This is a genomic window from Aquamicrobium sp. LC103 (assembly GCF_001014615.2).
In the GTDB taxonomy this organism is placed as follows: Bacteria; Pseudomonadota; Alphaproteobacteria; order Rhizobiales; family Rhizobiaceae; genus LBCQ02.
In genome coordinates this window covers 57672-114341 of record NZ_LBCQ02000018.1, presented here as the reverse complement: position 1 = coordinate 114341, position 56670 = coordinate 57672, and the positions used below count along the sequence as shown (strand labels likewise).

The 56670-nt window shown below is 64.5% G+C and carries 55 protein-coding genes (2 of these 55 running past the window's edge); 17 read left to right on the top strand and 38 right to left on the bottom strand.

Annotated features, from left to right (window positions below; genetic code table 11):
- The 7 genes from rpe to XW59_RS27970 all read right to left on the bottom strand — a co-directional run.
- On the bottom strand, window positions 1-167 hold the start of the coding sequence (gene rpe, locus XW59_RS28000) for a ribulose-phosphate 3-epimerase (protein WP_047148829.1). Its footprint begins 520 nt before the window's first position; only the first 167 of its 687 coding nucleotides appear in the window; it begins with the start codon at window positions 165-167; its stop codon lies off the left edge, out of view.
- Entirely contained in the window at window positions 164-1093 is a 930-nt protein-coding gene (gene cbbX / locus XW59_RS27995; RefSeq protein WP_047148830.1) for a CbbX protein, read from the bottom strand. Before cbbX ends, rpe begins: the two co-directional genes overlap by 4 nt.
- A 133-nt stretch (window positions 1094-1226) precedes the next feature.
- Window positions 1227-1646 (bottom strand): ribulose bisphosphate carboxylase small subunit, encoded by a 420-nt coding sequence (locus XW59_RS27990; RefSeq protein ID WP_047148831.1) that lies wholly within the window; start codon window positions 1644-1646, stop codon window positions 1227-1229.
- 38 nt (window positions 1647-1684) lie between these two features.
- Complete coding sequence (locus XW59_RS27985) at window positions 1685-3145, bottom strand: form I ribulose bisphosphate carboxylase large subunit (protein ID WP_047148832.1); 1461 nt, start codon at window positions 3143-3145, stop codon at window positions 1685-1687.
- 81 nt (window positions 3146-3226) lie between these two features.
- On the bottom strand, window positions 3227-5251 hold the full coding sequence (gene tkt / locus XW59_RS27980; RefSeq protein WP_047148833.1) for a transketolase: 2025 nt from the start codon (window positions 5249-5251) through the stop codon (window positions 3227-3229).
- 253 nt (window positions 5252-5504) lie between these two features.
- Window positions 5505-6377: a phosphoribulokinase gene (locus tag XW59_RS27975; protein WP_047148834.1), complete on the bottom strand. Its 873-nt coding sequence runs from the start codon at window positions 6375-6377 to the stop codon at window positions 5505-5507.
- A 10-nt stretch (window positions 6378-6387) separates the two neighbouring features.
- Entirely contained in the window at window positions 6388-7434 is a 1047-nt protein-coding gene (locus XW59_RS27970; protein WP_047148835.1) for a class 1 fructose-bisphosphatase, read from the bottom strand.
- Window positions 7435-7540: 106 nt separating this feature from the next.
- Here XW59_RS27970 and XW59_RS27965 point away from each other — a divergent pair, with 106 nt between their 5' ends.
- On the top strand, window positions 7541-8476 hold the full coding sequence (locus XW59_RS27965) for a LysR family transcriptional regulator (RefSeq protein WP_047148836.1): 936 nt from the start codon (window positions 7541-7543) through the stop codon (window positions 8474-8476).
- Window position 8477: 1 nt separating this feature from the next.
- Here the strand turns inward: XW59_RS27965 and XW59_RS27960 are convergent, their stop codons facing one another.
- Genes XW59_RS27960 through XW59_RS27935 form a run of 6 tightly spaced genes read right to left on the bottom strand, consistent with a single transcriptional unit; the run spans window position 8478 to window position 13560 of the window.
- Window positions 8478-9116 carry a hypothetical protein gene (locus XW59_RS27960; protein ID WP_047148837.1) on the bottom strand — a complete coding sequence of 213 codons (639 nt, stop codon included), beginning with the start codon at window positions 9114-9116 and terminating at the stop codon, window positions 8478-8480.
- Entirely contained in the window at window positions 9116-9976 is an 861-nt protein-coding gene (locus XW59_RS27955; RefSeq protein WP_136068529.1) for an ABC transporter permease, read from the bottom strand. Before XW59_RS27955 ends, XW59_RS27960 begins: the two co-directional genes overlap by 1 nt.
- Window positions 9973-10749: an ATP-binding cassette domain-containing protein gene (locus XW59_RS27950; protein WP_047148913.1), complete on the bottom strand. Its 777-nt coding sequence runs from the start codon at window positions 10747-10749 to the stop codon at window positions 9973-9975. Before XW59_RS27950 ends, XW59_RS27955 begins: the two co-directional genes overlap by 4 nt.
- A gap of 60 nt (window positions 10750-10809) precedes the next feature.
- Complete coding sequence (locus XW59_RS27945; protein WP_246666254.1) at window positions 10810-11271, bottom strand: hypothetical protein; 462 nt, start codon at window positions 11269-11271, stop codon at window positions 10810-10812.
- Window positions 11272-11311: 40 nt separating this feature from the next.
- The gene (locus XW59_RS27940) at window positions 11312-12286 is read right to left on the bottom strand and encodes a YVTN family beta-propeller repeat protein (RefSeq protein ID WP_047148838.1); all 975 of its coding nucleotides are present in this window, start codon (window positions 12284-12286) and stop codon (window positions 11312-11314) included.
- Between the two features lie 23 nt (window positions 12287-12309).
- Entirely contained in the window at window positions 12310-13560 is a 1251-nt protein-coding gene (locus tag XW59_RS27935; protein ID WP_082137857.1) for an ABC transporter substrate-binding protein, read from the bottom strand.
- Between the two features lie 257 nt (window positions 13561-13817).
- Here XW59_RS27935 and XW59_RS27930 point away from each other — a divergent pair, with 257 nt between their 5' ends.
- From XW59_RS27930 to XW59_RS27910, 5 genes are read left to right on the top strand one after another with little or no spacing between them, the layout of a single operon-like run.
- Window positions 13818-15005 (top strand): (5-formylfuran-3-yl)methyl phosphate synthase, encoded by a 1188-nt coding sequence (locus XW59_RS27930; RefSeq protein WP_047148839.1) that lies wholly within the window; start codon window positions 13818-13820, stop codon window positions 15003-15005.
- Window positions 15002-15637, top strand: a complete 636-nt coding sequence (locus XW59_RS27925; protein WP_047148840.1) for a dihydroneopterin aldolase — start codon at window positions 15002-15004, stop codon at window positions 15635-15637. Before XW59_RS27930 ends, XW59_RS27925 begins: the two co-directional genes overlap by 4 nt.
- Window positions 15638-16189: a flavoprotein gene (locus tag XW59_RS27920; RefSeq protein WP_047148841.1), complete on the top strand. Its 552-nt coding sequence runs from the start codon at window positions 15638-15640 to the stop codon at window positions 16187-16189.
- Window positions 16182-17576 carry a DUF6513 domain-containing protein gene (locus tag XW59_RS27915; protein WP_047148916.1) on the top strand — a complete coding sequence of 465 codons (1395 nt, stop codon included), beginning with the start codon at window positions 16182-16184 and terminating at the stop codon, window positions 17574-17576. Before XW59_RS27920 ends, XW59_RS27915 begins: the two co-directional genes overlap by 8 nt.
- 3 nt (window positions 17577-17579) lie before the next feature.
- Complete coding sequence (locus XW59_RS27910) at window positions 17580-18143, top strand: DUF447 domain-containing protein (RefSeq protein WP_047148842.1); 564 nt, start codon at window positions 17580-17582, stop codon at window positions 18141-18143.
- Here XW59_RS27910 and XW59_RS27905 read toward each other — a convergent pair.
- Window positions 18137-19180 carry a hydantoinase/oxoprolinase family protein gene (locus XW59_RS27905; RefSeq protein WP_047148843.1) on the bottom strand — a complete coding sequence of 348 codons (1044 nt, stop codon included), beginning with the start codon at window positions 19178-19180 and terminating at the stop codon, window positions 18137-18139. The two genes, XW59_RS27910 and XW59_RS27905, sit on opposite strands and share 7 nt — an antisense overlap.
- 39 nt (window positions 19181-19219) lie before the next feature.
- Between XW59_RS27905 and XW59_RS27900 the strand changes: the two genes are divergently transcribed.
- Window positions 19220-19915: a HisA/HisF-related TIM barrel protein gene (locus XW59_RS27900; protein ID WP_047148844.1), complete on the top strand. Its 696-nt coding sequence runs from the start codon at window positions 19220-19222 to the stop codon at window positions 19913-19915.
- 130 nt (window positions 19916-20045) lie between these two features.
- Here the strand turns inward: XW59_RS27900 and fae are convergent, their stop codons facing one another.
- From fae to XW59_RS27865, 7 genes are all read right to left on the bottom strand, one after another.
- Window positions 20046-20555: a formaldehyde-activating enzyme gene (gene fae, locus XW59_RS27895; protein ID WP_047148845.1), complete on the bottom strand. Its 510-nt coding sequence runs from the start codon at window positions 20553-20555 to the stop codon at window positions 20046-20048.
- 182 nt (window positions 20556-20737) lie between these two features.
- A complete protein-coding gene (locus XW59_RS27890; RefSeq protein ID WP_047148846.1) occupies window positions 20738-21583 on the bottom strand; it encodes a triphosphoribosyl-dephospho-CoA synthase in 846 nt (281 codons plus the stop codon).
- Complete coding sequence (locus XW59_RS27885) at window positions 21580-22506, bottom strand: RimK family alpha-L-glutamate ligase (RefSeq protein ID WP_082137859.1); 927 nt, start codon at window positions 22504-22506, stop codon at window positions 21580-21582. Before XW59_RS27885 ends, XW59_RS27890 begins: the two co-directional genes overlap by 4 nt.
- A 16-nt stretch (window positions 22507-22522) precedes the next feature.
- Window positions 22523-23479 carry a methenyltetrahydromethanopterin cyclohydrolase gene (mch, locus tag XW59_RS27880; RefSeq protein WP_052958553.1) on the bottom strand — a complete coding sequence of 319 codons (957 nt, stop codon included), beginning with the start codon at window positions 23477-23479 and terminating at the stop codon, window positions 22523-22525.
- Window positions 23476-24606 (bottom strand): ATP-grasp domain-containing protein, encoded by a 1131-nt coding sequence (locus tag XW59_RS27875; RefSeq protein WP_246666253.1) that lies wholly within the window; start codon window positions 24604-24606, stop codon window positions 23476-23478. Before XW59_RS27875 ends, mch begins: the two co-directional genes overlap by 4 nt.
- Window positions 24584-25480, bottom strand: coding sequence for an NAD(P)-dependent methylenetetrahydromethanopterin dehydrogenase (locus XW59_RS27870; protein WP_047148848.1), 897 nt, complete (start codon window positions 25478-25480; stop codon window positions 24584-24586). The genes XW59_RS27875 and XW59_RS27870 overlap by 23 nt, the downstream gene beginning before the upstream one ends.
- Window positions 25481-25504: 24 nt before the next feature.
- Complete coding sequence (locus XW59_RS27865) at window positions 25505-26473, bottom strand: beta-ribofuranosylaminobenzene 5'-phosphate synthase family protein (protein WP_047148849.1); 969 nt, start codon at window positions 26471-26473, stop codon at window positions 25505-25507.
- A 141-nt stretch (window positions 26474-26614) separates the two neighbouring features.
- Between XW59_RS27865 and XW59_RS27860 the strand changes: the two genes are divergently transcribed.
- The 5 genes from XW59_RS27860 to XW59_RS27840 all read left to right on the top strand — a co-directional run bounded on the left by XW59_RS27860 (window position 26615) and on the right by XW59_RS27840 (window position 31559).
- Window positions 26615-27007: a 4a-hydroxytetrahydrobiopterin dehydratase gene (locus XW59_RS27860; RefSeq protein ID WP_047148850.1), complete on the top strand. Its 393-nt coding sequence runs from the start codon at window positions 26615-26617 to the stop codon at window positions 27005-27007.
- Between the two features lie 235 nt (window positions 27008-27242).
- Complete coding sequence (locus XW59_RS27855; protein ID WP_246666252.1) at window positions 27243-28217, top strand: tungsten formylmethanofuran dehydrogenase; 975 nt, start codon at window positions 27243-27245, stop codon at window positions 28215-28217.
- Window positions 28211-29842: a formylmethanofuran dehydrogenase subunit A gene (locus XW59_RS27850; protein ID WP_047148852.1), complete on the top strand. Its 1632-nt coding sequence runs from the start codon at window positions 28211-28213 to the stop codon at window positions 29840-29842. The genes XW59_RS27855 and XW59_RS27850 overlap by 7 nt, the downstream gene beginning before the upstream one ends.
- The gene (gene fhcD / locus XW59_RS27845; protein ID WP_047148853.1) at window positions 29830-30738 is read left to right on the top strand and encodes a formylmethanofuran--tetrahydromethanopterin N-formyltransferase; all 909 of its coding nucleotides are present in this window, start codon (window positions 29830-29832) and stop codon (window positions 30736-30738) included. The genes XW59_RS27850 and fhcD overlap by 13 nt, the downstream gene beginning before the upstream one ends.
- A complete protein-coding gene (locus tag XW59_RS27840) occupies window positions 30735-31559 on the top strand; it encodes a formylmethanofuran dehydrogenase subunit C (RefSeq protein WP_047148854.1) in 825 nt (274 codons plus the stop codon). The genes fhcD and XW59_RS27840 overlap by 4 nt, the downstream gene beginning before the upstream one ends.
- A 93-nt stretch (window positions 31560-31652) precedes the next feature.
- On the opposite strand, the gene XW59_RS27835 is transcribed toward XW59_RS27840, so the two are convergent.
- The 6 genes from XW59_RS27835 to XW59_RS27810 all read right to left on the bottom strand — a co-directional run bounded on the left by XW59_RS27835 (window position 31653) and on the right by XW59_RS27810 (window position 40016).
- Window positions 31653-32753: a DUF1513 domain-containing protein gene (locus XW59_RS27835; protein ID WP_047148855.1), complete on the bottom strand. Its 1101-nt coding sequence runs from the start codon at window positions 32751-32753 to the stop codon at window positions 31653-31655.
- Entirely contained in the window at window positions 32734-33816 is a 1083-nt protein-coding gene (locus tag XW59_RS27830) for an imelysin family protein (RefSeq protein WP_052958554.1), read from the bottom strand. The genes XW59_RS27835 and XW59_RS27830 overlap by 20 nt, the downstream gene beginning before the upstream one ends.
- Window positions 33816-35330 carry a di-heme oxidoredictase family protein gene (locus XW59_RS27825; RefSeq protein ID WP_047148856.1) on the bottom strand — a complete coding sequence of 505 codons (1515 nt, stop codon included), beginning with the start codon at window positions 35328-35330 and terminating at the stop codon, window positions 33816-33818. Before XW59_RS27825 ends, XW59_RS27830 begins: the two co-directional genes overlap by 1 nt.
- Window positions 35331-35370: 40 nt before the next feature.
- A complete protein-coding gene (locus tag XW59_RS27820) occupies window positions 35371-36633 on the bottom strand; it encodes an imelysin family protein (protein WP_047148857.1) in 1263 nt (420 codons plus the stop codon).
- A 106-nt stretch (window positions 36634-36739) separates the two neighbouring features.
- On the bottom strand, window positions 36740-37573 hold the full coding sequence (locus XW59_RS27815) for a sulfite exporter TauE/SafE family protein (RefSeq protein ID WP_348639340.1): 834 nt from the start codon (window positions 37571-37573) through the stop codon (window positions 36740-36742).
- Window positions 37574-37733: 160 nt separating this feature from the next.
- The gene (locus XW59_RS27810) at window positions 37734-40016 is read right to left on the bottom strand and encodes an acyl-CoA dehydrogenase (protein WP_047148858.1); all 2283 of its coding nucleotides are present in this window, start codon (window positions 40014-40016) and stop codon (window positions 37734-37736) included.
- Window positions 40017-40249: 233 nt separating this feature from the next.
- Between XW59_RS27810 and XW59_RS27805 the strand changes: the two genes are divergently transcribed.
- Window positions 40250-41155, top strand: a complete 906-nt coding sequence (locus XW59_RS27805) for a DUF1403 family protein (RefSeq protein WP_170990242.1) — start codon at window positions 40250-40252, stop codon at window positions 41153-41155.
- Between the two features lie 2 nt (window positions 41156-41157).
- Window positions 41158-41856 carry an SMC-Scp complex subunit ScpB gene (locus XW59_RS27800; protein WP_047148859.1) on the top strand — a complete coding sequence of 233 codons (699 nt, stop codon included), beginning with the start codon at window positions 41158-41160 and terminating at the stop codon, window positions 41854-41856.
- On the opposite strand, the gene XW59_RS27795 is transcribed toward XW59_RS27800, so the two are convergent.
- The 3 genes from XW59_RS27795 to XW59_RS27785 are packed head-to-tail and all read right to left on the bottom strand — an operon-like array spanning window position 41844 to window position 45539.
- On the bottom strand, window positions 41844-42854 hold the full coding sequence (locus XW59_RS27795) for a glycosyltransferase (protein WP_047148922.1): 1011 nt from the start codon (window positions 42852-42854) through the stop codon (window positions 41844-41846). The two genes, XW59_RS27800 and XW59_RS27795, sit on opposite strands and share 13 nt — an antisense overlap.
- Before the next feature lie 28 nt (window positions 42855-42882).
- Entirely contained in the window at window positions 42883-44181 is a 1299-nt protein-coding gene (locus XW59_RS27790) for an O-antigen ligase family protein (RefSeq protein WP_052958556.1), read from the bottom strand.
- Window positions 44178-45539 (bottom strand): glycosyltransferase family 2 protein, encoded by a 1362-nt coding sequence (locus XW59_RS27785; protein ID WP_052958557.1) that lies wholly within the window; start codon window positions 45537-45539, stop codon window positions 44178-44180. The genes XW59_RS27790 and XW59_RS27785 overlap by 4 nt, the downstream gene beginning before the upstream one ends.
- A gap of 160 nt (window positions 45540-45699) precedes the next feature.
- Between XW59_RS27785 and XW59_RS27780 the strand changes: the two genes are divergently transcribed.
- Window positions 45700-46461, top strand: a complete 762-nt coding sequence (locus XW59_RS27780; RefSeq protein WP_047148860.1) for a metallophosphoesterase family protein — start codon at window positions 45700-45702, stop codon at window positions 46459-46461.
- A 25-nt stretch (window positions 46462-46486) separates the two neighbouring features.
- Here XW59_RS27780 and XW59_RS27775 read toward each other — a convergent pair whose 3' ends face one another.
- The 8 genes from XW59_RS27775 to XW59_RS27740 all read right to left on the bottom strand — a co-directional run bounded on the left by XW59_RS27775 (window position 46487) and on the right by XW59_RS27740 (window position 55043).
- Window positions 46487-48865, bottom strand: coding sequence for a polysaccharide biosynthesis tyrosine autokinase (locus XW59_RS27775; protein ID WP_047148861.1), 2379 nt, complete (start codon window positions 48863-48865; stop codon window positions 46487-46489).
- An 80-nt stretch (window positions 48866-48945) separates the two neighbouring features.
- Complete coding sequence (gene galU, locus XW59_RS27770; RefSeq protein ID WP_047148862.1) at window positions 48946-49839, bottom strand: UTP--glucose-1-phosphate uridylyltransferase GalU; 894 nt, start codon at window positions 49837-49839, stop codon at window positions 48946-48948.
- Between the two features lie 54 nt (window positions 49840-49893).
- A complete protein-coding gene (locus XW59_RS27765) occupies window positions 49894-50832 on the bottom strand; it encodes a glycosyltransferase family 2 protein (protein ID WP_047148863.1) in 939 nt (312 codons plus the stop codon).
- Window positions 50832-51827, bottom strand: coding sequence for a glycosyltransferase family 2 protein (locus tag XW59_RS27760; protein WP_136068531.1), 996 nt, complete (start codon window positions 51825-51827; stop codon window positions 50832-50834). The genes XW59_RS27765 and XW59_RS27760 overlap by 1 nt, the downstream gene beginning before the upstream one ends.
- A 17-nt stretch (window positions 51828-51844) precedes the next feature.
- Entirely contained in the window at window positions 51845-53026 is a 1182-nt protein-coding gene (locus XW59_RS27755) for a glycosyltransferase (RefSeq protein WP_047148864.1), read from the bottom strand.
- A 242-nt stretch (window positions 53027-53268) separates the two neighbouring features.
- Window positions 53269-53607, bottom strand: coding sequence for a hypothetical protein (locus XW59_RS27750; RefSeq protein ID WP_047148865.1), 339 nt, complete (start codon window positions 53605-53607; stop codon window positions 53269-53271).
- A gap of 34 nt (window positions 53608-53641) precedes the next feature.
- The gene (gene galE / locus XW59_RS27745) at window positions 53642-54619 is read right to left on the bottom strand and encodes a UDP-glucose 4-epimerase GalE (protein ID WP_047148866.1); all 978 of its coding nucleotides are present in this window, start codon (window positions 54617-54619) and stop codon (window positions 53642-53644) included.
- Between the two features lie 184 nt (window positions 54620-54803).
- Complete coding sequence (locus tag XW59_RS27740; RefSeq protein ID WP_136068533.1) at window positions 54804-55043, bottom strand: exopolysaccharide production repressor exox; 240 nt, start codon at window positions 55041-55043, stop codon at window positions 54804-54806.
- Between the two features lie 615 nt (window positions 55044-55658).
- Between XW59_RS27740 and XW59_RS27735 the strand changes: the two genes are divergently transcribed.
- Together XW59_RS27735 and XW59_RS27730 are read left to right on the top strand one after the other, a co-directional pair.
- Window positions 55659-56336, top strand: coding sequence for a sugar transferase (locus tag XW59_RS27735; RefSeq protein ID WP_047148868.1), 678 nt, complete (start codon window positions 55659-55661; stop codon window positions 56334-56336).
- A gap of 124 nt (window positions 56337-56460) precedes the next feature.
- Window positions 56461-56670, top strand: the beginning of a protein-coding gene (locus XW59_RS27730; RefSeq protein ID WP_047148869.1) for a polysaccharide biosynthesis/export family protein. It continues 1038 nt past the right edge of the window; the window shows 210 of its 1248 coding nt (coding positions 1-210); its start codon is at window positions 56461-56463; its stop codon lies off the right edge, out of view.

Below are 56670 nucleotides of genomic sequence, written 5' to 3'. Positions count from 1 at the left end.
GCCTTGATGACGGAGGGGCCGAAGGTGATGTTGGGGACGAAATGGCCGTCCATGACGTCGAGATGGATCCAATCGGCGCCGGCGGCCGCCACCGCCTCCACCTCCTCGCCAAGCCGAGAGAAGTCCGAAGACAGAACCGAAGGCGCGATCAGGGTCTTTGCGGTCATGGGTTGGTTTCCTTTTCCTGCGACCTCATGGCGAAGACCCGGCTTGCGGTGATGTCTTCCGCACAGATAGTCGATAACGCCCCGGCGTCCAGCGGTCCTTTCGAAGTTTCGAACAGGCGGTTCGCCTGCCTGAGCCGCGCCCGGTCCAGGGCGTTGCGGATCGAGCGCGCATTGGCGAAATGCGGCTGCTCCCGCCGCCTGGCGATATAGTCGACCATTGCCGCGGCGGCCGCCTCGTCGAGACGGTAGTTCTGCTGGTCGAGCATCTTCAGCGCGATCTCGAGCAACTCGCCGTCGCTATAGTCGGGAAAATCGATGTGATGCGCTATGCGTGAGCGGAAGCCGGGATTGCTTTCGAAGAAACGGTCCATGCGGCTCGCGTAGCCGGCGAGGATGACGACCAGGTCGTCGCGCTGGTTCTCCATCACCTGGAGCAAGATTTCGATGGCCTCCTGGCCATAGTCGCGCTCGTTTTCCGGCCGGTAGAGATAGTAGGCCTCGTCGATGAACAGCACGCCGCCCATCGCCTTCTTCAGGATTTCCTTCGTCTTCGGGGCGGTATGGCCGATATACTGACCGACGAGGTCGTCGCGGGTGACCGAGACGAGGTGGCCCTTGCGGATATAACCGAGCCGATGCAGCAAGTCGGCCATCCGCAAGGCGACGGTGGTCTTGCCGGTGCCGGGATTGCCGGTGAAGCTCATATGCAGCGTCGGCGTCTCATGGGCGAGGCCCATGCTTCGCCGTGCACGCTCGACCAGCAGCAGGGCAGCCGTTTCGCGGATGCGCTTCTTGACCGGCGCCAGTCCGATCAGGTCGCGGTCGAGTTCTTCCAGCACATCCTTGACGCCCGAGCTTTCGAACTCCGAGCGGAGGTCGATCGCGGCGGGGGCCTCGGGGGCAGGGGCTTCTGCTGTCGCTGACATGGTGGATACTCGACCTGTTTTCGTTCGAATTGAACCACCCCCACTCCGACCCTTCGGGCCACCTCTCCCCCGGGAAGGAGGAGAGGTGGCGCGCGCAGCGCGACGGCGTGGAGGTGTTTATCTCGTTGCGTGTTTACCCGTATCTCGTGCCCGCCGGCCGGTCCGCGGCATAGGGCTTGGTGGTGTAGCGGATCGTGCGGCTCGCCGTCTCCTGCCGCTCCAGGCGGTAGCCGGGCTCGTCGGCAGGCCGGTTGACGATGAAGGACAGCTTCACCGATTCCCAGCCATGCGAAGCGTCGAAAGCGACGACGCGGATATAGCGGTCGCCATAGACCTTGCGGCAGTCCCTGAGTTCCATCATCAGCGCGGCGGCGTCGGGATTGTCGAACATCGGATGGCCCCACATGTCCCAATAGGTGTTGCGGGGGTGCGGATCGTCGGTGAATTCGAGGCTGACGGCCCATTCATTGTCGATCGCGTACTGGACCTGCGCGTGGATCTGCTCGTCGGTGAGATCCGGCAGGAAGGAGAAGGTTCCTTGGGTGATGCGCATGGGAAGTTACTCCTGAAGTTGTTCTATTCGGCGTACCTTTACTCCGCCGCTGTCGCGACCGGCACGAAGTCCGGCGAGTCGGTCGAGGCGTAGTTGAAGGTCACGTCCTTCCAGGTCTCCAGCGCCTGCTTCAGCGGCAGGCAGGTCCTGGCTGCGTCCTGCAGGATTTCCGGCCCTTCACGGACGATGTTGCGGCCTTCGTTTCGGGCGAGCACCATGCATTCGAGCGCGACGCGGTTGGCGGTGGCGCCCGCCGCGATGCCCATCGGATGGCCGATCGTGCCGCCGCCGAACTGCAGCACCACGTCCTCGCCGAGCAGGTCGAGAAGCTGGTGCATCTGTCCGGCATGGATGCCGCCCGATGCCACAGGCATCAGCTTGTTGAGCGAGGCCCAGTGCTGGTCGAAGAAGATGCCGTTCTCCAGCCGCATCGGATTGAAATCCTCTCGGCAGACGTCGTAATAGCCCTTGGTGGTGGCCGGATCGCCCTCGAGCTTGCCGACCACGGTTCCCGCATGGATATGGTCGACGCCGGCGAGCCGCATCCATTTGGCTATGACGCGGAACGAGACGCCGTGGCTCTTCTGGCGCGTGTAGGTCGAGTGACCGGCGCGGTGCAGGTGCAGCACCATGTCGTTGCGTCGCGCCCATTTGGCCATCGACTGGATCGCGGTATAGCCGATGACCAGATCGATCATGACGACGACGGAGCCGAGCTCCCTGGCGAATTCGGCGCGTTCGTACATGTCCTCCATGGTGGCGGCGGTGATGTTTAGGTAGGTTCCCTTTATCTCGCCGGTCTCGGCCTGCGCCTTGTTCACCGCCTCCATGCAGTAGAGGAAGCGGTCGCGCCAGTGCATGAAGGGCTGCGAGTTGATGTTCTCGTCATCCTTGGTGAAGTCCAGGCCGCCTTTCAGCGCCTCGTAGACGACGCGGCCGTAGTTGCGGCCGGACAGTCCGAGCTTCGGCTTCACCGTGGCGCCGAGCAGCGGTCGGCCGAACTTGTCGAGCCGTTCGCGCTCCACCACGATGCCGGTCGCCGGGCCCTGGAAGGTCTTCACATAGGCGACCGGCAGGCGCATGTCCTCCAGCCGCAGTGCCTTCAGAGGCTTGAAGCCGAAGACGTTGCCGATGATCGAGGCCGTCAAATTGGCGATCGAGCCGGGCTCGAACAGATCGAGATCGTAGGCGATATAGGCGAAATACTGGCCGGGCGCGTTGGGGACGGAATCGACCCTATAGGCCTTCGCGCGGTATTTCTCCTTGGCCGTCAGGCGATCGGTCCAGACCACCGTCCATGTCGCAGTCGAGCTTTCGCCCGCGACCGCAGCCGCCGCTTCGATCGGGTCGACCCCGTCCTGCGGCGTGATGCGGAAGAGCGCGATGACGTCGGTGTCCTTCGGCTCGTAATCGGGCTCCCAATAGCCCATCTTCTTGTATTCCATGACGCCGGATCTGTAGCGCGCGGCTCCGGTGACGGTTTCGGACTGATTGGCCATGGCTCTTGTCCTTTCCTGGTTGTCTTGGCCGGTCGGGCGGCCGCTTTCTCGGGCAATTCCTCAGGCTGGCGTCGATGGTGCTCAGAACCTTCCGTTCGAAGCGCGGTTGACCAGCGTCAGCGCATTGGCGGCGACGATTTCGGGCATGATCTCGAAGTGTCGGTAGAGGTCGGGGGCGGGCGCGCTGGCGCCGAAGCCGCTCATGCCGACAAAGGCGCCGTTCTCGCCGATCCAACGGTCCCAGCCGAGGCGCGCGGCGGCCTCGACGGCGACACGGGGGGCGTCGCCCAGCACCTGCCGCCGATAATCCTCGTCCTGCTCCTCGAAGAGCTCCCAGCACGGCATGGAGACCACCGCCGCCTCGATCGCGTATTGGTCGTGCAGGATGCCGGCCGCGGTTTTTGCGGTCTCCACCTCCGAGCCCGTCGCAAGCAGCGTCACCGCGCGCTGGCCCTGTGCCTCGCTCAGCACATAGGCGCCGCGTGCGGAGAGGGCTTCGGGTTCATCCGCGTCCCGCAACATCGGCAGGTTCTGGCGCGACAGCACGATGATGCTCGGCCGGCTTTCGGATTTGAGCGCCAGCTCCCAGCATTCCGCCGTCTCGATGATGTCGGCCGGGCGAAACACGTTGAGGTTCGGCGTGGCGCGCAGCATCGCGAGATGCTCGATCGGCTGATGCGTCGGACCGTCCTCGCCGAGGCCGATCGAATCATGCGTCATGACATAGACGACGCGCAGGCCCATCAGCGCCGAGAGCCGGATCGCGCCACGCGCATAGTCGGCGAAGCAGAGGAACGTGCCTCCGTAGGGCGCGAAGCCACGATGAAGCGCAATCCCGTTCATGGCAGCCGCCATGGCGTGCTCGCGGATGCCGTAATGGATATAGCGCCCGCCATATTCGCCGGGCAGGACGGGCAACATGTCCTCGGTGATCGTCAGGTTGGAGTGGGTGAGATCGGCCGATCCGCCGATCGTCAATTCCGTCGCCTTGTTGATCGCGTCGAGCGCGAGCTGCGACGCCTTGCGTGTGGCGACCTTCGTCTTCTTCTCGAAATGGTGCTTCCTGAACGCGTCCAGCGCCTGGAAGACGCCGTCCGGCAGGGCGCCCGAGACCGCGCCTTCGAAATCCTTGCGGCGCGGCGAGGCCGAAAGCCGGTCTTCCCATGCCCGTCGCGCATGCCGTCCGCGTTCCGCCACGCCGCGCCAGGCGGCGACGATCTGCGCGGGCACCTCGAATGGCGGGTGGGGCCAGCCGATATTCGCGCGCGTTGCCGCCACTTCCTCTTCGCCGAGCGGCGCGCCGTGCGCCTTTTCCGAGCCACCGAGGGTCGGTGCGCCCTTGCCGATGACGGTGCGGCAGGCGACGAGCGACGGGTTGAACGAGTGCTTCGCCAGTTCTATCGCGTCGGCGACCGCCTCGGCGTCGTGCCCGTCCACTTCCTGCACGTCCCAACCGGCGGCGCGGAAGCGCAGCGTCTGGTCCATCGAGGTGGAAAGCGAGGTGGGGCCGTCGATCGAGATGGAGTTGTCGTCCCAGAGCACGATCAGGCGATTGAGCTCGAGATGGCCGGCAAGATCGATCGCCTCATGGCTGATGCCTTCCTGCAGGCAGCCGTCGCCGGCGATCACATAGGTATGGTGGTCGACGACATCCCGGCCGAAGCGCGCGGCAAGCATGCGTTCGGCCAGAGCCATGCCGACAGCGGTCGCGATGCCTTGTCCCAGCGGCCCGGTCGTCGTCTCGATGCCGAGCGCATGTCCGTATTCCGGATGGCCGGCGGTGCGGCTGCCGAGCTGGCGGAAGCGGCGCAGCTCATCCATCGGCATGTCGGGATAGCCGATCAGATGGTGAAGCGCATATTGCAGCATCGAGCCGTGGCCGGCGGAAAGCACGAAGCGGTCGCGGTCGGGCCAGTCGGGCTTCGACGGATCGAGCTTGATGAAGCGGTTGAAAAGCACGGTCGCGACGTCGGCCATGCCCATCGGCATGCCCGGATGGCCGGACTTCGCCCTTTCCACCGCATCCATGGCTAGGGCGCGAACGGCGTTCGCCATGTCGCGTTCGAGGATCGCGGATTCGGGAGTGAGACTGACAACTTCATTCATGTGAAAGTCCTCCCGTTCCGGATATCCCCGCTGTCCGTAGTTCGAAGTCTTATTGGGACCATCCGCTCACGGGGCCCTTCGAGCCATCCTCTCCCTGGCGGTGAGACAAGGTCGGCCAGCTTCCGCACCAGCATTTTCATGGTTCGGTGAAGGCGCGAGAGTGTCGAAGGTCTCCTTTTCCCGCCGGGGAGAGGGTGGTTTGTGAGACAGGCCGGGCGAAGGGGCGTTCGGCGATAAACCATCATGTTTCTCCTCATGAGACGCGGTTCTTGCGTTCGATCAGTTGCAGGATGAGCGGCGTCAGGATGAGCTGCATGGCGAGATCGAGCTTGTTTCCGGGCACGACGATCGAGTTCGCCCGCGACATGAAGGAGTCGTGGATCATCGACAGCAGATACGGGAAATCGATGCCGCGCGGATTGGCGAAGCGGATGACGAGCATCGATTCGTCGGGCGTCGGTATCCAGCGCGCGATGAAGGGATTGGACGTGTCGACGATCGGCACGCGCTGGAAATTGATGCTCGTGCGCGAGAATTGCGGAACGATGTAGCGCACGTAATCCGGCATGCGTCGCAGGATCACGTCCATCACCGCCTCGGTGGAATAGCCGCGCGTCGCCCGGTCACGATGGATCTTCTGGATCCATTCGAGATTGATGACGGGGACCACCCCGATCTTCAGGTCGGCGTGCTGGGCGAGGTTGACCGTATCGGTGACGACGCAGCCGTGCAGGCCTTCATAGAACAGGAGGTCGCTTTCGGGAAAAGGCCGCCAGTCGGTGAAGGTGCCGGGCGGCGTTCCGTGGAGCCTGGCTTCTTCCTCGTCATGGACATAGGTGCGCGTGCGGCCCGTGCCCCGGCGGCCATATTCCTCGAAGACGGATTCCAGGATCTCCAGCTCGTTGGCGTCGGCATGGAAATGAGTGAAGTTCGGATTGCCGCGATCGGTCTCCTCCGCGACCTTTTTCTTCATCGCCTCGCGGTCGTGGCGATGGAAGGCGTCGCCCTCGATGAAGGCCGCCTCGACCTTCTCGCGACGGAATATCTGCTCGAAGATCTGCTTCACCGAAGTCGTTCCGGCCCCGGAAGAGCCCGTGATCGAGATGATCGGATGCCTGGCTGACATGGCTGGTTCCTCAGGCGCGAAAGAGGCCGCGATTGCCGAACAGCGGCGCACGCTCGCCGATGCTGCTGGGGTCGAGGTGATAGCGGGCGATGCGGGCCACCTCGCGGGCGGACCCGAACACCAGCGGTACGCGCTGGTGCAGGCTTTCCGGCTCGATATCGAGGATGCGCGAGGTAGCGTCGGTCGCCGCGCCGCCCGCCTGTTCGATCAGGAAAGCGATGGGATTGGCTTCGTAGACCAGCCGCAGGCGTCCCCGGCCGTAGTCCTTTCGCCGATCGCCGGGATAGAGGAACACGCCGCCGCGCATGAGGATCCGGTAGCTGTCGGCCGCCAGCGAGGCGATCCAGCGCATGTTGAAATCCTTGCCGCGCGGGCCTTCCTCGCCTTTGAGGCAGTCGTCGACATAGAGCCGCACCGCCTCGTCCCAATGCCGGTAATTGGCGGCGTTGATCGCGAATTCCTGCGTGCGCGGCGGGATGGCGAGGCTTTCATGCGCCTGCACGAAAGTGCCGAGCCGCTGCGACATGACGAAGACATGCGTGCCGCTGCCGACCGAGAGCACCAGGGCGAGTTGCGCGCCATAGATGAAGCAGCCGGCCGCAAGCTGGTTCGCTCCCGGTTGAAAAAAAGCGGCGGCCGGATTTTGGTCCGGGCCGCCAGTCGCCGGGAGGAAAGAGAAAATCGTGCCGATCGAAAGGTTGGTGGCGATGTTGGACGAGCCGTCCAGCGGATCGACGGCGACGGCCAGCGGCGCATCGGCGTCGAGCAGGACCGGCTGCTCCAGCTCTTCCGAGGCGTAGGCCGCGACCGGCGCGTGGCGCAGCGCTTCGAGGAGAAGATCGTCGGCGAGAATGTCCAGGCCCTGCTGAACGTCGCCGTCGGAATTGACGCCTCGCTTTTCGGCGAAGGTACTTTCCAGCGCGCCTTCGCCTATTCTTTGCCTGATCCCGATCGCGGCCTTCGCCAGTTGGCGCACCGCCGCGGCGATTGCGGCGCGGCGCTCGTCGCCGGCTCCTGCGAAGGAATTCAGAAATGCGTCGAGTGTCGCGGCTTTCATCTCCACCCTCCCGAACGGGATCGTTCACGGGGATGAGAGCAAGCGAGGCGCGATAAGTAAATTTTAATTACTTTACAGAGAGAATAAATTTCTCTTACTATACGGCATGTTCAATCTGACGCTCAGGCAATTCCGCACCGTCCGCGCGATCGCGGCCGAAGGGAAAATCGTCAGCGCTGCCAAGGCCTTGGGCTTGTCTCCTCCGGCGCTTACCATTCAGTTGCGGCAGATGGAGGAAGAGGTCGGGCTGGACCTCTTCGACCGGACGGGCGAGGGGATGCGTCCGACCGCCGCAGGTCGCGTCTTCATCGACACGGCGCAGGCGATAGACGAAAGGCTGCGGCAACTGGAGGATGAGATCGACGCCATCAAGGGCGTGCGTGCGGGCAGTCTGCGGCTCGGCGTGGTCTCCACCGCGAAATATTTCGCGCCGCAACTGATGGCGGCCTTCATGAAGGAGTATCCCGCCATCGACATGCGGCTTTCGGTCGGAAACCGCGCCGAGATCATTGCCAGCCTGAAGAACCATGAACTGGACATTGCGCTGATGGGGCGCCCGCCGAGGGACGTGCCGGTGCGCGCCTCGGCGTTCGGAGATCATCCGCTGGTCATCATCGCACCGCCCGACCATCCGCTGGCGCGCGCGCGCGACATCTCCAAGGCGCGCATCGCGCGGGAGAACTTCCTGATACGCGAGCCGGGATCGGGCACGCGCATATCGCTGGAGATATTTCTCGGCGAACTACCGGGAAGGATCGACGATCTCGGCATAGAGATGGGCTCCAACGAGACGATCAAACAGGCGGTCATCGCCGGTCTCGGCGTTGCCTTCATCTCCGCCCACACCATCTCCGCGGAAGTGGAGACGGGACGCCTCGTCGTCCTCGACGTTGCCGGCATGCCGATCCGGCGGCAATGGTTCGCCGTCACGCGATCAGACCGCGCCATGTCTCCGGCAATGGCCACGTTCCAGGATTTTCTCATGCGCAAGGGCGCGATGCATCTTCCGCATCTGAGCAGGCTCTATCCCGGCGGATCCTGAATTATTCCTTTTGCGCAAGCACTTCCGAGATGGTCTTGGTGAGCTGGTAGAGCCTTTGCTCTATCAGGGTCGGCACCTCGCAGACGAAAGTCAGCGATTGCACCCGCTCCTCGAAAATACGCGTCTGAAAGGCGAGGTGGTCGGTGATGCGGGTCAGTTGCGCCTCTTCCACGTCTCCCTTGGCATGGAGGGCATCGAGTTCCGCTGACTCCTTGCGCAGCGCCGTGGCAAGCTCCACCTGTTTGCGGGCGTAGCGGCCGATGCCCGAGATGATCTGCGAACGCTCCATGTTCATGTGATCGAACAGGCCCTGGACGAGCGTGAGCATGCGGTCGTGCAGCTGGTCGGGGGAAATGTCCGCCGCGTAGTCGCGGATTTCCCGCTGCGCATCCTCCAGTGGAAGGCGCCGGGCGGAAAGCTCGCGGACGAGGGCGGTCATGTCGCCGTCCGACGACCAGCCCCGCGCTGATTCCGGCAATTCCTCGCCCGTCCAGAACTGTCCGAGCGACAGTTCCGGCACCTTGCGCTGTATGCAAGGCCAATCGGGGTCCGTATTCGAAGCGGCCTTCGCCGGCATGGCCGCGGCAAGGCAGGCCGCGGCCGCGGCCGCGGCCAGAAGAACCGATTGCATGTATTTCATCAGCCGTTTCCTCCCGTATCCTGCTTGCGGATCATCAGTCCCCGCGCCGGATCGTAGGCGATGATCGCCCCGCCCAGGAACAGCACGGTGCAGCCCAGCACGACCGCGAGCGAAACCCAGTCGATCTGACCGTAGCAGGCGAAGCGGATCAGCTCGACGACATAGGTGAATGGATTGGCCAGGCATATCTTGTGTAGCAGCGGGCTCGATTCCTGAATCCGCCACAGCGGGTAGAGAGCCGGCGAGGCGAAATACATCGGGAAGATCACGAAATTCATGATGCCAGCGAAATTCTCCAACTGCTTGATCAGCGACGACAGGAGCATGCCGAGCGCGCACAGCATCAGGCCGGAGAGGAAGAGTGCCGGCAGCACCAGCAGATAACCGATGACCGGCGGCTTGACGCCCCAGAACCAGGCGATGCCGAGGAAGACATAGACCTGCGCGATCGAGACCGCGACGCCTGCGAGGAGCTTGGAGACCAGCAGGAACCAGCGCGGGAAGGGACTGACCAGGAGCGTGCGCATGTTGCCCATCTCGCGGTCGTAGACCATGGAGAGCGAGGACTGCATGCCGCTGAAGAGAAGGATCATGCCGCATAGGCCCGGCGTGATGTAGACCTCGTAGAGCACATAGGTCTTGTAGGGCGGAATGATCGACACACCGAGCACCTGCCGGAAGCCGGCCGCGAAGATGAAGAGCCAGAGCAGCGGTCTGACCAGCGAGGAAATGAAGCGCTCGCGCTGGTTGAGGAACCGCAGGCCCTCGCGAATGAGAATGCCCTTCAGGCAGATCGCGTAGTTGCGCAGCCGGAAAGGCGGCGCGCGCAGGGGGAGGGTCTGCGTCGCTCCGTCGCTCATGGCAGGGTTTCCGCCATCCGCTCGTTCAGCCTGGAGAACGCATCGCGGATCGTTTGCACGCGATTGGCCTTGACGACGGAGGCCACATTGCCGTCCGCCACCACCTTGCCTTGACGCAGGATGACGACGTGGTCGCTGTCCTCGATCTCGTCGATCAGGTGTGTCGCCCAGAAGACGCTTATGCCGTGGGTGCGCACGAGCGAGCGGATGGTGGCGAGAATGCCGGCACGGGACTGGATGTCGAGGCCGACGGTCGCTTCGTCCAGGAGCAGCAGTGGTGGCTGGTGCAACAGCGCGCGCGCGATCTCGATGCGCCGCATCTGACCGCCGGAAAGGCTGCGCGCCTTGTCCTTCAGGCGGTCGGCCATGTCCACCGTATCGAGAACGGCGGCTATGCGCTCGCGGGCTTCGCCCGCGCCGATGCCGTGCAGCGAAGCATGATAGGCGAGGTTCTGCTGGACGCTGAGGTCGAGATCGAGCGTGCGCGCCTGGAAGACGATGCCGAGCCTTCGCAGCGCTTCGCCGGAGCTTCGGCGTATGTCATGGCCGAAGACGCGGATCGCGCCCTTCCTGGTGTCGTAGAGATGGCTGATCAGCGAGAGAAGCGTCGTCTTGCCGGCCCCGTTCAGGCCGAGCAAGACGGTGAAGCTCGCCGGCGCGATCGAGAAGGAAACATCGTCCAGCGCCAGCTTTGAGCCATAGGAATGGCTGACGGCACTGACGTCCAGCGCCGCGATGCCGTTTCCGCCATTTCCGGTCTTCACATGCTGCATTCCCGTGATCCTTGCGGCGGCCATCCGGCATCATGGACCCGAGATGGCCGCCCAGGAAAGCTATTTGATCGTGATCGTGCCCTTCATGCCGCGCTCGGCGAGATCGGGCACGGACCAGGTGTAGATGCCGGGTCTGATCGTGGTGAACTGCACCTGCATCGTGCCTTCGGCGTCGAATTCAAGCCAGGCGGGCGCGCCGTTCATGTGGACTTCCAGATCGTTGATGACGATCTGGTTCATCCACACATTGCGGAAGAGATCGGTGTGGAACTTGTACTCGAGCCCCGCCGCGGAGGTGATCTTCCAGCGGTAGCCCTGGCCGGCCAACAGCTCGAAATCCTTCTGGTTCACCGTGAAACTGTCTTCCGCCGAGCCGAGGATCAGTTCCGGCACGTCCTGGCTGGCGCGCGTCACCTGCGGGGCGTCGTCGTCATCGTCGTCTGAACCCGCCCACGAAGGCGAGGCGACGAATGCCGCGCCGATCAGGGCGGCGAATGCCAGTCTGCGGTAATGTCTCATCATTCTTCCTCCACTTGTTGCCTCTGAAAAACACATCGAGAAATCAGTTCGGCGATACGACGACGCCCCATGGCAGCGCGCCGACCGTGACCGACTGGACCGGCTCGTCGGTCGCCACGTCGATGAAAGTGATGTCGTTCGAGATTCCGTTGGTGCTGATGATGGTCTTCTGGTCAGGCGTGAAGGCGAGCTGCCAGACACGCTGGCCGACGAGGACGTATTTCTCCACCTCGTAGGTTTCGGTGTTGACCACCGCGACGCGGTTCGCCGGGCCGAGCGCCACATAGGCCTTCTTGCCGTCGGCGGTGATGCGGACCCCGACCGGCTGGATGGATTCGGCTCGCAGGCCGGGTATCTCGAAGGTGACCTTCTTGGTGACCTCGCGGGTTTCGTTGTCGATCACCGAGACGGTCCCGCCGATCTCGGCGCTTATCCAGACCTGCTTGCCGTCGGGCGTGAATTCCGCGAAGCGGGGACGTGAATCGACCAGCACGTTGTCGGTGATCTCATTGCTCGCGGTATCGATGAAATGGGCCATGTTCGTCGTTTCCGACGTGTTGACCATCACCGAGCCGTCGGGGCTGATGCCCATGCCCTCCGGCTCGACGCCGACGGGAATTTCCGCGAGCACGCGCTTGGATTCGATCTCGATCACGGTGACGAGATTGTCGTCCTCGTTGGCGACGTAGAGCGTCTTCCCGTCGGGGGAGAGCACGAACAGTTCAGGGTCCGGTCCCGACGGCAGCGTGCCCACGATCTCCATCGTCGAAGTGTCTATGATTTCGATCGTGTCGTCGTCGCTGGCGCACAGATAGATGAACTTGCCGTCATGCGAGATGGTGATGCCGCGCGGGCGCTGCCCGACATTGAGGGTCTTGACCACCTCCATGGTCGTTGAATCGACGACCGTGACGGTGTTGTCCCGCTCGTTGGAGACGTAAACCATGTAGGCGGACGCGGGCGTGGCCATGAAGCCCGTGGCCATGGCCGCAGCCAGAAGCGAATGTATCCTTCCCATCCAATTCTCCTCCCGATGAATGTCTAGTCAAGCGTGCATGCGGTCTCCGGCTGGTCGACCCCGAGCGTGTCGAGCTCGGAGACCTGGTGCAGGAATCCTTCCTGAGGCGAGGTCGAGACGACGGAGCGCCCGTCGCCGAGGAAGATCGGCTGCCGCAGCTGCAGGTTCCATTTCCTGAAGGTCAGCTTCTGGCCCATGAAGGCGGCGATCGAGAAATCGTCGGAACGAACGAAGGCGTCGATCTTCGCAAAATCATTGCCCTGCGTTCTGGTCGCTGCCTCGCCCAGCGTGCGGACCGCGATCCAGGCGGACATGTCCCTGGAGATCATGCGCCTGTCGGCGGCCTTCTCGAAGCGGTTCTGGATCTGCGTTCCGCCCCATTGCTCGCTTGCCGGATGCCAGCCGGAGGGCACGAGACCCGCGCTTCCCGCGACGGGGCGCGGAACCCATGTGCGGAACGGCACATATGTCCCGAAGACCTCGTTTTCGTCGGCGACGAGAACCACGTCGTGCTCCGGCAGGTCCTGCGTGAAGACCGGCATCTGCTTCTGGATCTGGACGACGCCCGAATCCGTCCGTCGCGCCGTCCCCCTGTCCTCGAACAGCTTTTCGGCGACGATCTCCCCGCCGAACCGGGTCGCGGCGCGCCTCAATGCGTCGGCGAGCAGCTTGTCGCCGTCATGCGAGCCGTGGATGAGAACCCATCTGCGCCATTGCTTCCAGATCAGATATTGCGCCAGCCCGTCCGCCAGCATGCTGCGGGTCGGCGTGGTGTGGAATATGTTCGCCCGGCATTCTTCCTCGCGCAGGCTGTCGTCGGCGGCACCCACGTTGAAGAGGAGCACGCCCTTGTCGCGCGCCGCGTCGGCGATGGAGAGAAGCTGCTCGGCGGAGAGATCGGCCAGCACATATTGATTGCCGTTGCCGACCAGCTGGTCGAAGGCTTGCGTCACGTCGGCGCCGGGTTCCACCTCGACCACCTCCAGCATGAATTTCTGGCCGAGGAACGAGCCGGTCGTGTTGTTGTCGGCGATGGCGAGTTCGGCGCCGGCGACGCCCTCGTCGCGCGGCGGAACGTCCAGCACGGAGAGCGCAAGCTGTGGTGCATAGGCCCTGAGATAGCCGATCTTGACCTCGGTGACCGGTTTTTCCGCCTTTTTCGAGGAAGCGGATTGTCCGGGGGCGGCGCCCTGTGCCAGCGCGCCGGGAACATTGACGATCAGCGAAAAAAAGCAGAAAAAGGCGGCAAGAGTGCCAGGCACCGCGCTCTTCATGAGACCATACCCTATCCTGCGCCGAACCCGTTGCCGGGAGCTGCGCGTTAAGTCACGGTGCCTGGAATGAGTGTAGCCGACCTGAAATTATTATCAAACCCCGCCGGTCATCTTTTTGTCACGGCGCGTAAGACTTGCGGCCGGGCGAAACTTGTCATCTCATCTGGAAAGATTTTAGCCTTCGACTTCGACATGATCCGTCATATATGTCGTGGCCGAGAGGACTTCCCGTCTCGCAGCCTGGAGAGATCGTTGAAATGACAAAGATGCTGGCGAGCGTCACGGGGCCGGAAGAAGCGGAGATCGTCGCCGACGGAGGCGCCGACATCGTCGATTTGAAGGATCCGACCACCGGCGCGCTCGGCGCGGCCACGGTCGATACGATCCGCCGAACGGTGTCCGGGCTCGGCGGCCGGGTTCCCGTCAGCGCGGTATGCGGCGATCTGCCGATGGAGCCGGGAACCATTGCCGGAAAAGCGACAGAGATGGCGGCGACCGGCGTCGACTACGTCAAGATCGGTTTTTTCCCTTCCAGGAATGTGGCGGCCTGCGCCGCGGCACTGGCGCCGCTTTCCAGGCAAACCAAACTGGTTGCGGTGCTTTTCTCCGACCTCGATCCTGATTTCGGCCTGCTGCCGGTATTCGCCGCCAATGGCTTTCATGCGGTGATGGTGGACACGGCCGACAAGTCGAACGGGCGTCTCCTCGACCATCTTCCGCCCGAGCGGATTCCGGCATTCGTGGATGCCGCGCGGGCGGCCGGGCTCAAGGTCGGCCTGAGTGGCTCCCTGGAAGCTCCCGATATACCGCGACTGCTGCCGCTCCGCCCCGACTTCCTGGGCTTCCGGGGCGCGCTGTGCGGCGATGCCGGCAGAGCCGCTGCCATCGATCCGGAGGCGGTGAAGACGATACGCTCGCTGATCCCGGAGGAGCGTCTTGCCGCAACCGCTCCCGGTGTGGACTACCGTCTGCTGGCGCGCGGTTATTCTCCGGATGCAGTCAATCCGTCGCTGGGCACGGACAGGATATTCGTTCGCGATTTCGTGCTTCCGGTTCAGATCGGCGCCTACAGTTTCGAGCACGGCCATACGCAGAAAGTGCGCTTCGACGTGTCGGCGGACGTCTTGCGCATGACCAGCAACCCCGAGGACATGCGCCATGTCTTTTCCTATGACGTCATCATGGACGGCATCCGCACCATCGTGGCGCGTGGCCACGTGCAACTGAGCGAGGCGCTGGCCGAACAGGTCGCATCGCATGTGCTGGAGGATCCGCGCGTCGTCAGCGTCAGGGTGCGGGTGGAGAAGCTGGAACTCGGCCCCGGCGGCGTCGGTGTGGAGATCGAACGCAAGCGCGCGAAGGAAAACAGCTCGGCACAGCATCGCGGCAAGGCCGCGCTTCACGAGACCGCCGTCGTTCGCGGCAGGAAAGGTGTTTCCTCTTGAGGCGAGCGGTCGTCAAGCTCGGCGGCAGCATTGCCGGCAGCGAGGCGATGGACAATTGGATCGCGGCGATCACGGCCGCCTCGTTCCCGATCGTGATCGTGCCGGGCGGTGGTCCGTACGCCGACGTTGTGCGGGAGACCCAAAAGGCAATGGGCTTTTCCGACGGAGCCGCCCACGCCATGGCAATCCTCGCCATGGAACAGTTCGGTCACGTGCTTTGCGACCGCGACGAGCGTTTCGTTGCCGCCCGCACCCTCTCCGACATCGAAAATGCACCGGCCCCGGAGGCTGTTCCCGTCTGGTTTCCTTCCGAAACGGTGCTTCCGGCGGCCGAAATTCCGATGAGCTGGGACGTCACCTCGGATTCGCTTGCCGCCTGGCTGACATCGAAGATCGGCGCCGATTCATTGCTCCTGGTGAAGCAGAGCGATGCCTTTTCGCAGGCTGATGACGTCGGCGCCCTGGTCGCCAGGGGTCTCGTAGACCCGGCCTTTCCGACGATGCTGCCGGCCGAGGTCGACCTGCGTATCGCCGGTCCACGACATCTGGCGGGGGCGGGTGCTCTGTTCCGCTCCGGCCTCTTGCCGGGAGAACCGATCACTCGAACGGGGCAGGCGAGGAAAGCGGGATAGATGGCCAGGCTTCACACTCCGCGCTGGGCATGGGTACTCACCGGATCGGGCCACTTCTTTGTCGAAAGCTTCTCGCTCATTCACGAACTCGAATATTGCGATATCTTCGTCTCGAAGGCGGCCGCCGAGGTGCTTCGCATGTACAGGCTGAAGCTCGATTTTCCCGATACGATGCGCGTGCTCCACGACAAGACGGCGAGCGCGGTGCCGGTGGGCGGCTTCTATCGCGGCGTCTATCACACGGTCGTCGTCGCTCCGGCCACCTCCAACACCGTTGCGAAATGCGTCCTCGGAATTTCCGACACGCTGGCAACAAACGTCTTCGCGCAGGCGGGCAAGTGCAGGGTGCCGTCGATCGTATTCGCCTGCGACACCGCCCCCGAACTCGAAACCATGGCACCGGACGGCATGGTCAAGGTCTATCCGCGGCGGATCGACCTCGAAAACACCGAGCGCCTGAAGGATTTCGAGCGGACGACGGTGGTCGAATCGCTTGCGGATCTGGAAAACGCGATCCGTGGCCGGCGCGCCGAACTCGAAAGCCATGGCTGAGCGGCTCGTCTTCCTCACCGGCCATCTGGCCAAGGCGCGGCTCGACAGGCTGCTCTCCAGCCTCGGCGAGACGGAATTCTCGTGGGAAATCGTGGATATAGGCGTGAAAGTTGCGGCCCTGATGACGGAGGACATCGTCAGGCGACGGCTGGCGCCGCCCCAAGGTGCGGACCGCGTCATTCTGCCTGGCCGCTACCGCGGCGATCTGGAGAGCCTTTCAGCACATTTCGGAATCCCTTTCGTGAGAGGGCCGGACGAGATCGCGGACCTTCCGGCCTTTCTCGGTCGCGCAGGCGCACCGCCCGACCTGTCGCGCCATGACATGCGCATCTTTGCCGAAATCGTGGACGCGCCGATGCTCCCGCTCGACGCCCTTGTCGCGCGGGCGAAGACGCTTGCCCGCGCCGGCGCCGACGTCATCGATCTCGGCTGCCTGCCCGAGACGCCGTTCCCGCAGCTCGCGGAGGCGGTCGGTGTCCTCAGGGGCGAAGGCTTTTCAGTCAGTGTCGACTCGGCCAATTACGAGGAGTTGCGCGCCGGCGCGGCGGCCGGCGCCGATTATCTCCTAAGCCTCGACGAGAACACGCTGCCGCTCGCCTTCGACCATCCCTGCATTCCGATCTTGATCCCTTCGTCGCCCGGCGATCTCGACTCGCTCGGCCGGGCGATCGATGCGGCGGTCGGGGCAGGGATCGCCTTCATCGCCGACCCGGTGCTCGATCCGATCCATTTCGGTTTCACCGCCTCGCTCGGGCGCTTCATCGAGGCGCGCCGGCGCTGGCCCGACATCGAGCTTCTGATGGGAACCGGCAACCTCACCGAGCTCACCGACGCGGACAGTTCCGGCGTCACCGCGGTCCTGGCCGGCATCTGTTCGGAACTCGGCGTCCGCAACGTGCTCACCGTGCATGTGAGCCCGCACACGGTCCGCACCGTCGAGGAGCATGATCTGGCCCGTCGCATCCTGTTTGCCGCGCGCAATGACGGCGCGCTGCCGCGCGGCTATCATCCAGGCCTGCTGCAGGTGCACGACCGCAAGCCCTTTGCCGCTTCGCTGGAGGACATCGAGGCGCTCGCCGCCGAAGTGCGCGACGCGAATTTCCGCATCATGACGGCGGAGGACGGCATACATATCTTCAACAAGGCGGGCCACGCCGTGGCGGCGGACGCCTTCGCGCTGTTTGCCGACCTTGGCGTGGAGCGCGACGGCGCCCATGCCTTCTATCTCGGCGCGGAGCTGATGAAGGCCGAGATCGCCTGGCGGCTCGGCAAGCGCTACGCCCAGGACGAACCGCTCGACTGGGGTGTCGCGGCGCCTGCTCCGGAAGCGGACCGTACGCGTCTTGCCGAGGCGGGGCACACGCTGAAGGCGAGGAAAAGCGAGTAAGCCATGCCTTTCATTCGCGAAACGATCGTCACCACCATCGACAGGACAGGCAAGGTCCACATCGCGCCGCTTGGCATCATCGCCGAAAAGGACGGCTGGGTGATCGCGCCTTTTCGGCCTTCGACCACGCTCACCAATCTCGAACAGGTTCCGCTGGCGGTCGCCAATTACGTCGACGACGTACGCGTCTTCGCCGGCTGCCTCACGGGCCGCAAGGATTGGCCGACCGTTCCGGTCGTAGGCCTTGCCGTCCCCCGCCTCGCGGCTGCGCTCGCCCACTCCGTGCTCGAAGTCGTCGGCATTGACGATGATCCCCTGCGGCCGCGGCATTTCTGCCGCGTCGTTGGCGAGGAGACGCACGCGCCCTTCACCGGCTTCAACCGCGCCAGGGCCGCGGTTGTCGAGCTCGCCATTCTGGTCAGCCGGCTGCACATGCTGCCGCCGGAAAAGATCGAATCCGAAATCGCCTATCTCTCGATCGCCATCGAGAAGACCGCCGGGCCCGACGAGAAGGAAGCATGGGGTTGGCTGATGGAGCGGGTCGACCGGCACTTCGCCGATCAGTAGACTTTCGCTTCTTGCGCGAGCAACGCCACCGCGCTTGCCGGCGCCGCGCTGCTCGCCTCGTTGCGGATTTTCTCGCGCGCCGGCACGATCTCCGCGAAATCGACGAAGCGCCGCTTCATCCGCTCGGCCAGCCGACGAAGCTGCCACCGGCCCGTGCCAGCCCCGACGATCGGCGCGCCGCGGCCGGTTTTGCCGGCGACCAGCACGGCCGCGTCGTGGATCGTGCGCAATTGCCGCTCGCTGAACCATTCCGCGATTTCGCGCCATTCCTCAAATGAAAGATCGTCCGTGTCGCGGCCCACCATGCGGGCAAGCCGCGCGATCGAACCGGCGACCGTCTTCTCCTTGCCGTCGGCCGAGGCATGCTTGTCGTCGGTTTCGTCCAGTACGCCGAGAACGCGATGGACGTCGGCGATGGCCGCGAAATACTCGTTCATCAGCGGCGTCAGCCGGCCACGCACCGGAGCGTTGGAGGCGACGCCGAAGAGGAAGGTCCTGGTGAAACCGGTATAGACCAGCTCGCCCGAAAGCAGCCGCTCGGCGTCCGTATAACCGTCGCCGACCGCCTTTCCATCCTTCAGCGGGATGATGTCCGTGGTCGTCGAGCCCATGTCGATGAAGAGCGCATCGCCCGTGAGCCTGCCGACCAGCGACGCCGTCGCATGCCAATTGGCCGAGGCGACGTCGTCGACGTGACGGCGGGCAGCCTCGAAGGGGACGAAGCCGGCGCGCCCCGCATAGACGAGCTTGGGAACGGCCGGAAAATTCGCCGCGATCTGATCCAGAAGTGCCGACACGCCGAGCTCCCGCGTCGCGAAGGCGTCCGACAGTTCCCCGGTCATGGTGAAAGCGGCGAGCGACGCATCCTCATAAAGCGGACGCGCCTCGGCGAAGGCGTTCGTCAGCGTATCGAGGCTGATCCATAGCGGCGTCGCCAGCGTCATGGCGTCGACGATGCGGCCGCCCTCCGCGCGGGTGACCTTCAGATGCGCGCCTCCGATGTCGAAGCCGGCGACGATGTGCTTTTCTTTTTCCACGCTTCACGCTTTCATGAATTGAAGAGGGAGGGACCGGCTTTGCGGATCGTTCCGGTATTGGACATCAAGGGCGGCGTGGTGGTGCGCGCGAAAGCCGGCCGCCGCGACGAATACCGCCCGATCGTCACGCCGTTGAGCGCGAGCGCCGATCCAGTCGGGGTGGCCGAGGGATTGCGTGGCCTTCATCCTTTTCGAACCTTCTACGTCGCGGATCTCGATGCGATCGAGGGCAGGGGGGACAATGATGCAGCACTTGGCCGGCTATGCGAGATGCCGGCCGCGCCCGAATTGTGGGTGGACGCGGGACTTCGTGACGAGCGGAGCCTTTCCCGTTTCCTTGAACATCCGCCGTTGCGGCCCGTCATAGGCTCCGAATCCCGGCCGGATATCGAACTGCTTCGGCGCTTCAGGGATCATCCGGCTCTCATCCTCTCCCTCGATTTCTTCTCGGACGGTTATCGCGGACCGGCGAACCTGCTCGCCGACCCGGAACTCTGGCCGAGGAGGATCATCGTGATGACGCTCGCCAGGGTCGGTTCGGCCTCGGGTCCCGATTACGCGCGCCTGCGGCAGATAAAGGCTCTCGCGGGCAGACGCGATGTCGTCGCCGCCGGCGGCATTCGCAACGAGGCGGATATCCGCGAGCTGTCCCTATTGGGCATCGAGGCCGCGCTGGTTGCAACCTCGCTGCACGACGGCACCTTGAGTCGGGAACAGCTCGCGGATTTCGGATGAGAGCCGCGAGCAGTCCCCATCCGAAGATTGCCTTTTCGCCAGGGCGTTATAGCCCCAGCGCTCTTTTCAGCCGGCGCAGCAGACCGTCCGGTCCGCCAGACGGTTGGACCTGTGCGGGGCTGTCTCTTGTCTAACCCGCGCCGAAGGGGTGCTTCACGTTGTTGCGCTGGGCCGTCGCCTCGGCGGCGGTGGGTTTGCCCTCGACGGCGCGCTGAATGGCCTCCTTGGTGGCGCGATAATTGTAATCCTGGATCTTGGCGTCGTCCTCCGCCTCCCAGTGGATGAACACGCCGACGCAGAGGAACAGGTCGTCGGCTTCGTCGGCGGGGATGACGCCCTCGGCCACGCTGTCCTGGACCGCCTTGGCGACCGCGAACTGCGCGGGGCCGAACATCTGCACCGCCTGCTTGGCGCCCTTGATCGTGACTTTGTTGAACATCACCGTGTTGGGTTTGCAGGGCAGGTTGGGCGCGATCACGGCGAGCAGCGTCGTGAAACCGTCCTTGTTGTTCGTGAGCGCATTGCAGAATGCAGCCTCGACGGGGCTCCCCCGGGGTCCGATGAGCAGGTCGATATGGGCAACCTCGTTGCCTTCTCCGACGAGCGATTCACCGACAGAAACTTTCGTAATCTTTGCCATGCCAATTCTCCTCCAAGATACAAAGTGAGGTGTCCAAAGACGCCGCAACCGAGCGGACGCTCGATGGACGACTATCCTTGTTGGCAGCGCCCGGATAGATTCGGGCCGGTTGGCTAGATAGTCGCGGAAACACGGTTTCCGCTAGAAGAAATTGAACCATCAACCCCAGAATTATGCAAGTTTTAGCGACGGCTAGAGACAAGTTTCAGGGCAAACACCGAGGCCACGGTCAGGTCGGCCGAGGTGCCGGGGTTGATGTTGCGCTCCTTCAGGCTGGCGTCGAATGCCGAAAGCAGCCGAATGCGCTCGTCCTCGCCCTCGGCTGCACCGAGACGGGCGAGCGCTTCGGCCGCTTCGTCGCATATTTCGCGTGCGAGATCGGCGCCGAATTTGCGTGCGACATGGCTGTCCGGCAGGCTTGCGAGAAACGCCATATAGGTGTGAACGACAGGCCACATGCCGCCTTCACCATGCTCCTCCGCCTGGCGATGCGCCGTCATGCCGATGTCGAAGACGTCGACGAAATCGCCGACATATTGCCGGGCGATCGTGTCGCGGTCCGCCGCCGCGCGCATCGCTTCGAGCAGGGTGACCGACGGAACCTCACGGACGTCGTGCGCCGGGGCTTCTCCCAGGCCAGCGGGCGAGGCGAGGACGATGGCTTCGAACGCATCACGAGCATCGGCGACCGTCAGCGCCGCAAGCACGTTTCGCAGGTTTTCGTGCAGGCTGCCGGACCGCTCGGCCGCGCGGGCAAGCGGCGCGCATAAGAGCACGATGCCGAGATTGGTGTTGATGCCGAGCGCCTGCCGTGTCGCCCGGACCGCCTCCAGGATGCGCTCGCCAACGGTTCGCGAGGCTGCCGCGACGAAGGGCGCCGAGACACGGGCGCTCGACCGGAACTGATCGGCCGTCATCCGATGCCCGTCGGAGAAGACATGGACGTTGCCGGGTTTCAGCGCCTCGATCTCCGCCCGGCATGCTTCCTGGTAGGCGCGGGCGATCTCGCCTTCTTCGAGCCGCGTCATGGGCTTGACGACGCGACGACGCGGAGCGGGCGACGGGCACGCAGGAAAGCGGTCATGGCCGCGGCTATCTCGTCGGCGATGTCGACCGGCGTGACGGATTGCAGTCCTGACCAAGCCGGCATGCTGTTGACTTCCAGCACGTGAAGCCCGCCTTCAACGGACCGCACGATGTCGACGCCGGCGAAGTCCGCTCCCACGGCGGCGGCGGCGGCGAGCGCCAATTCGCCGAGTTCCGCCGACGAGGCTTCGCAAAACCGTTCAGGTGCCGCGCCGCGGCCGATATTGGTTATCCAGTCCTCTCCGCGGCGCGTCATTCCGGCGAGCACTTTTCCCGCGCAGACGAAGACGCGATAGTCGTGGAACGGCGGACCCGCGCGTTCGACATAACGCTGGAGATAGTGGACGTCGGCGACCTCGTCGTCGCCGGGCAGATCGGCCACCGAGCGGATCAGCCTGATGCCACGTCCCTGGGCGCCGAAGAGCGGCTTGGAAACCAGCATGCCCGACGCCAGTTCACGCTCCGCCACCTCCCTCGCCGCCGCCATTTTCTCGACGGTGAAGGTGGCGGGTGTGGGCAGTCCGGCATCGGCTAGCAGGAACGTGGTCATCGATTTGTCGACGCAGCGTTCGATTGCCTGAGCGGAATTCCAGACCGGGACATCCAGCCTGCCCAGCGCGTGGAGAACCCCGAGCCGCCGCGTTATGGCCTCGAAGGATCCGGCCGATATCGAGCGGACGATGACGCCGTCGGGCAGCTCGTCGTCGAGGCCGGGGATGGCGAGACCGTGGCGACGGCCGGTGTCGAAGGCGATCGCCGAGAGCGGCGCTGTCGCGACCTGCCAGCCGCGTCGGCGAAACGAGGCGGCCAGGCGGCGGGACTGCTTGTCCGGCCCGTCATTGGCGATCAGTATCTTACCTGCCACAGGATATCCTTACCGTTCAGCCGAGGCATCGTTCGAGCATGGCAAGATCGCGTCCGCCGCTGCGGAACGTCTCGCCGGTTTCGATCGCCGTTACGATGACTTCGGCCGGGCTGAACAGCAAGGGATCGATGGCGTAGAAATCGCCCTTGAAGCGCTTGAAGATGTCGGAAAACGGCTCGCCATATTCGCGCGAGGCGCTGCTGGGCAGCTTTTCCGCGAGAGCCTCGGCGTCGGCGGCCGGCCCTTTCACGAACAGTTGGACGATGCCGCCATAGATGATGGCGTCGTTGGTGCGGCCCATCGCCGTGAGAAAGTCGGGATGGGGTGCAGGCAGCGGCGCGGCCCCGGCGCCGTCGACGATACGTTCCAGCGGAAAGCCGAGGTCGTTGGCCTTGTGCAGCGCGACCTCGAGCACGCGCGCCACGATCTGGACCGTGCCGGCGAGGCTTTGCGTCGGCGCGTAGATGAAGGTGAGCCGGTCGGCGGCGACGCCCGTCGCCTGGGAGACCTTTTCGACAATGGCTTCGACAGGCGGCTCGGACGTTTCGAGCACGAGGACCGCGGCGTCCGCTCGTTCTCGATAGCCAAGCGAGGAAAAGAGCGGCTCGACCCGGGCAAGCGCGCGGGCGGGACCCGAGCCCATGGCGAAATAGCCGCCGTCGGAGAGACTCCACCCGGCATACTGGCTGGCGAGGCAGGCAAGCACCGGCTGCGACGACCGCACCTCGATGTTCAGCGGCCATTTTTCGGCGGTCCTGTCGATCGCGGCATTCACCTCGCCGAGCCCGCCCATCGTCGCGCGCGCGATTCCCAGGCCCGCTTCGATGCTTCCGAGAACCGCGGCGCCGGCATCGATCAAGCGCGCACCCATCGGTCCCTCGGCCACCGTTATTCGCAGGTGTTCCGCGTTGCCGGCCATGTCGTCGGCGATGCGATGCGCGGTCTCGTTCAGGAATGCGGAACCGTCCATCATGTCCGGGCTCCTTCCACGCGATGTTCGATTTCGCGGGCACGGTCCCTGACCGCCCGTTGCGCGGCGAGCGCGCTGCGGCCGCTCGCAAAGGCCGTGCATATGGGATCGCCCGCCGAAAGCGTCGTGCCGGGCGATTGATGGTCTGCCGCCCATTCGGGCCAGGAGAAGGAGGGAAAACGCTCTACCGGCTTGTCGGCATAGACGATGATGGAGGCCATGCAATCGCGGAAGCGCGGGAGCGCGTGCGGCGCGCTCCGCGAGGCCTGCAGATGGGCCTCGATCAGAGGCGCCGCTTCGCTGTCGAAAATGTCCAGCGTCGCGCCGGGCCGGGGATTGATCTCCACGAGACGATAGCTGCCACGGCTGCGGATGAAATCCGCACTGCAAAGCCCGACGAGGCCGGCGCGCCGGGTCAGCCCGGAAAGCCAGCTTTCGATCAGTGCTGCCTCGTGGCGGTTGAAGCGGCGAAGCCGCACAGCGCCACCATAACGATATGGGGTCTGCGGTGTCGGCGCCGTCCACTGCCTGCTGAAACCCACAATGCTTGCGTTGCGCCCGTCGCCGATGAAAAGCGCCGAGATGCTTTCCCCCGCGACGAAGCGCTGGAAATAGATGCCGGGCAAGTCTTCGCCCGAGTCGGCACGGCGGATATGGCCGCCGCCGGCCGCGCCTGCCTGCTTCGAAACCCAGCTTTCCGGATCGGCGGGGCGTTCCCAGCGATGTTCCGGGTGCGGGATGCCCAGTTCCGCGCAGTCGGCCGCGAACAAATGCGGATCCTTGATCCTGCGGATCGTCGAAGCCGAATTGCCGGCAAGCGGATAGCGCCGCGCGATCTCGTCGACGATCTCCGGCCGGCGCTCGAAGCCCGAACCGCAGACGACGGCGACGGGCGGTTCGTCGCCTGCCAGTTCATCGAGCGCCTCGATCAGTGACGCCTGCTCGAAGCCTGCCTGCATACTGCCGGGCACCCGCACGGCCTTCTCCGCGATCGCCACCGTGTCGGTGTCCCGGAAGAAATCCGCGACGAGCGGACGATAGCCGGCCCTGCGCGCCGCGGCCGCCAGCGCGCGGCCGGAAATCGCCGCGATCAGCAGGGGGCGGGCTTTATGTGACGATTTCTCGTGCAAGGGAAAAGGCATCCTGAAAATCAAAAATCACGGGCTTTTCCGCCTCGATCAGCTTCTTGAAAAGACCGAACTCGGTTTTGTACTTCACGTTTCCGATTGCAAGCGGTCCTATCCCGACAGCCGTCGTGCCGGCAAGCGGCACGCCGTCGTCGCTTATTCCCAGGCCGGCGATGCCGGCGGGTGGAACCGCGTTGACGTCGGCCGCCAGCAGCAGCCCGCCCGCTTCGTCGAGCATTTCCTTCGAAATCACCTCCACGCCGGCTTTCGCCGCCGACAGAACCACTTCGCTGGCGGCGAGGATGGATTTCTTCTTGGCTTCGCTCGAGCCGTCGTCGGCAGCCACGTCCAGTTCGAACCGAGCCCGGATTTCGGACGCCACCTCGCTGACGCGCTGCGGACCGTCATGACCGACGAGCGCGACCTTCGCGCCTTCCCGGGCCGCGAGAACCGCCGTGCAGAAACCGACCACGCCTGTCGCGCCGAAGATCGCGATCCGCGTGTCCTTCAACTCGCGGCCGAATTTCGTTTTCAGGCTCTTTTCCACCTTGGCGACCACCGCGGCGGCGGTGGTGAAGGAACCCGCCGGATCGGCAAAGACGGAAACCCGGAAGGGCGGCACCATCGCCTTCTTCGCCGCGTCGAGCATGTCGAGCGCGAGCGCGGCGTTCTTGCCGGCGATGAAGATGCCGGTATCTACGCCGGCGTTCGGCGGTCGCGAGAAGATCGCGTCCTGCACCAGGCTTGTGACCTCGGCGATGCCCACGTCGACATAGGGCAGGACCGCGTCGAAGCCGGCGTCGAGCGCCATGTTCACGTCGAACGGGCTCATATGCTTGAGGGGTGTGAGCATGTGCAGAATGTGCTTGCTGGCCATGGCGGATGACCTTCCCTGCTGAACTCAGCTTCCTACGAGATTGAATTGCCGCGCTATGATCTCGGCGCCCGAATTCCTGCCGCCGACGATTCTGATCTCCAGGCCGTCGGCGTGGTCCTTTTCGGTGACGCGCACCATCTCGCTGGCGGAGGTCTCGGAAGGCGCGAAGGCGAAGCCGGTCGGTCCCCACGAGCTCTGGCCGATGCCGACGGCTCCTGCCCGTGCGAGCGCTTCGATCATTTTTTTGACCCGCGGGCTGGTGAAGAGCCCGCCCTGAGCGGGAGCGAAATGGGTGCCGATGTTGCGCTGGATGGCGGATATCGCAAAGCCGAAGGCGGCGATGTCGCGCTCGGCCAGGGCAGGCAGCGCGCCCATCAGCGCATGGCGGCAGTTCTCGCCCGCCACCTCCCGCGGCAATGGCGGCAAGGAGCGGAAGGCTTCCAGCTCCTGCGCGCCGTGCAGGCCGCTGCTCGCGCCGTCGAGAACCAGAAGGATGCGCCACTCCTCGGGGAAGGGCACTCGCGCGACCACGGTCGGCAGGCTGCCGGCGTGGCGCCTGCCGGCGTCGACGATCAGGCCGCCGGCCTCGAAGCTCGCAATGCCGACGCCGGAGCGCGCGCCACGGCCGAGCAGCAGGGCGTCGCCGGTGATGTCGGGCGGCAGGCCGTGCAGTCCGCGCAAAGCCGCCGAGACGGCCAAGGCGATCTGCGTGCCGGAGCCAAGTCCGGCATGGTTCGGGATGGCGTCTTCGATTATGAGGCGATGCTCCGAGCGGATGCCGAGATGGCGGCACAATCCGCGCAGATGGCCAGCGGCACGATCCGCATCCGGGCCTTCAACGGATGTCACGGCGGCGCGCGAAAGCGTCAGGACCGTTTCGGGCGAGGTGAGGGGAAGGCCGATGCTGCCGAAGCGCCGCCCGCCCTCGTCCTCGATGTCGAGGAAGCCGAGGTGAAGCCTGGCCGGCACCTTTACTGTAATGGAATTGGACATCTGCCCCCTTGTGGGTGCATCATCATGCATCACGAGAGTTTAGGTGCCGATATTCATGATAGCCGCTTTCGGCGGCTTGGCAAGCGGCGGAACCCTCATTCCGCCATTTTGCGGATATCGCGAAACGAGGCGGAGGAAACCATGACCGACGACACCGACAAGCGCGGCAAGGAACGCGTCTATTCCGAGGCCGAGATCGACGGAAGGCTCAAGGCCGAACTGCCGAAATGGTATTACGAGAACGGCTGGATCCGGCGGAAATACAAGACGCATGGCTGGAAATCGACGCTAATGGTGATCAACACCGTCGGCCATCTCGCGGAGGCGGCCTGGCACCATCCGGACATCACCGCCTCCTACGCCTGGGTCGAGGTGCGGCTGACGAACCATGCCGCAAAGGGCGTCACCGACAAGGATTTCGAGCTGGCGAGGAAGATCGAGGAAGTCGTGCAGTGGCAGCCGGGCGCGGAAGGCGGCGCTCTCGAGGGCACGCCGCAGACCGACCAGCGCTTTGCCTATGTGAAATATGATTGAGCGGGGTCCTTCGACGCTTCGAACCGCGATCGTTGGCCGGATCGCGCCAAAATTCCGGGGACGGCTTCACCTCGAAAACGCTTTGCGCTAACATTTCCCCGGCACCAGAAAGTTTTGGACGATTATGGCGGTTGCGTGGATCGGCAACCGGGAAGTGCCTTTGGCGCGCGCGGCAAAAAAAGCCGCCGAGTTGCTTGTGTCGAGTCGGTGCCCGGTTTTCAGCCTCGATACGGATGTGCATGGCACGCGTGCCGCGCTCGCGCTTGCCGCGCGTGTCGGCGCGTCCTGCGACTATGTAAATGGCGAAGCGGCGGCGCGGGAGGCCGCGGTGATCGCCGCGAGCGGCGGAATGTTCATCTTGCCGGGGGAGGCCCGACGGCGGGCCGACATGATCGTCTTCGTGGGCGAAATCCCGGAAAGCCATCGCGCCTATGTCGAGGAGCTGGCCATCTCCGTCCCCGACCTCGCGACAGGCGGCAAACGCGGACTGTTCCTCATCGGAGCGGATCGCGGCGCTCCCAAACGGCTGGGCGGAAGGGAAGTCACGCTCCTTTCCTGCGAGGGAACCGATCTTGCGGGCACGCTCGCAGCGGTTCGCGCGCTCTGCGCCGGGCGCAAGGTAACGGCCGAGGTGACCAATATCGACGGTTTCAAGGGGGCGCTGGCCGAGGCGGGATTTCCGGTGTTCCTGTTCGGCGGCGGCGAGGCCGACGGATTGACGCTGGAAATGCTGCAAGGTCTCGTCTCGGATATCAACCGCCGCAAGCGCGCATCCACCCTGCACCTGCCGGCGAGCGAAAAAGCATGGGGAGCCGCGCTGACTTCGACATGGACCACGGGCTTCCCGCTCCGGACCGGCTTCTCGCGCGGATATCCGGAGCACGATCCGTGGCGGTGGAACGCCGGCCGGATGTTGGATGCGGGTGAAGCCGATCTGCATCTGTGGCTTTCCGCAACGGGCGGCGAGGCTCCGCCGGCGGCAGCGGGTGCGAGCCTGATCGCCGTTGCAAAGACCGCGCGGCCGGCCGTAGGTGCCGACGTCACGATTGCGGTCGGTGATCCGGGTCTGGATCACGACGCGGTTTCCTATTCGGTCAGGACCGGAACCCTTGCGGCGGTCGCGGCGCGGTCATCCTCGCAATTGCCCGCCGCCGCCGTCCTTCGCGCCATCATCGCCCACCTGCCCGAGGGAGCCGAGGCGCCATGCTGACCAGGATTTCGGGCGGCGAGATCGTCGATCCCCTCAATGGCCGTTCCGGCACGGGCGATCTCTGGATCGAGGACGAGACGATCGTCGAGCCGCCCGCCTCGCGGCGCCCCGACGCCACTTTCGACGCTTCCGGATGCATCGTCATGGCGGGGGCGATCGACATCCACTCCCATATCGGCGGCGGCAACGTGAACACCGCGCGCCTGCTTCTGCCCGAACATTATGCCGCGCATGCGTCGCGACCCGCCGTGACGCCGCTTTCCAGCCTCGGCTGGACGGCGTTCGAGACCGGCCGGCTCTACGCGCGGATGGGCTTCACGACGGTGGTGGAGCCGGCGATGTCTCCGGGCAGCGCGCTTCACACCCATCTCGAGCTCGCCGACATACCGATCATCGACAAGGCGACGCTGGCGATCCTCGGCAATGACGATTTTCTCCTGTCGATGATCCGCGACGACGCGTCCTCCTCCATGATCGAGGACTATGTCGCCTGGACGGTCGCCTCGACGCGCGCGCTCGGCGTCAAGGTCATCAATGCGGGGGCGGCGACCGCCTTCAAGGAGAATGTACGTACCTTCTCGCTCGACGACGTCGTGCCCTCCTACGGCGTGAGCTCGCGCCGGATCGTCAAGACGCTGCAAGCGGCGGTGGCGGAACTCGGCATTCCGCATCCGCTGCACGTCCATTGCAACAATCTCGGCGCGCCGGGCGCGGCGGAGACGGCGGCGGCGACGATTGCGGCAGCCGAAGGCGTGCCGCTGCATCTCGCGCATCTCCAATTCTACGGCTACGGCACGGAAGGCTCTCGCAAATTCTCGTCGGCGGGCGCTCGGCTTGCCGAGTTGGTGAACGCCACGCCGGAGATCACCATCGACATCGGCCAGGTCATGTTCGGCCAGACGGTCACGATCTCTTCCGACGTCATGCGCCAGTTCTCCGCGCGCGGCGGCGCCGATCCGAGGAAGAGCGTGATCATCGACGGCGACGGCAATGGCGGCGGCATCGTGCCCTACCGATATCGAAAGGACTTCTACGGCTCGGTACAATGGGCCGTGGGGCTAGAACTCTTCCTGCTCATCGACGATCCGTGGCGGGTCTTCTTCACCACCGATCATCCGAACGGCGCGCCTTTCACCGCCTATCCGCGGCTTTTCGAGCTGCTGATGCGCAAGGAGGCGCGGCGGGAGGTCGCCGAAGGCCTGCCCAAGCGCGCGCTTTCGCTGACGACGCTGCCGGCGATCGAGCGCGAATACAGTTTCGAGGAGGTCGCCATCATGACGCGTGCCGCGCCCGCGAAACTCCTCGGGCTCGCCGATCGCGGGCACCTCGGTGCCGGCGCCCTGGCCGACATCGCGGTCTACCGCAAACAGGATGACGTGGCGCGAATGTTCGAAGCGGCCGCGCTGGTGTTCAAGAACGGCGAACTGGTCGTCAGGGACGGCGAGATCGAGAAATACCGCTGGGGCAGGGCGCTTCGGCTCAATCCGTCGCCGGACAAGGCGATGGTCCGCCGGCTCGAAGCCTACCATCAGGAACGTTACGGCCTGTCGCTCGACTGGTTCACCTTCCCGGACTGGGCGATCGCACGGGAAAATCCCTTCGGCGAGGTGCCATGCAGAGCATGAACGTCAACGGCGTCGCCATAGAGGACACCTTTGCGGAGGCCTTCGGCATGCGGGCGACGGCGATCGTCATCACCGGACCCGACGCGAAGTGGGCGCGGCAGGCCGCCATCTCCATGACGGGATTTGCCACTTCGGTGATCGGCTGCGGCTGCGAGGCGGCGATCGACGTGGAGATGGATCCCGCCGAGACCCCGGATGGCCGCCCCGGGTGCCGGGTCATGATGTTCGCCGTCAGCACGGAGGAATTGCAGAAGCAGCTGCAGAACCGCGTAGGCCAATGCGTGCTCACCGCGCCCGGCAGCGCATGCTTTGCAGGTCTCGACGGTGAGACGCAGCTCAAGCTCGGCGCCGCGATCCGCTATTTCGGCGACGGCTGGCAGATTTCGAAGAAGCTCGGCGGCAGGCACTATTGGCGCATTCCGGTGATGGACGGGGAATTCCTTTGCGAGGCGACGACCGGCCTCACCAAGGGGGCGGTCGGTGGTGGCAATCTGCTGCTGCTCGCCGGCAGCAGTGAAAAGGCCCTGAGAGCGGCGGAGGCGGCGGTGGTGGCGATCGGCAAGGTGCGCGGCGCGATCATGCCGTTTCCGGGCGGCATCGTACGCTCGGGCTCCAAGATCGGCGGCAAGTACAAGGGCATGATCGCCTCCACAAATGATGCCTTCGCGCCCATATTGCGGGGCGTGATCGCAAGCGCGCTCGATGCCGACACCAACGCGGTTCTCGAAATCGTCATAGACGGGGAGAACAGCGACGCGGTCGCGGCGGCGATGAAGGCCGGCATCAAGGCGGTCACCGATCTCGGCTCCGAGATGGGCGCGTCGCGCATAACCGCGGGAAACTACGGCGGAAAACTCGGCAAGTTTCACTATCACCTGAAGGATTTGCTGCCGTGAGCGCCCTGACCTTCACCTTAAGGGCGCAACCGCCTGAACGGCTTGACCTTTCGCCGCTGGTGCCGCGCTCCCTCGCGGGCATGGCCAAGCGTGATATGGAGAAAATCCGGCTCGGAATCTCCAAGCATGCGCTGACGGTGGGCGATCTTTTCAGCGTTGCTGGAAACGATGCGGACCAGTTGGTCTTCGAAGGCGGAAGCGACAGGTTCGACTGTGTCGGCAGCGGGTTGGACGAGGGCTCCATTCGCGTCGTCGGGAATGTCGGCGCGCAGGCCGGACGGAAGATGACAGGCGGTGCGTTGACGATCGAGGGCGATGCCGGGCCACATGCGGGCTCGGCCATGCGCGGCGGGCGGCTGGAGATCGGCGGCGACGCCGGCGATCGGCTCGGCGGACCGCTGACGGGTGAAATGGCCGGCATGGCCGGCGGCGTCCTGGTCGTGCGCGGCAGGGCGGGAGACTGCGCGGGCGACCGCATGCGGCGCGGTCTCATCGCGGTCCTGAAGGGAAGCGGCGACTATGCCGGCTGCCGGATGATCGCGGGAACGCTGGCGATCGCCGGCGAGGTCGGCAAGCTGCCCGGCTATCTCATGCGCCGCGGTTCGATCCTGCTCGACCGGTCGCCCAGGCGGCTTTCGCCGAGTTTCGTGAAAAGCGGCTCGCCCGACCTCGTTTTCGCCGCCCTCGTCGACCGCCATCTCATCGCGGACGGAATATCCAGGAAGCCGCTTCTCGGCGGGGTGGTCGGCCGATATGGCGGCGACAACGCCGTCCTCGGCAAGGGCGAGATCATCTTTTCCGTCGCGGAACGGGACCGCTGAGTTTTCCGACGGCGAGCCCGACCGGCTACGCCGCGCGCTGCATCCTTCGCGGCACATAGGTGCCGGCAGCGGAAAGCCGCGCTGCCTCGAACCTCAGATCCGGCGCAGGTGGTTGTCCCACGCGGGCGCGGCGGGATTCTCGCGAAGCACCGTGGTCATATGGGCGGGATCGGCCTTGACGATCGCCCCGCGCCCGCTCGTCACGATCATCTCGCGAGCATCCGAAGGCGCGATCCCGCACCCGTCGGCAAGCAGTCTGCTGCCGAGGCAGTCGCCGGTGGCCGTGTCCCAGAAGACGACGACGCCGCCCTGGGGCGATGATGTGCCGAGGATCGAGCCGGACGCGTCGACCGCGACCGAGCCGACATAGTTGCGCATGGCGCGAAGGATTGCCGTCGGGCCGGAGAAAAGCTCGATAGCCGAGCCCCGCCTGTGGCGGCCGACCAGCGGCGGCTCGTCGCCCGCCGCGCCTTCATACTGGCAGCCGAACCACACCTTCCCCCGCGCGTCGAGCGCCATGTGCCGGATCGAAAGCTGGTGCAATTCCGGCACGAGCTTCACCTTCTCGACCACCTCGCCGCTGGCGATGTCGACATAGGCGAGGCTCGGCTCCATCATGGCGATGTTCAGCTTGACGCGTTCGAAATCGGGATGGGTCTGGATGCCGCCATTGGCCACGCACAGCGTTTTCCCGTCATTGAGAAGCAGCACCTCATGCGGGCCGATCCCATCGGTCGGGAATTCGCCGATGCGGCGAAAGCCATTGGTGGCGTCGTAGACGCCCATGACGCCGTTTGCGGCCTCGTAGTCGTTTTCCGTCGCGATCATCAGCCGCCCGTCCGGCGTGAAGATGCCGTGGCCGAAGAAGTGCCTGCCGGGCGCGGCGGCGATCGCCACAGGCTCCGTCGCCCCGTTCAAAGAGAAGGCGACGGCGAAGCGGCCCGGCGAACGGGCAAAGGCGACGGCGCGGCTGTTCGCCCTGTCGATCGCGAAGGAATGGCCGCGTGCTTCGAGCGGCAGCACCAGACGGTCGCGACCGCGCTCGTCGATGACGGCTGCCTCGAACTTGCCCGCGTTGAGCCGCGCGCCGAGAAACAGGGCTTCCTCGGCCGCGCGCGCGGCCTGCGCCGGTGCAAGCGCAGCGACGCCGGCGAGTGCCAGAAAGGTCCGGCGATCAATCTCCGTCGAGCGCATTGAAACCCATCCTCAGACCGAGGGCGGCCGCGAGATTTTCCCCAAGCGTATGGTTGGCCCCTTCCAGCGCGACACCGACATAGGCGAGGCGGTCGCGGTCGCTTGCCGTGCCGAAAGCTTCCGCCGGCGGGGTCGCGACCTCGGCAAGCGTCGAAATCGCGTGGTCGAGGTCGAACAGGAGAGAGGCGACCGCGTCCCGTACGTCGGGGGAAGAAGAAGCTGCAAATCCAGCCGCTTCCGCGAAAGTCTTCAATCCCTCGATCTGTGCCGAGACGAGGACGAAGGTCGTGTCGCTGCGCCAGAAAGGCGCCCGCTTGCCGCGTGCCTTGGCGATGCTTTCGCCGAGCGCCGGCAGCAGCTCCGCATTGCGCGTGAACTGCAGCCCGGTGCCGATCGCCTTCACGATCTCGCCGGCCACTTCCTCCGCGGAGCGATAGGGGTCGCTTGCCGAGGAGGGCGAGACGAAGGCGGTCCGGAAGGCGGTGCCGGGCCGCCATGCCTGCGCGATTGCTCCGGCGACCGCCTCCACATTGGCGGCGACCGCGAGTGCATAGCGGCATCTAAAGGAACCTTCGCCATCTGCGAGCGTATCGGAACCGGTGCCGAAAAGCGCGAATTCGAGCGCAGGCAGGCCCTGCACGGCGACGCTCTTTGCGGCAAGCGCGCCAGGCTCCAGCACGGCGGCATCGCCTTCGGCCAGCAATGCCTCGACCTGTCGCAGCGTCACCCCGCGTGCGTCGGGCCAGAAGAAGATGCGCTCGAAGCGGTTTTCCTCCTGCAAGGGGCCGAAGCGCAGCATCGAGGCGCGCCCCCAGGCCGCGACGAGCGGGACGAATGCCTCGCGGACCTTCGACAGTCGCGCGGGTTCGGGTCGGTCGCAGAGGCCGCCGATCTCCGTCCTCAATTCGTTCGCGGTCGCGGAAAAGGCCGTGAGCGAGGGAGCCGCGAAGCCCTCGGCCACGCGCGCGCCGATATCGGCCGGAATGGCCGATGCCTGGTCCTGCGCAACGGTCGGCGCAAGCGCCAGGATCAGCATCGCGCCGGCAAGCAATGCCTGTTTCATCACAAGGACTCCAGGAAGCGGAGAAGATCGACGCGATCTTCCTTCTCCATCTCGACCACCCGCTCCCGCGCCTTCCGCGCCTCGCCATCATGCCACAGAATCGCTTCGAGGAGCGTGCGGGCGCGCCCGTCATGCAGGAAGGTGGCGTCGGCGTTGACCGTTTTCGTCAGGCCGATGCCCCATAGCGGCGGCGTGCGCCATTCCCGGCCGCTCGCCCGGCCCTCCGGCCGATCGTCGGCAAGACCATCGCCCATGTCGTGCAGGAGAAGGTCTGTGTAGGGCCAGATGAGCTGGAACCGGTGCGCGGGGTCCCCGGCGTCGCGGCGGGTGACGTATTTCGGCGCATGGCAGGAGGCACAGCCGCTTTCATAGAAGACACGTTTGCCGGCAAGCACGCGCTCGTCGGCCGTGTCGCGCCGTGCCGGAACCGCGAGGTTGGAAGCATAGAAGGAAACCAGGTCGAGAAGGTCTCCCGACACCTCCTCCGCGCCCAGATGCGGCTGCGCACCGTGCGGCAGGGCGCGACAGGCGGATTGCGCCTTGGTGCATTCTCCCCAGTGATCGGGCGCCAATCGCGTCGACAATCCCATGTCGCCTGAAAAGGCATGCGCCGTCTGCTGCATGACGGTCGGTTCGATGGCTTTCCAGCCGAAACGGCCGGGTTGCTTGTCGCCCTTTGCGTCGCGCACCCAATGGACGCGCCCGGAGATGCCGTCGCCGTCCGCATCATCCGGGTCTTCGCGCGCGAGAATATCGCTCACGTGGATCGCTTCGATGAGGCCGAGGCCGATCATCGGCGGAGCGACGCGTGCCGACAGCATGGCCTCGCCATGGAGCGGGCCGTAGCCGAGATCGGTGATCGACAGCGATGGCTTGCGTAAGCTTGCCGTCTCTCCGCCATGGAGTGGAACCTCGATCTCCTGATATTCGATCCGCACCTTGCCTTCGGCCGGAAGGGCGGCGACCGCATTGTCCTGAATCTGAAGTCCGTAGACCGGATCGGGTGAGGCGGCCAATGCACCGGACGCGATCGTCGCCGCCTGCTCGGCGTCCGGAGGCACCGAGACGCGGACAAGCAGCGAAAGCGCGCCGTCGCCCGGGCCGATGGGCGCATGGCCGCGCCCGTCCTTGAAATGGCAGGATTGGCAGGCCCGCGCGTTGAAGAGCGGACCGAGCCCGTCCGAAGCCTGGGTGGAGGATGGAGAGGAAACCCAGTCCTTGCGGAAAAGCCCGTTGCCAAGCAGGAAGCGCTGCTGGTCGGCGAAATCGAGATTTGCTGAAGGATGCGAGAACACATCCGCGTTGACGAGCTTCTTCGAGGTCGCCGCTCCGCCCTGCATCGTCTCGAAACGCTCGCTTGCCTCGAACGAGGCGGCCGGTTTCGTCACCCTGGCGACGCGGGCGGCGTCGCCGGCGTCGAGGTCGTCCCGCTGGGACGAGGATGCGAATGCCAGGCCGGCGCCCAACAGGAGGGCGGGGAAAAACAGGATATCTGGCCGCAGGCGCGCCCGCATGATTTGGCTCCGGGAGCGGAGGGAGCCCCCGCTCAGGCGATCATTGGAAAACGGCGTCGGGATTGTCGAGGCTGTCGGAGCCCTCGATGGTCACGCCCGAGAGGTCGAGCGCCGCGATTACCCGTTCCAGCGAGCGCGTCTGGTCGACGAGCGTGTCGATGGCCGCCTGGACCGCGGCGTTGCCTTCGGCATTGCCCTCGCCGATCATCTGGTCGTAGGCCTCGCCGTCGTCGGCGCGCTTCTTGAGCGTCGTGAAGGCGTCCACCGTGGCGGCAAGCTTGGCGCCCATCTCGTCGGCGAGGGCGGCGTCCCTCTCGCGCAGGAGCGAGGCGAGGCTGCCGCCTTCCACCTTGGTGCCGTCGATCCGCTCATAGGAGCCGTTCCAGACATTCACGATGCCGCGCACGTCGTAGAAATGCGAATTGTGCGTGTTGTCGGAGAAGCAGTCGTGTTCCTCTTCGGGATCGTTCAGGAGGAGGCCCAGCTTCATCCTCTCGCCGGCCATTTCGCCGTAGGAAAGCGAGCCGAGACCGGTGAGGATCGCGGTCAGGCCGGCTTCCGGCGCGGCTTCGGCGAGCCCCTTGCGGGCTTCGCCGTCGGCCTGCCAGTTGGCGACCATTTCCTCGAGATCCGCGATCAGCAGTTCGGATGCGGCCGTCAGATATCGCGCGCGGCGCTCGCAATTGCCGCCCGTGCAGTTGGCGGTGTCGAAATCCGTATGGGGTCGGTTGCCAGCGCCGGGACCCGTGCCGTTCAGGTCCTGGCCCCACAACAGGAACTCGATCGCGTGGTAACCGCTGGCGACATTCGCCTCGATACCGCCGAGTTCGTGTAGCGACTGGATCAGTTCCGGCGTGATCGTCGCCGTATCGAGCGTTTCGCCACCGGCGCTGATCGTGCCGTTGGCGACGACATTGACGGTGTAGAAATCATTCGCGTCGGATTCCGAACCGTAGGAAGCATCGACATAGTCGATAAGCCCCTCGTCGAGCGGCCATGCGTTCACGCGGCCTTCCCAATCGTCGACGATCGGGTTGCCGAAGCGGAACGCTTCCGACTGCTGGTATGGAACGCGCGCGGCAAGCCAGGCCTCGCGCGCGGCTGAAAGCGTTTCCTGTGAAGGGCTTGCAACGAGTGCCTTCACTGCCGCGTCAAGCGCTTTCGCCGTCGTCAGGCTGTCCTCGTAGGTGGCAAGCGCGATGTCGGAATAGGTCTGCAGGACGTCTTCGGGTTCGACCGCGAAGGCGGGCAGGGCGAGCGTGACGGCCGCGATGCCCGCGGCTGCGATTTGAACGGGCCTCATGATCAAGTCCTCATCTGGCTCAGCGGCACACGGGCAAGCTTCCCGTCGGGAATCCTTGGCACCAAAAAACTAGACAGGCAACATCATATTTTGGCGGTCGCGGCGCTCAATCGATGAGGCCCGCGAACATGCGTATCGCGGTTATCAGCAGGAACACGGCGAAGCTGTAGCGCAGCGCCTTCGGGGGAATGGCATGCGCGAGCCTTGCGCCAACCGGCGCGAAAAGCACGGTCAGCGGCACGAAGGCGATGAAGGCGGGGATATTGACATAGCCGAGCGATCCCGGCGGCAGGTCTTCGACGCCCCAGCCGGCGAGGATGTAGCCGATCGTGCCCGGTACGGCGATGACGAAGCCGATCGCCGAAGATGTTCCCACCGCCCTGCGGATATCGTAGCCGAAGGTCGTGAGGATCGGCACGGCGAGCGTTCCGCCGCCTATGCCCATCATCGCGGAGAACACGCCGACGACCAGGCCCGAGAGATTGCGGATGAAGCCGTTCGGAAAGCCTTCATAGAGCTGGGTTCCCTGTCCGCGGAACACCATGTTGGCGGCCACGATGAGAGCCACGGTCGCGAAGACCGCGGTCAACACGTCGCCATGAAGATAGCCGCCCGCGATAGTGCCGAGGACCACGCCTATGAAGATCGGCACGCCCCAGGATTTGAGCAGCTTCTCGTCGACCGCGCCGCGCTTGCGGTGGCTTCGCGCCGACGAGATGGCGGTTACCAGGATCGTCGAAAGCGAGCTCGCCACGGCGATCTTCATGGCGACTTCATTGTCGACGTCGAAGGAATCGAGCAACAGATAGAGGACCGGCACGATGACGATGCCGCCGCCGACGCCGAGCAGGCCGGCAAGGATGCCGGCAAAGGCGCCCGCCGCCAGAAGGCCGATCGCAAGTTCCCAATGCTCGGCGATTATTGCCGGGATATCGGTCAAGGCTGCCCCCTTTTGCTGGTCAGTCGGACGCCTCTGCACGATTCGTCGGGTCCGTCGCGCTGACCGCTTCAACTAATGGAGGGCAGGGTGTTTGTCGAGCATGGGCGTTTATCGCTTCGCGGCTTCCTGCGCAGAGCGGGGAGAAGGGCCGTCCGCGGGGTCATTCCGCCGCTTCGCGGCCGGATCTCCTTGGCTTCGAGGATCGGCGTTTGCGATGCTGCGAGGAGACGGGGGAGACTTCCTCCATCGGAAATGCGTCGACCGCGATCACCCGACCGACGGCGGATTTGACGCGGATGAGCTGGTCGCGTTCCTCCGCGCTTATGAAGCCGCGTTCCTGCGCCTCGGTTGCGTCGCGCACCTTGGCCTGGCGCATCTGCTTCTCGATCCGCTCGGCCTCGTTGACCATGCGGAACGCCTCCTCCAGATCCTTCAGCGCATGTTCCTCATGCCCCTCGCCCAGATAGAGGTCCGGAGCGATCCTGTCGCGCTGCGCGCTGGGCTTCATCAGCATTTCCGCCACCATGTTGGTGAGCCGATCTGGCGGCCTGCGACGTGGCACGCCGAGCGGGAAGGTCAGAAACCGCGTCTTCCAGGCGACGAGACGCGCGGGCAGGTTGGCAAGGACGCCGTCGAAGGCGATCGCCATGCGACCGGTACCCTTGATCATGATATAGTCGACGAGTGGCTTGTCCTCCACGAGCCGTCCCTCGTCCTCGTACCGCTTGAGCACCGCGCCGAGGAGGTAGAGTTCGGAAAGGATGTCGCCGAGCCTTGCCGAGAGCATCTCCTTGCGCTTGAGCTCGCCGCCGAGAGTGAGCAGCGCCATGTCTGCCAGAAGCGCGAAAGCCGACGCAAAGCGCGAGAGCTGGCGCCAATGATGTTTGAGCGCGGCACTTTCGGGGGCCGGGGCGAGGGCGCCGCCGGTCCAGCCGCGCCCCCAGGCGCGCAAGCCGTTGGCGATCGCATGCCCGGCATGCTTCCAGAAATTGCGGTCGAACTCCTCGAGGCCGGCCTCCTCGTCCTTGTCGGAAAGCGCCAGCAACTCCTTCAGCATGAAAGGATGCGAGCGGATTGCGCCCTGGCCGAAGATCATCAGGTTGCGGGTGAGGATATTCGCGCCCTCGACGGTGATGCCGATCGGGACCGAGCGGTAGTGACCACCCATGTAGTTGCGCGGCCCGTCGATGATCGCCTTGCCGCCGTGGATATCCATGGCCTTCTCGATCGATTCCCGCATCCGGTCGGTCGCGTGAAACTTCATGATCGCCGAAATGACCGACGGCTTGTGGCCCTGGTCGAGGGCGGCGATCGTCAGCCGGCGCGCCGCGTCGATCAGATAGGCATTGGCGGCGAGATCGGCCATATGTTCGCGAATGCCCTCGAACATGCCGATGGGCACGTTGAACTGTGTACGGACGCGCGCATAGGCGCCGGTCGCCCGCGCGCACATCGCCGCCGACGCCGCCGATTGCGAGGGCAGGGATATGCCGCGGCCGGCCGCGAGCGCGGTCATCAGCATCTTCCAGCCCTGGCCGATCTGTTCCTTGCCGCCGAGAATCCAGTCCAGCGGAATGAACACGTCCTTGCCGTAGAGCGGACCGTTCTGGAAATGGGTGAATTGCGGGATATGCCTCTCGCCGTGGCTGACGCCCGGCGTGGAGGTCGGCAGCAGCGCCACGGTTATGCCCAGCTCCTCGCCGCGCCCGAGCAGATTGTCGGGATCATGCATCTTGAACGCGAGCCCCATTACGGTGGCGACCGGGCCGAGCGTTATGTAGCGCTTGTGGAAATCGAGGCGCACGCCGAGGACGTTTTCGCCCTCATGCTCGCCATATTCGACGAAGCCCGTATCCGTCATCGCGGCCGCGTCCGATCCCGCATCCGGCGAGGTCAGGCCGAAGCACGGGATTTCGGTGCCTTCGGCGAGGCGTGGCAGCCAGTACTGGCGCTGTTCCTCGGTGCCGAAATGCATCAGCAGCTCCCCGGGGCCGAGCGAGTTCGGCACCATCACCGTCACGCCGGCGACGACGCTTGCCGAAGAGACGGTGCGGACCACTTCCGAATGCATCGTGTTGGAGAAGCCGAGCCCGCCATATTTCTTCGGTATGATCATGCCGAAGAATTTCTGCTCGCGCATGAAGGCCCAGACCTCGGGGGGAAGGTCGCGATCGTGCCAGGCGATTTGCCAGTCGTCGACCATCGCGCACAATTCGCGAACCGGACCGTCCATGAACGCCTGCTCCTCGGCGTTGAGCCGGGCGGGCGGCATGGCCAGCAATTCCTCCCAGTCCGGATTGCCGGTGAAGAGCTTGCCGTCCCACCAGACGGTGCCGGCGTCGATCGCGTCCCGTTCCGTCTCCGAGATCGGCGGCATGACGCTCCGCGCCCACCGATAGATCGGTCTGGTAAGGTAGTTCCTTCGAAGATCCCGAGCGCTCATATTCCCTCCCTGCCGATCTTGCAGCAATGCGTGAACCATCGTCAAAGTTCCGTGGGTAAGTGCGGATGGCCCGGCGGTTGTTGTCGAAAATAGCTGCGAGAAGCGCCGCGTGGCGTTAGGCTCGCATCATGATTCCCGTATCGGAAATGGAAGTTGCAGACAGCCCTCCGCTTCTTCGGCGCAAACGCGCGAGCGGGACGACTTACGCCGACAGCCGGGAGCAAGTGCTCAACGTGGGCGTGCCTTCCTGGGCGCGGCTCGAACGAATGCCGGAAAACCTCGAAACGGCGGCCTTCTCGGCGGGCGCCGCGCTTTCCGCGCTCGACGCGGTCGTGCGACGCGGGGAGCGGTCCGCGGGTGCCTGGCGCCAGCGCCTCGCATTGGCGGCGGCGGAGGCGTGTGCAAGGCGGGCCGGCAGAACCGAGGATGTCGCGGCGCTTCGCGACGCCTTCTTTCTCACACGACCCGGCGACGATTTCGGGCCGGCGGGAAGGATGCTCGTCGGCTGGAAGCAGCTTGCAGCCAGTGATGCGGCCTTTGGCCGGGTACGTGTCGCCGCCGCGATCGAGGCGTTCGGCCTCAGGCCGGAGGAAGAGCTTGTGGAAGCTGCCTCGGCTTGCGAGACGCTTGCCCGCGACCCGACGGCACCCGCACTTGTCGCCGCGGCCGAGGCGGTGCGCATGGTCGTCGCGGCGAGCCCCGAGGCGATGCCGCTGGGCCTGTGGCTGGCCGATCTGGTGCTCTCGACGAAGCTGCGCTGGCCGCATCCCGTGCCTCTCCTTGCCACCCGCATTTTCGATCGGTCCGGCGCCAACGGGCGGGCGGCGAGACCCGGCGACGAGAGCTGGCAGCTTGCATGCGCTCACGCCTATGCGCGGGCGGCCGCGGCTGCGTGCGATGGCGCCATGGAAATCGCGCGGCGCGCCGAAAGGCTGGTTGTCGTGGCGCCGAAGCTTCGGGCGAAGGGAGCCGACGCGATCGTCGAACGGCTCTTGCGGGAGGATGCCCTGACCGTGGCGGCCGCCTCGGGCGCGAGATTGTCCGACCGGGCGCTGCGCCGTCTCTTCGACCGCCTCGTCGAGCTTGGCGCGGTGCGCGAGCTCACCGGCCGCGACACGTTCCGCATCTACGGGTTGTGACCATGACGGGCGAGGCGTTGAAACCGAAACGAGGGCCGGAGGAGGATGTCCTCTTCGATCGCGAGCTTGCCGACCTGCCGCCGCAGATGCGCTGGCGTGAATGGATGGGCCGCGTCGAGGCCCTCATCTTCGCTTCTCCGGAGCCGGTGTCGCGCGAGATACTTTCAAGGGTGGTGGGAAACGCTTGCAATCTCGATCTGATCATCGAAGACATAAAGGAGGAGCTGCGCAATCGTCCGTATGAGCTGGTCGTGGTCGGCGGAGGCTGGCAGCATCGCACCAGGCCGGCTTTCGCGAACGCCATCAGGGCAGGCAACGGCTCGGACGAGCGGGCAGCGGAGCTGAGCCAGCAGGAGGCGCTCGTTCTGATGACGATCGGCTATTTCCAGCCGATCACGCGCGGCGAGCTTTCCTCCTTCTTCGGGCGCGAGATAAGCCGCGATCTGATCGGCAAGCTGCGCTCGGCGGGCCTCATCACCTTCGGGCCGCGAAGCCCCACGCCCGGCGCGCCCTATACCTATGTTACGACGCCCGAATTCCTCTCCCATTTCGGCTTCGAGACGCTGCGCGATCTACCCGACTTCGAAAGGCTGGAGGATGCGGGGCTCTTGAACAAGGAGGTCCTGCTGACCGACCTGGACGGCACCCTTGGGCTTCTGGCCGGCACAGGCGAGGATGCTGACGGTCCTCAGGACGATTGACGCGTTTCGCCGTCGGCCGTCAGCCGGGAGGTGACGAAGGCGTCGAAATCGTCGGTCGTCTTGCCGATCAAGTCGATCATCAGGCCGCGCAAGGTAAGCTCGATGCGTTCCCTGGCACCCAGCCTGCCGCCGTAGCGATGGAGGGGAAGCGCCTTGGCGATCCCCTTCGCGCGGTTCTCGGGAGCGGCGGTGAACGCCTTGTCGGACATGAAGTTCAGCTTGTCGGCCTCGGCCGCCTTTTCCCAGGACACGCGCTGCAGCGTGCGGACGGCCTTCTTGAGATCGAGTTCGCGCCGCAGATAGCCGCTGCGCAATTCGGCGTTGCGGGTCGTCTGCTCGGCATTCTCGGCCCAGACGGCGAGGGGCTCCATCGCCACGTAAATGGGCTCGCATATGGAGAAGGTACGCATGTATTCCTGCAGCGTGGCGGTACAGGAATACTGGATCTCCAGCGGACAGCGCGTCGAGCGCGTCCAGAACAGCCCGCCATTCGATACGCCGATGCCGATCATCAGCGCGAGGCGGAACTTCTCCGGCGTGTAGATGCCCTCGCGAAAGAGGTCGTCGAGGATACCGGTTTCGCTCAGATAGGCATCGGGCGTGCCGCTCCTGTGTTCGATGAGCTGGTTGCGCAGGACGATCTCGACGCCTTGCTCGCGGATGATGCCGATATTGGATTCGAAGAAGCTTTCCAGGATGGAATTGTCGTCCTCGACGACGCAGAAATAATCCGCATCGTTGGCGTTCGTGAGCGAGAAGCACTGGTCGATGTTCTTCGAGGCGAATTTCTGCGGCTCGTTGCGTGTATAGACGATGCGGCTGTCGCCCAGCCTTCGGCAAACCGCCTCGGCGGAACCGTCGGGGTCATCGTCATAGACGTTGCAGATCCAGTTCTTCCAGCTTTGCGCCTGCAGGGAATTCAGGCAGCGGGTCAGGGCTTCCGGGCGCCGGTAGGTCGGCGTGCGCACCTGGACAAGACCGTTATTCTCTTCCTTCATTTCATGCATCTCCATAACGGCTGTCGGATCAGAATCGGTGGTGCGGGGCGGGATGCATGGCGGCCGGAGGCCACATTGCCCGCTGCGCGGCAAGCGAGGCGGCCCAGGCCTTCCACGCCGCGTTCGCCTGAAGCGTATAGACGAGCGCGCATATCACCAGGACCGAGGTCACGCTGAACTGGAAGAAGACGGCGACCTCGACGAAGCTTCCGCCGATCACCATCGTCAGGAACGAGCAATAGAAGGCGCTGGTGGGCGAAGGGTTGCGGAACGCCCAGAAAATGCTGCCGATGAAGGCGCCGTAAAGCATGGCGATTTGCAAGCCGAGCCCCAGCACGCCGATCTCGACGGCGTTGTTTATGTAGGTGTTGTGGAAATTGAAGCCACGACGTTCCTGGATTCCGAAATCCGCCCAGAGCCCCTCGGCCGGATTGTATCCCTGGACCCAGAAGGCCTGGTAGCCGACACCGAGGACCGGATGCTGGCCGATAATGTATTTGCCGAAATCCCACAGATCGGTCCGGCCGGTCAGCGTCGTGTCCTTGCCGGAATAGTCGAGCAGGCCGGCGAAGAGCGCGTCTCCGTAGGTCGAAAGCAGGATGATGCCGATCGTGCCGCCGAGCCCGATCAGCGTGCCGAGGCAAATCCTCTGCACCTTCGAGAAACGCCGGCTGAAATGGATCAGGAGTGCCATCGCCACGGCGGGGATCATGACGATGATCGCCCCGGTCGATTGGGCCAGGAGGAGCAGCGGCCCGGAAACGATCAGCCCCGGCACCGCGGCGAGCCGCATCAGACGCGGAGCGGTTTTGTCGATGAGCACGGCAAGCGATGTCAGGATGAAAGCGGAGACCACGGCCGCGAAGGCGTTCTTGCTGCCGAAGATTCCGACCCAGGCTCCGATATCGTCGCGCACATGGCCGAACATCAGACTGCCGATCACGCCGATGCCGTATATGCCGAAGAGATAGCGGAAAAGAGAGGCCGGCGAGACGCGGTTGGCGATCACGATGGCGATCACGAAGGTGATGGCAAGCTGCAGCCCATGGCGAAGCGTGATCGACGGGAATTGCGACCACAGGACGGAGACTAGGCAATAGGCCGGCAGGATCATCAGGTACCAGTAGCGCAGGATGACGTCGAGGCTCGCCCTCGGCTTGGAGACGATCAGCAGGCTGCCGAAGGCCAGGAAGGCGAGGGCGGCGAGCGAGCGGAAGATCGGGTTGAGGATCAGCACGGTGAGCGCGCAGAAGGTCAGCACCGCGGCGACGTTGATCCAGATGCCGCGCCGCCTTTCCCCAAGCGGAAGTTGCGCCGGCGCATTCATCGGGCCACCTCGTCTTCGGCAAGAGCGGCATCGCGCGAAGATATCGCTGCCTCCGATTCGGACAATGTCCCCGGCGTTCCGTCTAAGGGGAGGAACCCGGCTGCATAGTCTCCCGCCTTGCCGTCGCGGACGAGCGTCAATTCGCGCCGCCGGGCAAGTGTCGCAAGCCGGCAGCGGGACGCGCGCGCCTCGTCGCCGCCGTTCCAATTGGTGCCGCCGGGCGGGCTGTAGGGAGGGACGTGCTCGACCTGGATTTCCGCGGAACCGTGGCTTTGCGCAAACGCCGTCATCTCATCCAGGCGAGGCGAGGCGGGGTCGGCATCGGTTAGGACGACCGTGAGCTGGCCGGTGGCTGCCGGCCCGTCCAAGGGTGACGGAGGTCGCGAGGCGACCTTGCGCGAAAGCCGCGATCGCACGGACTGCCACAACGGGAAGAGAAGCCGGGGATCGCGCAGGAGAAGGCCCGCCGTCCGTGCCGCCTGTCGCGCCTTGACGCTTGCGACGAGCTTTTCGAAGGCAAGCGCACGCTCGAGCCCGGCCAGCCGCGCGGCGAGCGCGTCCCTGACGGCCGGCGCGAGGTCGTCTTGCGTCGCCTGAAGCCGCTTCTGGCTGTCGATCATGCCGGCAACGGTATCGATCGAAAGGCGGTGCGAGATCGACTGGCTGTGCCGTCGATAGAGATAGGTGGGCTCCGGAACGACCTGTAATTTCAGTCCACCGAGCAGGAGCCGCAGAACGAGGTCGTAATCCTCGCCGATGCGAAGCCCCTCGTCGTAGCGGAGACCGCGCAAGGCCTCGGCGCGAATCATCGGTTTGAGATAGCCGAAATTCGGAATGCGGCTGCCCTTGATGTCGCCGCGCACGAAGAGGTCCGCGGTCAACCTGAAGGGGGCGGCGAAAGCCTCGCCATGGAGAAGCAAGGAGGAGGGCATCGCGCCGTCGTCGGCAAAGTGCAGGAGGTCATCGGCGACCGCGTCGGCATCGTAGTGCCGGGCGGCCGCCAGAAGCCGCTCGAAGCGCTCCGGATGCAGGATGTCGTCGGAATCGACGATGGCGATCCATTGCCCGCGTGCCGCGTCGAACGCCCGGTTGCGCGCCCTCGCCGGGCCGCCATTGGTGCCGTCGGCGATGAGGCGAACGCGCGGGTCCCGCCGCACATAGTCCGTAACGATCGTGAGGCTTTCGTCGGACGAGGCATCGTCGGAGATTATGATCTCCAGATCGGCGACGGTCTGGGCAAGCACGGAATCCAGCGCGCGCGCAATGTGGCGCGCCCCGTTGTAGTTCGCCATCACGACGGAGATCCTGGGCCCCGCCATCTGCCGCCCCTTGCCGTTGATCCGCATCAGCTCAGCCATGATCCCACCTGACCGGCGGTTGCGGGCCACGGACGTGTCGCGCTTGCGGTGACGCGATGTTGCGTCGCACCCTTCCTTGTCGCGCGCTTGGCGTATAAGCCGGGTAAGAAACGGCGGCCCTGAACGGAATCGCCACACAGACGGAGACAGGCAGCGCAACGTGTTCTTGCGGAAACTCAACCCTTTCGCCCGCCAGACCCGCGAACGGATCACGCTCGATCTCGACGACACGCTTGTCTATGCAATCGGCGACGTTCACGGATGTCTTGCCGAGCTCCTTTCCCTCGAGGAAAAGATCGTGGCCGATGCGAGGAGCTTCACCGGTCGCAAGCTGATGATCCTGCTCGGCGACTATGTCGATCGCGGGCCCGAATCCGCCCGCGTGATCTCGCATCTGCTTCATGTCGCGCCGGAAGGTTTCGGCCGCATATGCCTGGCCGGCAATCACGACATCGCGATGCTGGACTATCTGGAAGGCCGTCTGGGCCTCGATATCTGGCTTTCGATGGGCGGCCTGCCGACGCTCTTTTCCTATGGTATCGACCCGGATCATCTGGCGAGGGTCTTCCGCAAGAGCAGCGAGATCGACAGCCACATCCGCGCCAACATCCCGGCCGCGCATGCCGGTTTCCTGCGCTCGCTTCCCGTTATGGTGAAGTCGCAGCGGTTCGTCTTCGTGCATGCCGGCATTCGTCCCGGTATTTCTCTCGATGCCCAAAGCGACGACGATCTCGTCACGATCAGAAGCGAATTCCTGAATGCCCGGCTCTCGTCGGACAAATGGATCGTTCACGGGCATACGCGCGTACGCGACCCGCGGCCGCTCGGCCGCCGCTTCGGCATCGACACGGGCGCTTTCGAGAGCGGGCGGCTGACCGCCCTGCGCATATACGGCTCCCGCGGACGGCTGATCTTTTCGTGACACGTGACGGCTCACAGGCTGACCCTCAGGAGGGCTCCTTCTCCCGGGTTTCGGTGTTGTCGAGGTAGTAGCTCGAATATCTGCGCAGGAACTGTTCGGAGCTGCCGAAGGATCCATATCTGGGCAGGGAGGCGAGCTTCACCTTGTTGAGGACCACGCCGAGCACCTTGTTGGCGATGCGCGGCTCGGATGCGAGCGTCGAGCGCACCACGGCACGCGGCGTGCGGCCCCATTCCACCACCACCACGAAGCCGTCCGCGCAGGGTTCGAACGCCTTGGCGTCGACCACGGGGCCGAGCGGCGGCAGGTCGACGATGATGTGCTCGAAGCTTTCCCTTGCCTGCTCGATCAACTGGTGCATGCCCGGCGAGGAAAGCAGCTCGCTCGTATGCGAGAACTGGCCGCGCACCACCGCCGGCAGGATGGCGAGATTGGTCTGCCGGTCGTGCTTGAGGAGCGAGCGCCAATTCTGCAGGTTCACCACCGCTTCCATCAGGCCCGCCTCGGATCTTATGCCGAGGCCGCGCGTCAGGCCGGGATTGCGCAGATCGGCGTCGATGAGCAGCGTCCGCGAATTGTTCAGTGCCAGCAGCTCGGCCAGATTGGAGGCGACCGTCGACTTGCCCTCGCCGGGCAACACCGACACCACGCCGATCACCTTGCTGCGTGAATTCTGAAGCACCACGTCGCCGGCGATCTTCGCGTTGCGCAGGCTCTCCGCGAACATCGAGGCGGGCGCGTCCACGGTGACACGCATACGCGCCCTGCGTTCCATCAGCGCGGTCGCCCGCTCGGCCTTCTTGCTGTCCGGCGATGCACCGGGCGCTGCCGGCGTCTTGCCTTTCACCTCCGCCCTTCCGATCAGGGGCAGATAGCCGAGGAACTTCATGCCGAGCTGGTCGCGCACGTCCTCGCCGGTGCGGAAGAAGCGTTCGTTGAATTCGTTGAGCGCTCCGAGGGCGCCGCCGAGCATGCCGCCGAGAATGAGGGCGATGCCGAGCACCATCGAAGTCCGCGGGCTCGTCGCGGCCTTGGGCGTCGTGGCTTCGGAGATCACCCGGACCTTGGCAATCGGGAAGGACTGCTTCTGCTGAGTCTCCTCGTAGCGCGAGAGGAAGGTCTGGTAGAGCGCACTGAGCGCGGACGCCTGCTGCTCCAGTTCGCGCAGCACGACACGCGACTGGTTCGCCTCCGCGCTCTCGCCGCGCGCGTCGGACAGCGTGCGGCGCAAAGCGGTTTCGCGAGCCTGCGCAACCTCGAAATCGTTGCGGTAGCTTTCGGTGAGCTGCTGCAGCTGCGCATATATGGATCGCGTCAGCTCCGCCTGCTCGCGCCGCAACGCAACGGCCTGCTGGTGATCCTCTCCATAATTCCTGGTGATTTCCTGTTCACGCCGGGTGACGTTGAGATAGCGCTCCTTGAGCGTCGCGATGGTCGACGTCGGAGGCTGGTCCGACGTGATCGCGACATTGCCGACGGCTTCCGCCGAACCGGCATCGACGATCGCCTTGTATTGCTGGTACCGGGCCTGCGTCTTCGCCGTGTCGGCCTGCGCCTCGATCAACTGGCCGGTGAGTTCGGTGAGCTGCTGCTCGGTCAGGAGCTGGCCCTGCGACGCAGACAGACCGTGCTCCGCGCGGTATTTTTCAACCTCGAGGGCGGCGTTCTGGGAGCCGGCGCGCAATTCGTCCAGCCGGTCGCGAAGCCATACGGTCGCCCGCTCGGAGGCTTCGTAGCTGGCGTCCAGCTGATGCGACAGATAGGCGTCGGCATAGGCGTTGGTGATTTCGGCCGCGAGTTGCGGGTCGTGCGATTGATAGGCGACCGCCACCACGAAGGTGCGGCCGACGCGATTCGCCACGACATTCTTCTGCAGGAGCTCGATCGCATATTGCCGGGTCGCGGCCGCCTTCATCGCCGCGAGGGTCTCGGCGTCGTAATCCCCGTCGTTCGCCTCCGGTTGCGAGCGCAGGTATCCAACGAGACCCCTCAGGCCGCCCACGATCCGCCCGAAGAGGGAGGAGGGCGGGTTCATGAAGTTCTCGTTCTCCGTCAGGCGCAGATGGTCGACCACGTTTCCGGCCAGCCGGGAGGAAGTGAGGATCTCGATCTGGCTGAGCACCGCCCCGTCGCTCTGCATGTTGAGCGGCGTGGTTTCCGCGTCCTCGGTGATCCGGCTCAGACCTTCGTCGATCAGCACGCGTGCGACCGCCGTGTATTTCGGCGGCGTCGTCTGCAGGTAGACCACGCCCAGCAGGAGCCCGATGACCGCGCAGACGATGACGACCTTCGCCTGCCGCAACGCCATGCGCAGCAGGCGCTCGATGTCGATCAGATCGTCATTGCGCTCCCCCGGGGGCTGTGCCGGCATTTTGCCGTCGAACGGGAAGCTGGCATAGGTCATCTGCGTTCCAACTCTTCAGGATCGCGCCCCCTCGTCGAAGGGGCGCCGATTTTCCGGTTAAGGGTATTCGAGCGGCCCGATCAGGCCGCGTCGCGGCGGCCGTGGGCGCGGATGAGATCGCCCACCAGCTCCAGGACGGTGCCGCCGATATCGCTGCGCGACAGTGCAAAGGCCACGTTCGCCTCGATGAAGCCTTCCTTGGAACCGCAATCGAACATGCGTCCGTCGAAGGGCTTGGCATAGAATTTCTGGCTGTCGGCGAGCCGCACCATCGCGTCGGTGAGCTGGATCTCGCCGCCGGCGCCGCGCTCCTGGTTTTCGAGAAGATCGAATATCTCGGGCTGGAGAACGTAACGTCCGTTGATGTAGAAATTCGACGGCGCCTTGCCGGGCGCGGGCTTTTCCACCATCTCGGTGACCTCGAAGCCGCTGCCCATAGGTCCGCCGCGACCGACGATGCCGTATTTGTGGGTTTCCGAAGGATCGCACTGCTCGACGGCGATGACGTTGCCCCCGCTCACCGAATAGACGTCCATGATCTCGGCGAGGCAGCCGCGTTTGCCGAAGGAAACCATGTCGGGCAGGAGCAGGGCGAAGGGTTCGTCGCCGATCACGTCGCGCGCGCACCAGACGGCGTGCCCGAGGCCGAGCGGCGCCTGCTGACGGGTGAAGGTCGTGCTGCCGGCTTGCGGCAGGAGACGTTCGAGCGAGCCATATTGCTCGGTCTTGCCGCCCTGCTGCAGCGTGCCCATCAGCTCGGGCACGACGTCGAAGTAATCCTCGATCGCCTGCTTGTTGCGCCCGGTCACGAAAACGATGTGCTCGATGCCGGCCTCGAAAGCTTCGTCGACGGCATATTGGACGACCGGCCGGTCGACCACGGGCAGCATCTCCTTCGGCACCGACTTGGTGGCGGGAAGGAAGCGCGTGCCGAGACCTGCAACCGGAATGACCGCTTTTCTGACCTTCTTCATGAAACGTCCTCTCGATTGTTGTTGAATGGAAGTGAATGATGGCGCGGGCGGTCGTCATGCTGCATGCCGCGTCCTCCCGTCCTGTTTGGGCAGACCGTAGAGCCGCAATTCGCGCAATCCCGCGAGGCCGCCGACGACGCCGAGATGCATAACTCCGCGAAGGATGTTTCGGTTGCGGCGGACCGGCGACACCGCCGTCAGCATCGCGCCCGCCAGGCAGTAGACCGCCTTCGCCGAAGCGGCCGCGAAGTGGCCGGGCACACGCAGCGCCGAGCTTTTGGCCTTGAGCAGATGGCCGTGCGTCTGCCCGATTCGGAAACGTCGCTGCGCCAGCCATTCGAAGCTGGAGCGTGACGGCGGCACGATCTCTTCGACCCAGGCTCGAGGCGCGAAGGCGATGGTGCCGCCGGCGCGGTGGACGAGATCGAAGAACTCCGTGTCCTCGCCGCCGGACTGTCCGCGCTCGAGACTGAACCGACGACCCGCTATACCCGGCGCCGACATGCGCATGAGCACGTTGCAGGTATAGCCGGTGCGGATTTCACCCTTCACCCAGACGGGCAGGGTGGAGTGGAAATCGCCGTCCCTCATCCAGGCCGGCGCCTGGGGACCATAGACGGCGCGGACCGGTCCCAGCACCACGTCGGCGTCGGTTGTCCGTATCGTCTCCAGAAGCTCGGCGATCCAGTGCGGCGTCGCCGTTTCGTCATCGTCCAGGAAAGCGACGTAATCGGCCGAGGAGGCATCGAGACAGCCGTTGCGCGCCAGCGAGATGTTGCGGGCGGGACAATGACGGTAGGTGACGGGCAGGGATATCTCGGCGGCGATCTTCTTGACCAGTTCCTGCGCGGAAGGATGCTCGTCATTGTCGGCGACGATGATCGCGAACTCGTAGCCGGCTGGAAAATTCATCGCCGCGACCGACCTGAGGGCGGCCGCGAGCTCCGGGCGCCTGAAGGTGCAGATGCATATGTCCACGCGGGGCGTCGTCATCAGGCGGCCTGCCGTCGAGGAGATATCGTCATTAGCTGCATCCAGAAGCCCAGCGACCAGGCAAGGTGCATGACCATTGCCGAAACACCTGCCAGTACCAGCTTTGGATTGCTTCGCCGCAGCGCCATGGCCGATGCATAGCCGAGGCAGGCAAACACCCACACCGCGAGCGGAACGGCCGCAACCCAGTGCACGAACCAGAAGGCGGAAAACAGCGACACGGGGAAGACCAGCAGGGGCAGGGCCTGACGAATCCTCGGCATGCTGCGATGCTTCAACATGTTGCGCGCGCGTCCGCGCCCGTAGCCGAGATATTGCCGGAAGAGGCCGCTCAGCGTGTTGCGCGGATAGTAGGTCATCTGCGTGGTGCCGCTGAGCCAGATCCGGTAGCCGGCCGCGCGCAGCCTGTGGTCCAGCTCCGCATCCTCATTATGGCTGAAGGTCTCGTCATATCCGCCGACAGCCCTGAAGGCCTCGATTCGCATCAGCGCGTGATGGCCGTGATCGACCCACGCGCCTGTGGACGCATGCCTGTGCGCCGAGCCGCCGGTGCCCAGACGCGAGTTCTGCGCCGCCGCCGTCGCCTGCTGAACGAGGTCATGCCCTTCCGTCTTCATCGGGACGACGACGGAATCCGCGTCCGTTCGCAGTGCGTCGCGAAGCAGGCGCTCGCAATATTCGTCGGGGTAGCGGCCATGCGCGTCGATGCGCAGGAGATATTCGCAACCGTCGCCGAAACGCTCGACGGCAAGATTGATGGCCGCGCTTTGAAGGCGGCGCGGATTGTGGAGGAACGCGACGCGGGCGTCCTCCGACGCAATCTTTTCCACGATCGCCACGGTTCCGTCGGTGCTGCCGCCGTCGGCGACAACGATCTTCGCATCGAGACGAGCCGTTGCGTCGCGCAGTCTCCCCAGCAGTCCCCCAATGTGGTGGACTTCGTCGAGGCAGGGGATAATGATCAGAACGGATGGCAGCTTCTCGTTTTCGGACATGCTGCGCCCCTCTTTCATCATGGTGAATCCGTTATGATTCCCGCCCCCGCGGGATATGGCCTGGGGGTTTTCCCAAGGGTGCTCAGGCGAGCGACGAGAGCCCTGCAATCGGCAGCGTCATAGGACCATGCGCCCGGCCCGGCGGCGAGCACGCGGGTCCTCATCGCGCCGTGGCTTTCGACGTCGATCGCGCTCAGCGCCGCCGAAATCGCCGCGGGCGTCGCCTCCGGCAGCTCGACGCCGATTCCGCGTTCGCCGACATGGCGAGCGGTTTCAGTCCCGCTCATCGTGATCGGAATCGCGCCGAACCTGCAGCCCTCGTAGAGCCGGTTGGGCAGCAACCACTCGGAATTCTGCCCTTCCTCGAAGAAATCGATCGCCCAGGAGAAATGCACGCCGCCATAGATTTCCGCGATGTCCTCCGGATTCCGGTAAGGGCCGGCAAAGGTGAGATAGGGCTCCGCCTCGACGAAACCGTGAAAATCCGGGAACTCGGAAAGCGCCGGCCTGCCGCGAAGGATGACCTCGTAGCGGCCTTTCTCCGCCCGCGTGAAACGGGCGAGAAGCTCGAGCGACTTCCTGCAACGCAAGGCGCCGAACCAGCCGATGCGCCACGGCGGCGGCGTGTTTGCCGCGCTTCGCGGCGGTGCTGTTTCCGACAGTTCGAGATGCTTGTTCTCCACGAGCTCGATCGGAGCGGAAACCTGCCCGTAACGCTGGAAATAATTCGCCACGAAGGCCGGCGAACTGGTCATCAACAGGCGTGCGTCACGGGCGAGAAGCCGCTCGGCGCCGCGCATGGCCCGGCCCACGACGTCCGGGCGAAGGACGAGCCGGTGGATGTCGAGGCATTCGTAGACGAGCGGCGTTTCGCGCCAGCCGAAAGCCGCCTTGGCCCGTCGGGCGAGCGCGAGCATTTCGAGATTGCGCGCGATGACAAGGTCGGGCTCGGCGAGTTTTCCGAATTTAGACCTGATCGACAGCGCTGCGCCGGCAACCGCAAGCAGCCGCTGCGCGAACCGTCCGTCCTGCGTGGCGCCGAGATCGATCGGGCGAATGCCCTCGATATCGGCGACAGGCTCCTGCGTCCTGCGAAAACCGGCAAGCACGATTTCCGCGCCACCCGTCCTGAGCATCTTGACCCGCCGGCGAACCGCCGGATCGGAAACATCGTGAACGATGTAGAGAATGTGCAGCATGTCACCTGACTGACCATTGTTGCACCCCCTCGCACAAACTGACCCAATTCATTGTGCGTTGCAATATACTTTTGTGCAGCGTAGCAATTGTCAACCGGATCTCGGTGCCTGACGATCACGATGCGACAAGCCTTGCGACAATTGTTTTGCCTGCAAAGCGACGCTACTGGGTGCGCCAAGGTAGCGGAAAGTTGGGCTGCTTTGGGACCAATCGGCGACCAAATCTTGATACCGGGCCGCGTCTAAGTCACGATAAATTTCCGTGCGTATTGCTGGAGCTCTTCCAGCGAACCGAGCTGGCGCGACAGCTCGGCGACGCGGCGTTCATAGTTGATCAGCGTTGCCGCCATGCCGTCGACCTTCGCCGAATTGGCTTGTCCGACCTCGTCATTGCCGACCGCCTCGTCGAGGAAGACGGCGTCGGCGGCGACCGCCTTGTAGCGTTTTTCGAGGCCCGTTTTTTCAGCCGCGACCTCGTCGGAGATCGCCTGGATCGCGGCGGCGAGACGCTGAAGCCGGGCCATGTCCGTTTCCCGGTCGCGGGCGGGATTGCGGGTCTTGAAACCAAAGCCAAGGGCCACGGGCGAACTCCTCTCCGATGCGGTCGCGCGAAGTCTAATGCACATTCGCGCGCGAATGCCACTCCCATGCGCTTCGCACGATCGTGTCCAGATCGCGCTGCGGGCTCCATCCGAGCACCTCGCGGGCCTGGGAGTAGTCCGCCACCAGCATCGGCGCGTCGCCGCGCCGTCGTTCCGCGACCGCTATCGGAAAATCCTTGCCGGAAACGCGCTGGACCGTCGAGAGAAGTTCCTTCACGGTCGTGCCGACGCCGGTGCCGAGGTTGAGTGCCGTGCTCGCGCCGCCGTCGAGAAGGTGCTCCACCGCCCGGACATGGGCGTCCGCGAGATCCATGACGTGGATGAAGTCGCGCACGCAGGTGCCGTCACGCGTATCGTAGTCGTTGCCGAATATGCTGAACCCGTCGCGGCGGCCGAGCGCCGCGTCGATGGCGAGCGGGACGGCATGCGTTTCGGGGTCGTGCCATTCGCCGATACGCCCTTCGGGATCGGCGCCGGCGGCATTGAAATAGCGCAACGCCACCGAACGGAAATTCTCGTAGATATCGAGGTCGCACAAGATCTGCTCGACGATCAGCTTGCTGCGCCCATAGGGATTGATGGGATGCTGCGGATGGTCCTCGCGCATCGGATTTTGCACGGGTTCGCCATAGGTGGCGCAGGTGGAGGAGAAGACGACACGCTTGCAGCCGGCAGCCGCGGCTGCCGCAAAGAGGTTCAGCGAGCCGGAGACATTGTTCTCGAAGAAGCCGATCGGATTCCTGACGGATTCGCCCACCTCGATGAGGGCGGCGAAATGAATCACCGCGGCCGGAGCATATTTGCGAAAGACCTCGTCCAGCCGGGAGCGGTCGCGTATGTCGCCTTCCTCGACCGGTCCCCATTTCACGAATTCCCGGTGGCCGTTAGAAAAATTGTCGTAGACGATGGGCCTGTGACCCCGCGATGCGAGCTCGAGACAGGTGTGCGAGCCGATATAGCCGCCGCCGCCCACGACCAGAATGTCTACCATGATGGGTGCCGCCTTTTCCGGTAAAATGCAGAGAAATCCAGTTTTGCCGCGCCCCGCCGGGGCACGATTGCCGCATCATTTATAGTGCGGCGCAAAAAGTCTGCCACCGTCGGGCCGGCGAGGCAATCGCGGGCGACGGCATCAACGCCGCGATGGGTTCATCGGGAGCGAAGGAGAAATGTTTTCAGGAAGTGGTGTGGCGGGTGGTGAGTTTTTCGCCCGCGCCGACCCTTGCCGAAGGTTCTTGCACCTTCGCGGGGTCTTCTTTCTGGGCCTGCGTCGGCTTCGGCGTCAGCGCAACCATCGCGAGCACCACCAGAAAATAGGCGATCTGCAGCAGAGCCGCGCAGATGACGATGCGCAGCGCGATCGTCCCGATGGAAGCGGAATCGGCATAGGACCACCCCGCGACCACGAGGATCACGAAAACCATCCCGATGACGAATTTGGGCAAGGACATGCGACAGGCCGCTAGTCTTCGTGAGCCCCGTCCGGACGATGGTACATAATCATCTGCCTCCCTTGTCTACGCCAAGACGTAGCCGATCTTTGATTGCGTTTCCCGAGTTTTTCAGCCGCGGAAAGCCAGCAGGCCACCCACATAGCGACAATACATTAAGCAAACCGGGTAGGGCAAGGGAACGGCTTTAACAGCAATAGGAGCGCTGGATGCTGCGCCGCAAAGTGTGAGCGCCCGTGCGGCATGAGGTTCAACTTAGCCGTCAGAAAAGAAATACAATTTTCCGTTACTTTAGCGAAACACGAATAGATTAGCACGTTGTGATTAGTCGATATAAGAATGGGTCACACATTTTGTTTCACCGTATTTCAATATGAGTAATTTCTGATAGCTCTGAAATCACGATATCTTACCGTTTATGACTGAATCGCGGTCATTAGCCCAAATCGTGTGCAATTAGTGCCATCTAATACACACAATTAGCTGGCTGTAGGTTCTGCCCATCGAGTAAATACTATGTTGCGGCGCACCATTTTTTTGTTATGGTCTATGCGCTTTCGCCAACGCTTGGAGTTTCGCATGAAGGGAATCGCCAAGTCGATCAATGTCGGCTTCCAGCCCACCGAGAGAGAACTGCCGCCGGCGCTCGGCGGAGTCGCAAAACGCGGATTGGACATAATAGGCGCAACCTTCGGCCTCATCCTCGTCAGCCCGCTCTTCGTGCTGCTTGCGGTGCTGGTGAAGCTGTCGGACGGCGGCCCGATCTTCTATGGGCATCGCCGCGTCGGCAGGGGAGGCCGCGTCTTCCATTGCCTGAAGTTTCGCACAATGGTCGTGAACGGCGAGCAGGCCCTCGCGACTTACCTCAGGGATAATCCCGAGGCTCGCGCCGAATGGGAAGCGACGCGCAAGCTCAAGACCGATCCGCGGGTGACCCGCGTCGGCGTGGTTCTGCGCAAGCTGAGCCTCGACGAGTTGCCGCAGATCATAAACATCCTGCGGGGCGAGATGAGCATCGTCGGCCCTCGGCCCGTCGTCCACGAAGAGCTCGAGAATTACGGCAATGCCGCGGTCCATTATCTGAAGACGCGTCCCGGCCTTACCGGACTTTGGCAGATCAGCGGACGCAACGACGTCTCCTACGATGCCCGTGTCGAATTCGACAGGCATTACGTGGAGAACTGGTCGCTTGCCCGGGACATCGTGATCATCGTCAAGACCGTGCCCGCCGTCTGCATGTCGCGTGGCAGCTACTGACGCCGATCGCGCCGATCGCCGTGCCGGGCCGCCGGCATGGCCAGTTGTTTTTTTACGAGTGCCGTCAGGGTTCAGAAAGAGAGTGAATGCGATGCAAAATCTCGGAAGGTTTGCGGCATTCGATATGTATAGGGGCCGGGTGGGGTTGTTCGCTTTCGCCGCCCTCCTCGCGGCGACGTTCGTCAGGCCGGCCCATGCGCAGCTTCAGGAATATCACCTCGACACGCAGGACAAGCTCATGATCCGCGTGGTGGAGTGGCAGACCGTCGAAGGCACGTTCCGCGACTGGTCGGCCGTGACGGGCGAATACACCGTCAGTCCCGCCGGAACCCTG

Bases quoted from the DNA above. Each gene is read 5' to 3' on its own strand.
- cbbX (WP_047148830.1), bottom strand. From the start codon at position 1,093: ATGTCAGCGACAGCAGAAGCCCCTGCCCCCGAGGCCCCCGCCGCGATC.
- XW59_RS27990 (WP_047148831.1), bottom strand. From the start codon at position 1,646: ATGCGCATCACCCAAGGAACCTTCTCCTTCCTGCCGGATCTCACCGAC.
- XW59_RS27985 (WP_047148832.1), bottom strand. From the start codon at position 3,145: ATGGCCAATCAGTCCGAAACCGTCACCGGAGCCGCGCGCTACAGATCC.
- tkt (WP_047148833.1), bottom strand. From the start codon at position 5,251: ATGAATGAAGTTGTCAGTCTCACTCCCGAATCCGCGATCCTCGAACGC.
- XW59_RS27975 (WP_047148834.1), bottom strand. From the start codon at position 6,377: ATGTCAGCCAGGCATCCGATCATCTCGATCACGGGCTCTTCCGGGGCC.
- XW59_RS27970 (WP_047148835.1), bottom strand. From the start codon at position 7,434: ATGAAAGCCGCGACACTCGACGCATTTCTGAATTCCTTCGCAGGAGCC.
- XW59_RS27965 (WP_047148836.1), top strand. From the start codon at position 7,541: ATGTTCAATCTGACGCTCAGGCAATTCCGCACCGTCCGCGCGATCGCG.
- XW59_RS27960 (WP_047148837.1), bottom strand. From the start codon at position 9,116: ATGAAATACATGCAATCGGTTCTTCTGGCCGCGGCCGCGGCCGCGGCC.
- XW59_RS27955 (WP_136068529.1), bottom strand. From the start codon at position 9,976: ATGAGCGACGGAGCGACGCAGACCCTCCCCCTGCGCGCGCCGCCTTTC.
- XW59_RS27950 (WP_047148913.1), bottom strand. From the start codon at position 10,749: ATGCAGCATGTGAAGACCGGAAATGGCGGAAACGGCATCGCGGCGCTG.
- XW59_RS27945 (WP_246666254.1), bottom strand. From the start codon at position 11,271: ATGATGAGACATTACCGCAGACTGGCATTCGCCGCCCTGATCGGCGCG.
- XW59_RS27940 (WP_047148838.1), bottom strand. From the start codon at position 12,286: ATGGGAAGGATACATTCGCTTCTGGCTGCGGCCATGGCCACGGGCTTC.
- XW59_RS27935 (WP_082137857.1), bottom strand. From the start codon at position 13,560: ATGAAGAGCGCGGTGCCTGGCACTCTTGCCGCCTTTTTCTGCTTTTTT.
- XW59_RS27930 (WP_047148839.1), top strand. From the start codon at position 13,818: ATGACAAAGATGCTGGCGAGCGTCACGGGGCCGGAAGAAGCGGAGATC.
- XW59_RS27920 (WP_047148841.1), top strand. From the start codon at position 15,638: ATGGCCAGGCTTCACACTCCGCGCTGGGCATGGGTACTCACCGGATCG.
- XW59_RS27915 (WP_047148916.1), top strand. From the start codon at position 16,182: ATGGCTGAGCGGCTCGTCTTCCTCACCGGCCATCTGGCCAAGGCGCGG.
- XW59_RS27910 (WP_047148842.1), top strand. From the start codon at position 17,580: ATGCCTTTCATTCGCGAAACGATCGTCACCACCATCGACAGGACAGGC.
- fae (WP_047148845.1), bottom strand. From the start codon at position 20,555: ATGGCAAAGATTACGAAAGTTTCTGTCGGTGAATCGCTCGTCGGAGAA.
- XW59_RS27890 (WP_047148846.1), bottom strand. From the start codon at position 21,583: ATGACGCGGCTCGAAGAAGGCGAGATCGCCCGCGCCTACCAGGAAGCA.
- mch (WP_052958553.1), bottom strand. From the start codon at position 23,479: ATGATGGACGGTTCCGCATTCCTGAACGAGACCGCGCATCGCATCGCC.
- XW59_RS27870 (WP_047148848.1), bottom strand. From the start codon at position 25,480: ATGGCCAGCAAGCACATTCTGCACATGCTCACACCCCTCAAGCATATG.
- XW59_RS27865 (WP_047148849.1), bottom strand. From the start codon at position 26,473: ATGTCCAATTCCATTACAGTAAAGGTGCCGGCCAGGCTTCACCTCGGC.
- XW59_RS27860 (WP_047148850.1), top strand. From the start codon at position 26,615: ATGACCGACGACACCGACAAGCGCGGCAAGGAACGCGTCTATTCCGAG.
- XW59_RS27850 (WP_047148852.1), top strand. From the start codon at position 28,211: ATGCTGACCAGGATTTCGGGCGGCGAGATCGTCGATCCCCTCAATGGC.
- fhcD (WP_047148853.1), top strand. From the start codon at position 29,830: ATGCAGAGCATGAACGTCAACGGCGTCGCCATAGAGGACACCTTTGCG.
- XW59_RS27835 (WP_047148855.1), bottom strand. From the start codon at position 32,753: ATGCGCTCGACGGAGATTGATCGCCGGACCTTTCTGGCACTCGCCGGC.
- XW59_RS27830 (WP_052958554.1), bottom strand. From the start codon at position 33,816: ATGAAACAGGCATTGCTTGCCGGCGCGATGCTGATCCTGGCGCTTGCG.
- XW59_RS27825 (WP_047148856.1), bottom strand. From the start codon at position 35,330: ATGCGGGCGCGCCTGCGGCCAGATATCCTGTTTTTCCCCGCCCTCCTG.
- XW59_RS27820 (WP_047148857.1), bottom strand. From the start codon at position 36,633: ATGAGGCCCGTTCAAATCGCAGCCGCGGGCATCGCGGCCGTCACGCTC.
- XW59_RS27810 (WP_047148858.1), bottom strand. From the start codon at position 40,016: ATGAGCGCTCGGGATCTTCGAAGGAACTACCTTACCAGACCGATCTAT.
- XW59_RS27800 (WP_047148859.1), top strand. From the start codon at position 41,158: ATGACGGGCGAGGCGTTGAAACCGAAACGAGGGCCGGAGGAGGATGTC.
- XW59_RS27795 (WP_047148922.1), bottom strand. From the start codon at position 42,854: ATGAAGGAAGAGAATAACGGTCTTGTCCAGGTGCGCACGCCGACCTAC.
- XW59_RS27790 (WP_052958556.1), bottom strand. From the start codon at position 44,181: ATGAATGCGCCGGCGCAACTTCCGCTTGGGGAAAGGCGGCGCGGCATC.
- XW59_RS27785 (WP_052958557.1), bottom strand. From the start codon at position 45,539: ATGGCTGAGCTGATGCGGATCAACGGCAAGGGGCGGCAGATGGCGGGG.
- XW59_RS27775 (WP_047148861.1), bottom strand. From the start codon at position 48,865: ATGACCTATGCCAGCTTCCCGTTCGACGGCAAAATGCCGGCACAGCCC.
- galU (WP_047148862.1), bottom strand. From the start codon at position 49,839: ATGAAGAAGGTCAGAAAAGCGGTCATTCCGGTTGCAGGTCTCGGCACG.
- XW59_RS27765 (WP_047148863.1), bottom strand. From the start codon at position 50,832: ATGACGACGCCCCGCGTGGACATATGCATCTGCACCTTCAGGCGCCCG.
- XW59_RS27760 (WP_136068531.1), bottom strand. From the start codon at position 51,827: ATGTCCGAAAACGAGAAGCTGCCATCCGTTCTGATCATTATCCCCTGC.
- XW59_RS27755 (WP_047148864.1), bottom strand. From the start codon at position 53,026: ATGCTGCACATTCTCTACATCGTTCACGATGTTTCCGATCCGGCGGTT.
- galE (WP_047148866.1), bottom strand. From the start codon at position 54,619: ATGGTAGACATTCTGGTCGTGGGCGGCGGCGGCTATATCGGCTCGCAC.
- XW59_RS27735 (WP_047148868.1), top strand. From the start codon at position 55,659: ATGAAGGGAATCGCCAAGTCGATCAATGTCGGCTTCCAGCCCACCGAG.